The organism is Streptomyces sp. NPDC054883, from assembly GCF_053610645.1.
The window spans coordinates 1-55479 of the sequence record NZ_JBSGYT010000052.1; the positions used below are offsets into that span (position 1 = coordinate 1).

53 protein-coding genes and 1 pseudogene (1 of these 54 only partly in view) are annotated in these 55479 nt (G+C 73.0%); 25 read left to right on the forward strand and 29 right to left on the reverse strand.

All coding sequences use genetic code 11. The annotated features are described in order from the left end of the window. Positions 1-28 precede the first annotated feature (28 nt). The 4 genes from mmsB to ACWGH1_RS29225 all read right to left on the reverse strand — a co-directional run bounded on the left by mmsB (position 29) and on the right by ACWGH1_RS29225 (position 5362). Complete coding sequence (gene mmsB / locus ACWGH1_RS29210) at positions 29-1282, reverse strand: multiple monosaccharide ABC transporter permease (protein WP_453357137.1); 1254 nt, start codon at positions 1280-1282, stop codon at positions 29-31. Between the two features lie 3 nt (positions 1283-1285). Further along, positions 1286-2833, reverse strand: coding sequence for a multiple monosaccharide ABC transporter ATP-binding protein (gene mmsA, locus ACWGH1_RS29215; RefSeq protein ID WP_453357138.1), 1548 nt, complete (start codon positions 2831-2833; stop codon positions 1286-1288). Between the two features lie 110 nt (positions 2834-2943). Continuing rightward, positions 2944-4041 (reverse strand): multiple monosaccharide ABC transporter substrate-binding protein, encoded by a 1098-nt coding sequence (gene chvE / locus ACWGH1_RS29220; protein WP_453357664.1) that lies wholly within the window; start codon positions 4039-4041, stop codon positions 2944-2946. Positions 4042-4528: 487 nt separating this feature from the next. Beyond that, entirely contained in the window at positions 4529-5362 is an 834-nt protein-coding gene (locus ACWGH1_RS29225) for a class I SAM-dependent methyltransferase (RefSeq protein WP_453409155.1), read from the reverse strand. 647 nt (positions 5363-6009) lie between these two features. Here ACWGH1_RS29225 and ACWGH1_RS29230 point away from each other — a divergent pair. Together ACWGH1_RS29230 and ACWGH1_RS29235 are read left to right on the forward strand one after the other, a co-directional pair. After that, the gene (locus tag ACWGH1_RS29230) at positions 6010-6636 is read left to right on the forward strand and encodes a potassium channel family protein (protein WP_453356969.1); all 627 of its coding nucleotides are present in this window, start codon (positions 6010-6012) and stop codon (positions 6634-6636) included. A gap of 123 nt (positions 6637-6759) precedes the next feature. Then, the gene (locus ACWGH1_RS29235; protein ID WP_453356968.1) at positions 6760-8121 is read left to right on the forward strand and encodes a chloride channel protein; all 1362 of its coding nucleotides are present in this window, start codon (positions 6760-6762) and stop codon (positions 8119-8121) included. A 99-nt stretch (positions 8122-8220) separates the two neighbouring features. Here the strand turns inward: ACWGH1_RS29235 and ACWGH1_RS29240 are convergent, their stop codons facing one another. The 5 genes from ACWGH1_RS29240 to ACWGH1_RS29260 all read right to left on the reverse strand — a co-directional run bounded on the left by ACWGH1_RS29240 (position 8221) and on the right by ACWGH1_RS29260 (position 11398). Beyond that, the gene (locus tag ACWGH1_RS29240) at positions 8221-8508 is read right to left on the reverse strand and encodes a hypothetical protein (protein WP_453356967.1); all 288 of its coding nucleotides are present in this window, start codon (positions 8506-8508) and stop codon (positions 8221-8223) included. Between the two features lie 462 nt (positions 8509-8970). Then, positions 8971-9126 (reverse strand): hypothetical protein, encoded by a 156-nt coding sequence (locus ACWGH1_RS29245; protein WP_453357610.1) that lies wholly within the window; start codon positions 9124-9126, stop codon positions 8971-8973. Between the two features lie 482 nt (positions 9127-9608). Next, the gene (locus tag ACWGH1_RS29250) at positions 9609-9980 is read right to left on the reverse strand and encodes a phosphatase PAP2 family protein (RefSeq protein ID WP_453357609.1); all 372 of its coding nucleotides are present in this window, start codon (positions 9978-9980) and stop codon (positions 9609-9611) included. Next, positions 9980-10264: a hypothetical protein gene (locus ACWGH1_RS29255; protein ID WP_453357608.1), complete on the reverse strand. Its 285-nt coding sequence runs from the start codon at positions 10262-10264 to the stop codon at positions 9980-9982. The genes ACWGH1_RS29250 and ACWGH1_RS29255 overlap by 1 nt, the downstream gene beginning before the upstream one ends. A gap of 297 nt (positions 10265-10561) precedes the next feature. Continuing rightward, positions 10562-11398 (reverse strand): undecaprenyl-diphosphate phosphatase, encoded by an 837-nt coding sequence (locus ACWGH1_RS29260; protein WP_453409156.1) that lies wholly within the window; start codon positions 11396-11398, stop codon positions 10562-10564. Positions 11399-11633: 235 nt separating this feature from the next. On the opposite strand from ACWGH1_RS29260, the gene ACWGH1_RS29265 reads away from it, so the two are divergent. Both ACWGH1_RS29265 and ACWGH1_RS29270 read left to right on the forward strand, forming a co-directional pair. Continuing rightward, the gene (locus ACWGH1_RS29265; RefSeq protein WP_453356656.1) at positions 11634-12200 is read left to right on the forward strand and encodes a PadR family transcriptional regulator; all 567 of its coding nucleotides are present in this window, start codon (positions 11634-11636) and stop codon (positions 12198-12200) included. Between the two features lie 67 nt (positions 12201-12267). Next, complete coding sequence (locus ACWGH1_RS29270) at positions 12268-13983, forward strand: acyl-CoA dehydrogenase family protein (protein ID WP_453356657.1); 1716 nt, start codon at positions 12268-12270, stop codon at positions 13981-13983. Between the two features lie 81 nt (positions 13984-14064). Here the strand turns inward: ACWGH1_RS29270 and ACWGH1_RS29275 are convergent, their stop codons facing one another. Continuing rightward, positions 14065-14424 carry a nuclear transport factor 2 family protein gene (locus ACWGH1_RS29275; protein WP_453409157.1) on the reverse strand — a complete coding sequence of 120 codons (360 nt, stop codon included), beginning with the start codon at positions 14422-14424 and terminating at the stop codon, positions 14065-14067. A 70-nt stretch (positions 14425-14494) separates the two neighbouring features. On the opposite strand from ACWGH1_RS29275, the gene ACWGH1_RS29280 reads away from it, so the two are divergent. From ACWGH1_RS29280 to ACWGH1_RS29290, 3 genes are all read left to right on the forward strand, one after another. Next, the gene (locus ACWGH1_RS29280) at positions 14495-15394 is read left to right on the forward strand and encodes a LysR family transcriptional regulator (protein WP_453356454.1); all 900 of its coding nucleotides are present in this window, start codon (positions 14495-14497) and stop codon (positions 15392-15394) included. 586 nt (positions 15395-15980) lie between these two features. After that, entirely contained in the window at positions 15981-16664 is a 684-nt protein-coding gene (locus ACWGH1_RS29285) for an esterase/lipase family protein (RefSeq protein WP_453356453.1), read from the forward strand. Between the two features lie 159 nt (positions 16665-16823). Further along, complete coding sequence (locus ACWGH1_RS29290; RefSeq protein ID WP_453356452.1) at positions 16824-17219, forward strand: DUF2267 domain-containing protein; 396 nt, start codon at positions 16824-16826, stop codon at positions 17217-17219. 17 nt (positions 17220-17236) lie between these two features. Here the strand turns inward: ACWGH1_RS29290 and ACWGH1_RS29295 are convergent, their stop codons facing one another. Both ACWGH1_RS29295 and ACWGH1_RS29300 read right to left on the reverse strand, forming a co-directional pair. Then, a complete protein-coding gene (locus tag ACWGH1_RS29295) occupies positions 17237-17953 on the reverse strand; it encodes a hypothetical protein (RefSeq protein WP_453356451.1) in 717 nt (238 codons plus the stop codon). A 711-nt stretch (positions 17954-18664) separates the two neighbouring features. Further along, positions 18665-20095, reverse strand: coding sequence for an MFS transporter (locus ACWGH1_RS29300; RefSeq protein WP_453354758.1), 1431 nt, complete (start codon positions 20093-20095; stop codon positions 18665-18667). A 173-nt stretch (positions 20096-20268) separates the two neighbouring features. Here ACWGH1_RS29300 and ACWGH1_RS29305 point away from each other — a divergent pair, with 173 nt between their 5' ends. Together ACWGH1_RS29305 and ACWGH1_RS29310 are read left to right on the forward strand one after the other, a co-directional pair. Further along, complete coding sequence (locus ACWGH1_RS29305) at positions 20269-21141, forward strand: MmyB family transcriptional regulator (protein WP_453354756.1); 873 nt, start codon at positions 20269-20271, stop codon at positions 21139-21141. A gap of 330 nt (positions 21142-21471) precedes the next feature. Continuing rightward, entirely contained in the window at positions 21472-22062 is a 591-nt protein-coding gene (locus tag ACWGH1_RS29310) for a hypothetical protein (RefSeq protein ID WP_453354755.1), read from the forward strand. Positions 22063-22149: 87 nt separating this feature from the next. Here ACWGH1_RS29310 and ACWGH1_RS29315 read toward each other — a convergent pair. After that, positions 22150-22269, reverse strand: a pseudogene (locus ACWGH1_RS29315) (hypothetical protein); the annotation flags it as partial. 260 nt (positions 22270-22529) lie between these two features. Between ACWGH1_RS29315 and ACWGH1_RS29320 the strand changes: the two are divergent. The 3 genes from ACWGH1_RS29320 (at position 22530) to ACWGH1_RS29330 (ending at position 26046) form a co-directional block, all read left to right on the forward strand. After that, positions 22530-23213 carry an alkaline phosphatase family protein gene (locus ACWGH1_RS29320; RefSeq protein WP_453354754.1) on the forward strand — a complete coding sequence of 228 codons (684 nt, stop codon included), beginning with the start codon at positions 22530-22532 and terminating at the stop codon, positions 23211-23213. Next, positions 23168-23278: a hypothetical protein gene (locus ACWGH1_RS29325; protein ID WP_453354757.1), complete on the forward strand. Its 111-nt coding sequence runs from the start codon at positions 23168-23170 to the stop codon at positions 23276-23278. Before ACWGH1_RS29320 ends, ACWGH1_RS29325 begins: the two co-directional genes overlap by 46 nt. Before the next feature lie 371 nt (positions 23279-23649). Further along, a complete protein-coding gene (locus ACWGH1_RS29330; protein WP_453354753.1) occupies positions 23650-26046 on the forward strand; it encodes an ATP-binding cassette domain-containing protein in 2397 nt (798 codons plus the stop codon). 114 nt (positions 26047-26160) lie between these two features. Here ACWGH1_RS29330 and ACWGH1_RS29335 read toward each other — a convergent pair whose 3' ends face one another. After that, positions 26161-27192 carry a YncE family protein gene (locus tag ACWGH1_RS29335; protein ID WP_453409158.1) on the reverse strand — a complete coding sequence of 344 codons (1032 nt, stop codon included), beginning with the start codon at positions 27190-27192 and terminating at the stop codon, positions 26161-26163. 124 nt (positions 27193-27316) lie between these two features. On the opposite strand from ACWGH1_RS29335, the gene ACWGH1_RS29340 reads away from it, so the two are divergent. Together ACWGH1_RS29340 and ACWGH1_RS29345 are read left to right on the forward strand one after the other, a co-directional pair. Then, a complete protein-coding gene (locus ACWGH1_RS29340; protein WP_453357083.1) occupies positions 27317-28261 on the forward strand; it encodes a LysR family transcriptional regulator in 945 nt (314 codons plus the stop codon). Between the two features lie 32 nt (positions 28262-28293). Next, positions 28294-29223 (forward strand): DUF72 domain-containing protein, encoded by a 930-nt coding sequence (locus tag ACWGH1_RS29345; RefSeq protein ID WP_453357084.1) that lies wholly within the window; start codon positions 28294-28296, stop codon positions 29221-29223. Here ACWGH1_RS29345 and ACWGH1_RS29350 read toward each other — a convergent pair. Continuing rightward, entirely contained in the window at positions 29202-29657 is a 456-nt protein-coding gene (locus tag ACWGH1_RS29350) for an STAS domain-containing protein (protein WP_453357085.1), read from the reverse strand. The two genes, ACWGH1_RS29345 and ACWGH1_RS29350, sit on opposite strands and share 22 nt — an antisense overlap. A gap of 284 nt (positions 29658-29941) precedes the next feature. Here ACWGH1_RS29350 and ACWGH1_RS29355 point away from each other — a divergent pair, with 284 nt between their 5' ends. After that, on the forward strand, positions 29942-30463 hold the full coding sequence (locus ACWGH1_RS29355; RefSeq protein ID WP_453357505.1) for a SixA phosphatase family protein: 522 nt from the start codon (positions 29942-29944) through the stop codon (positions 30461-30463). A gap of 63 nt (positions 30464-30526) precedes the next feature. Further along, a complete protein-coding gene (locus tag ACWGH1_RS29360; RefSeq protein ID WP_453357504.1) occupies positions 30527-31261 on the forward strand; it encodes an SOS response-associated peptidase in 735 nt (244 codons plus the stop codon). On the opposite strand, the gene ACWGH1_RS29365 is transcribed toward ACWGH1_RS29360, so the two are convergent. The 9 genes from ACWGH1_RS29365 to ACWGH1_RS29405 form a co-directional block, all read right to left on the reverse strand. Further along, positions 31206-32045: an alpha/beta fold hydrolase gene (locus ACWGH1_RS29365; RefSeq protein WP_453409159.1), complete on the reverse strand. Its 840-nt coding sequence runs from the start codon at positions 32043-32045 to the stop codon at positions 31206-31208. The genes ACWGH1_RS29360 and ACWGH1_RS29365 overlap by 56 nt on opposite strands. Before the next feature lie 34 nt (positions 32046-32079). Continuing rightward, a complete protein-coding gene (locus ACWGH1_RS29370; RefSeq protein ID WP_453409160.1) occupies positions 32080-32379 on the reverse strand; it encodes a DUF6479 family protein in 300 nt (99 codons plus the stop codon). A 121-nt stretch (positions 32380-32500) separates the two neighbouring features. Next, a complete protein-coding gene (locus tag ACWGH1_RS29375; protein ID WP_453355172.1) occupies positions 32501-33241 on the reverse strand; it encodes a metallophosphoesterase family protein in 741 nt (246 codons plus the stop codon). After that, on the reverse strand, positions 33238-33501 hold the full coding sequence (locus tag ACWGH1_RS29380) for a hypothetical protein (protein WP_453355173.1): 264 nt from the start codon (positions 33499-33501) through the stop codon (positions 33238-33240). The genes ACWGH1_RS29375 and ACWGH1_RS29380 overlap by 4 nt, the downstream gene beginning before the upstream one ends. 13 nt (positions 33502-33514) lie before the next feature. Then, a complete protein-coding gene (locus ACWGH1_RS29385; RefSeq protein WP_453355174.1) occupies positions 33515-34276 on the reverse strand; it encodes a nucleotidyltransferase family protein in 762 nt (253 codons plus the stop codon). 219 nt (positions 34277-34495) lie between these two features. Then, positions 34496-35290 (reverse strand): SDR family NAD(P)-dependent oxidoreductase, encoded by a 795-nt coding sequence (locus ACWGH1_RS29390; RefSeq protein ID WP_453355175.1) that lies wholly within the window; start codon positions 35288-35290, stop codon positions 34496-34498. A 48-nt stretch (positions 35291-35338) separates the two neighbouring features. Continuing rightward, a complete protein-coding gene (locus ACWGH1_RS29395; RefSeq protein WP_453355176.1) occupies positions 35339-36805 on the reverse strand; it encodes an aminotransferase class I/II-fold pyridoxal phosphate-dependent enzyme in 1467 nt (488 codons plus the stop codon). Between the two features lie 102 nt (positions 36806-36907). Next, positions 36908-38629 carry a PP2C family protein-serine/threonine phosphatase gene (locus tag ACWGH1_RS29400; protein ID WP_453355177.1) on the reverse strand — a complete coding sequence of 574 codons (1722 nt, stop codon included), beginning with the start codon at positions 38627-38629 and terminating at the stop codon, positions 36908-36910. A 188-nt stretch (positions 38630-38817) separates the two neighbouring features. Continuing rightward, positions 38818-39804, reverse strand: a complete 987-nt coding sequence (locus tag ACWGH1_RS29405) for an LLM class F420-dependent oxidoreductase (protein WP_453409161.1) — start codon at positions 39802-39804, stop codon at positions 38818-38820. 255 nt (positions 39805-40059) lie between these two features. Here ACWGH1_RS29405 and ACWGH1_RS29410 point away from each other — a divergent pair, with 255 nt between their 5' ends. From ACWGH1_RS29410 to ACWGH1_RS29420, 3 genes are read left to right on the forward strand one after another with little or no spacing between them, the layout of a single operon-like run. Further along, complete coding sequence (locus ACWGH1_RS29410) at positions 40060-40605, forward strand: 2Fe-2S iron-sulfur cluster-binding protein (protein ID WP_453356293.1); 546 nt, start codon at positions 40060-40062, stop codon at positions 40603-40605. Continuing rightward, a complete protein-coding gene (locus ACWGH1_RS29415; protein WP_453356291.1) occupies positions 40602-41612 on the forward strand; it encodes an FAD binding domain-containing protein in 1011 nt (336 codons plus the stop codon). The genes ACWGH1_RS29410 and ACWGH1_RS29415 overlap by 4 nt, the downstream gene beginning before the upstream one ends. A gap of 30 nt (positions 41613-41642) precedes the next feature. Continuing rightward, positions 41643-43778 (forward strand): xanthine dehydrogenase family protein molybdopterin-binding subunit, encoded by a 2136-nt coding sequence (locus ACWGH1_RS29420; RefSeq protein WP_453356290.1) that lies wholly within the window; start codon positions 41643-41645, stop codon positions 43776-43778. 91 nt (positions 43779-43869) lie between these two features. Here the strand turns inward: ACWGH1_RS29420 and ACWGH1_RS29425 are convergent, their stop codons facing one another. Beyond that, positions 43870-44286 (reverse strand): CBS domain-containing protein, encoded by a 417-nt coding sequence (locus tag ACWGH1_RS29425; protein WP_453354059.1) that lies wholly within the window; start codon positions 44284-44286, stop codon positions 43870-43872. A 163-nt stretch (positions 44287-44449) separates the two neighbouring features. On the opposite strand from ACWGH1_RS29425, the gene ACWGH1_RS29430 reads away from it, so the two are divergent. From ACWGH1_RS29430 to ACWGH1_RS29440, 3 genes are all read left to right on the forward strand, one after another. Further along, a complete protein-coding gene (locus ACWGH1_RS29430) occupies positions 44450-45268 on the forward strand; it encodes an SDR family oxidoreductase (RefSeq protein ID WP_453354058.1) in 819 nt (272 codons plus the stop codon). Positions 45269-45367: 99 nt separating this feature from the next. Further along, positions 45368-45601: a DUF6480 family protein gene (locus ACWGH1_RS29435; RefSeq protein ID WP_453354057.1), complete on the forward strand. Its 234-nt coding sequence runs from the start codon at positions 45368-45370 to the stop codon at positions 45599-45601. 112 nt (positions 45602-45713) lie between these two features. Next, entirely contained in the window at positions 45714-48227 is a 2514-nt protein-coding gene (locus ACWGH1_RS29440) for a SpoIIE family protein phosphatase (protein WP_453354056.1), read from the forward strand. 32 nt (positions 48228-48259) lie between these two features. Here the strand turns inward: ACWGH1_RS29440 and ACWGH1_RS29445 are convergent, their stop codons facing one another. After that, positions 48260-50575 carry a catalase gene (locus ACWGH1_RS29445; protein ID WP_453354055.1) on the reverse strand — a complete coding sequence of 772 codons (2316 nt, stop codon included), beginning with the start codon at positions 50573-50575 and terminating at the stop codon, positions 48260-48262. 72 nt (positions 50576-50647) lie between these two features. Beyond that, positions 50648-50977, reverse strand: a complete 330-nt coding sequence (locus ACWGH1_RS29450; protein ID WP_453354054.1) for a hypothetical protein — start codon at positions 50975-50977, stop codon at positions 50648-50650. A gap of 146 nt (positions 50978-51123) precedes the next feature. Here ACWGH1_RS29450 and ACWGH1_RS29455 point away from each other — a divergent pair, with 146 nt between their 5' ends. Together ACWGH1_RS29455 and ACWGH1_RS29460 are read left to right on the forward strand one after the other, a co-directional pair. Continuing rightward, positions 51124-51585: a hypothetical protein gene (locus tag ACWGH1_RS29455; RefSeq protein WP_453354053.1), complete on the forward strand. Its 462-nt coding sequence runs from the start codon at positions 51124-51126 to the stop codon at positions 51583-51585. A gap of 127 nt (positions 51586-51712) precedes the next feature. After that, positions 51713-52393, forward strand: coding sequence for a DUF6766 family protein (locus tag ACWGH1_RS29460; RefSeq protein WP_453354052.1), 681 nt, complete (start codon positions 51713-51715; stop codon positions 52391-52393). 19 nt (positions 52394-52412) lie between these two features. Here ACWGH1_RS29460 and ACWGH1_RS29465 read toward each other — a convergent pair whose 3' ends face one another. After that, positions 52413-53147, reverse strand: a complete 735-nt coding sequence (locus ACWGH1_RS29465; RefSeq protein WP_453354051.1) for an SDR family oxidoreductase — start codon at positions 53145-53147, stop codon at positions 52413-52415. A gap of 563 nt (positions 53148-53710) precedes the next feature. On the opposite strand from ACWGH1_RS29465, the gene ACWGH1_RS29470 reads away from it, so the two are divergent. Further along, entirely contained in the window at positions 53711-54997 is a 1287-nt protein-coding gene (locus ACWGH1_RS29470) for an MFS transporter (protein WP_453409163.1), read from the forward strand. A gap of 30 nt (positions 54998-55027) precedes the next feature. Here the strand turns inward: ACWGH1_RS29470 and ACWGH1_RS29475 are convergent, their stop codons facing one another. Continuing rightward, positions 55028-55479, reverse strand: partial view of a glycosyltransferase family 9 protein gene (locus ACWGH1_RS29475; protein ID WP_453357387.1) — the 3' end only. 568 nt of this gene lie beyond the right edge of the window; the window shows 452 of its 1020 coding nt (coding positions 569-1020); the start codon falls outside the window, past its right edge — the gene reads right to left on this strand; its stop codon occupies positions 55028-55030.

Consider the following 55479-nt stretch of genomic DNA (forward strand, 5'->3'; position numbering starts at 1 on the left):
GGGCGCGGCCGGACCCGTCCGCATCAGGTCAGGAGCCGGCCTTGCGCTTGTTGTAGACGTCGAACCCGACCGCGGCCAGCAGCACCAGGCCCTTGATGACCTGCTGGTAGTCGGTGCCGATGCCGACCAGCGACATGCCGTTGTTGAGCACGCCGAGCACCAGGCCGCCGATGATGGCGCCGAGCACGGTGCCCACACCGCCGGAGGCCGAGGCGCCACCGATGAACGCGGCCGCAATCGCCTCCAGTTCGAAGTTGATGCCGGCCTGCGGCGTACCCGCGTTGAGACGTGCCGCGAAGACCATCCCGGCCAGCGCGGCCAGCACGCCCATGTTGACGAAGGCGAGGAAGACGACCTGCTTGCTCTTGACGCCCGACAGCTTCGCCGCGGCCTCGTTGCCTCCGATCGCATAGGTGTGGCGCCCCAGGACGGAGTTGCGCATCAGGTACCCGAAGGCGACCAGCAGCACGCCGAGGATCAGCAGCACGATCGGGAAGCCGTGGTAGCTCGCCAGCAGCAGGGTGAACACCACGATCGCGGCCGCGACGGCACCCAGCTTCGCCAGGAAGAACCCCAGCGGGAGCAGTTCGAGGCCGTAGCGGGCGGCCTGCCGGCGCCCCCGGACCTCCTGGAGGACGGCCAGCCCCAGCACGCCGAGCCCGAGCAGCAGGCTGAGGTTGTGGTAATCGGTGTGCGGGCCGGCCTCCGGCAGGAAGCCGCTGCTGATCTCCTGGAAGCCCTTCGGGAAGGGCGCCACCGACTGGCCCTGCAGCACGATCTGCGTCCCGCCGCGGAACAGCAGCATGCCGGCCAGCGTCACGATGAACGAGGGGATGCCCACGTAGGCGATCCAGAACCCCTGCCAGGCCCCGGCGGCCGCGCCGATCAGCAGGGCGGTGGCCAACGCGAGCGGCCACGGTACGTCGTTGCGGACCATCATCACGGCCGCGGCGGCGCCGACGAAGGCGGCCAGCGAACCGACCGAGAGGTCGATGTGCCCGGAGATGATCACGATCATCATGCCGATGGCCAGGATCAGGATGTAGCTGTTCTGCTGGATCAGGTTGGTGACGTTGAGCGGCTGGAGCAGGATGCCGTCGGTCCAGATCTGGAACACCGCGACGATCAGCGCCAGCGCGACCAGCATGCCGTACTGGCGTATGTTGCCGCGCAGCGCCCGTGCCAGCAGCGCGCCGAGCCCGCCACCGCCTCCCGGCTTCGCGGGCAGGGCCGTCTTGAGGTCCGTGGTGCCCGTGGTGTCCGGGGTTTCTGTCTGGGCCATGCCCTACACCTGCTCGTTCCGGGTCGCAGCGCTCACGGTCATGAGGCGCATGAGTGATTCCTGGGTCGCGTCCGCGCGGTCCACCTCGCCGGTGAGCCGGCCCTCGGCCATCGTGTAGATGCGGTCGCACATGCCGAGCAGTTCGGGGAGTTCGGAGGAGATGATCAGTACCGCCTTGCCCTGGGCCGCGAGTTCGGCGATCACCGTGTAGATCTCGGCCTTGGCGCCGACGTCGATGCCCCGGGTGGGTTCGTCGAGGATCAGTACGTCAGGTTCGGAGAAGATCCACTTGCTGAGCACGACCTTCTGCTGGTTGCCGCCGCTGAGCTTCCCGGTTTCCGCGAAGACCGAGGGTGCCTTGATGCGCATGGTCGTGCGGAAGGACTCCGCGACGCGGGTCTCCTCGTGTTCGCTCACCCAGCCGCGCCGGGCGACCTTGCCTAGCGCGCTGAGTGAGATGTTGCGGCTGATGCCGTCCATCAGGTTCAGCCCCAGGTGCTTGCGGTCCTCGGTGACGTACGCGAGGCCGTGTCCGATCGCCTCCGGGACGGTACGAGTACGGATCTCCCTGCCGTCCTTCAGCACCCGGCCTCCTGTATGGCGCCCGTACGAGCGGCCGAAGACGCTCATGGCGAGCTCTGTGCGGCCCGCGCCCATCAGGCCGGCGATCCCGACGATCTCGCCGCGCCGCACCTGGAGCGAAACGCCGTCGACGACCTTGCGCTGATGGTCGATCGGGTGCCGCACCGTCCACTCCTCGACGGCGAAGGCGACCTCGCCGACGTCGGGGGTGCGCTCGGGGTAGCGGTGCTCCAGATCACGGCCGACCATGCCCCGGATGATCCGGTCCTCGGAGATGCCCTCGGCCTCGACCGCGATGGTCTCGATGGTCCGCCCGTCACGCAGGATGGTGACCGAGTCCGCGACCTGGGCGATCTCGCCCAGCTTGTGCGAGATGAGGATGCAGGAGATCCCCTGGGCCTTGAGCTCCAGGATGAGATCGAGCAGCTTGCGGCTGTCCTCGCCGTTCAGGGCGGCCGTCGGCTCGTCCAGGATCAGCAGTTTGACCTCCTTGGCGAGCGCCTTGGCGATCTCGATCAACTGCTGCTTGCCCACACCGACATCGGCGACCCGGGTGTGCGGGCTCTCCTCCAGGCCGACCCTCCGCAGCAGCGACGTGGCGTGGGTGAGCGTTCTGTTCCAGCTGATGATTCCCCGGGTGGCGTGCTCGTTGCCGAGGAAGATGTTCTCCGCGATGGAGAGGTGGGGCACCAGGGCGAGTTCCTGGTGGATGATCACGATGCCGCGCTGTTCGCTGGCCCGGATGTCCTTGAAGGCACAGGGCTCGCCCCGGAAGAGGATCTCGCCCTCGTAGGAGCCGTGCGGGTGGACCCCGCTGAGCACCTTCATCAGGGTGGACTTCCCGGCGCCGTTCTCGCCGCAGACGGCGTGGACTTCGCCGGGGGCGACGCTCAGGTTGACGTCGGAGAGTGCTTTGACACCCGGGAAGGACTTGCTGATCGAACGCATCTCGAGGACGGGTCCGGCCATGGTGGTGCATCCGTTCGACAGGGGGCGCAGCGGGCGGTGGTCTGTCAGGTCGACTGCCCCGCCCGCTGCGCCCGGCTCCGGTGCGGCCCTGCGTGCAGGCCCGCCGCTGGCTACTTGAGCTGGTCCGCGGTGTACTGGCCGCCGTCGACCAGCACCTTCCGGTAGTTCTCCTTGTCGACGCTGACCGGCGGCAGCAGGTAGGCCGGGACGACCTTGACCCCGTTGTCGTACTGCTTGGTGTCGTTGACCTCCGGCTTGCCGCCGGTGAGCAGCGCGTCGCCCATCTGGACCGCGACCTTGGCCAGCTCGCGGGTGTCCTTGTAGACGGTCTGGGTCTGCTCGCCCGCGATGAGGGACTTCACCGAGGCCAGCTCGGCGTCCTGGCCGGTGACGATCGGCAGCGCCTTGCCCGAGCCGCCGTAGCCGACTCCCTTGAGTGAGGACAGGATGCCGATGGAGATGCCGTCGTACGGGGAGAGCACGGCGTCGACCCGGGCCGAGGTGTACGACTTGCTCAGCAGGTTGTCCATCCGGGACTGGGCGACACCGCCGTCCCAGCGCAGTGTGGCGACCTGGTTGAAGCCCGTCTGACCGCTCTGGACCACCAGTTTCTTCTGGTCGATGTAGGGCTGGAGCACGCTCATGGCGCCCTGGAAGAAGAAGGTGGCGTTGTTGTCGTCCGGAGAGCCGGCGAACAGCTCGACGTTGAACGGGCCCTTGCCGCTCGCGAGGTCCAGCTTGTCGGCGATGTACGTGCCTTGCAGCACGCCGACCTTGAAGTTGTCGAAGGTGGCGTAGTAGTCGACGTCCCCGGTGCCGCGGATCAGACGGTCGTAGGAGATCACGGGGATCTTCGCCTCGGCGGCCCGGTGGAGGACGTTCGTGAGCGAGGAGCCGTCGATGGCTGCTACCACCAGGAGCTTGGCACCCTTCGTGATCATGTTTTCGATCTGCGAGACCTGGTTCTCGACTACGTTGTCACCGTACTGCAGGTCGGTCTTGTAGCCCTTGGCCCGGAACTGCCTGACCATGTTGTCGCCGTCGTTGATCCAGCGTTCCGACGACTTGGTGGGCATCGCGATACCGACGAGACCGCCCTTTGCGTCACCGCCGTCCGCTCCGTCACCGGCACCGTTGGCGCTCTGGCCGCAGGCGGTCAGGGCCAAGGTGAGGCCCGCTGCGGCGAGTCCCGTCAAAACCTTTCGCACTCTTCCTCCAGTGGTATGCCGCGATCGGCGCGACCTCGGCGGCAGCCTCGGATCGGGTCGAGCGGGGGATCGAGCGCCGGCCCGGTGGGGAGGAGGCCGGGTTCGCCCGGGGTCGGTACGGCCGGCCGGGCGGCGGGGTGAACGAACCCTGCTGGAGGCCCGGGTGGGCGCCGGTCCGGGCTGGCGTTACCTGAGTGTTAACGCTCACAGAAACTGCGTCAAGGGTCTCGGAGATCACCGTTGCGTATAGCGGGAGGGGTGGTGGGTTGCGCTCGGCAGCGGGCTTGACGCCCTGGTTGTTAGCGTTAACAATTTGACCCGCGTTGGCTGCGCCGGCTCCTGTGCCCGGGCCTCCGCTCGCGCGGCGCCGGGGCATCGCGGTCCACACCTGCCTGCCGCCACGGACGTACCCGCCGGAGTGCGGCAGCCGCGTCCGTCGAGGTGACGGCGCCCGGCGGCGAGGGGCGGTCCGTGCCGCGGGCGGGGCCTACGGGCGGCGGGCGGTGACGACGTAGTAGTCGAGGATGCGCAGCTCGTACGCCCGCAGGAAGTTCCGCGGCCAGGTGTCCGGCGCCCACAGCCGGGCCAGCCAGGCGTCCCAGCCGGCCCAGACCTGCGGGCCGATCGATTCGGCCCGGGCCCCCGAGAGTCCGCACGCCGTGAGCGCGTCCGTGAGCGCCGTCACCGGGCGTGCGATGTCCAGGCCCGTCGCGTAGGTGTTTAGCAGCCGGGCGAGTTCCTCGTGCCGGGCGGGCGCGTCGTCCGCGGCGAAGAAGCTGGCGACGGCGACCCGTCCGCCCGGCCGCAGCACCCGCGCCGCCTCCTGCGCGAAGGCGCCCAGGTCCGGGAAGTGCTGTGCGGCCTCCACACTGACGAGGGCCTCGAACTCGCCGTCCGGGAAGGGCATGTGCTCCGCCGCGCCCCGTACGAATCTCAGCCGTTCCGGTACTTCCGCCAAGAGGCCCGCCTGCGCCTCCTCGGCCCGCCGCAGCTGGGCGGGATGGATGTCCATGCCGGTGACGTCGGCAGGACCGTACTCGCGCAGGGCCATCGCGCAGCCCATCCCGAGCCCGCAGCCCACTTCGAGGACCCTCAGCTGCCGCAGCGGCCCGGCGGCGTCCAGGACCCGCCGGTAGAGGTCCTGCTGGCTGCGGATCCGCTCCGCTTCGCCGAGCGGGGCCGTCAGGTCGATCCCCCGCCAGTATCCGAAGTTGATGAACCCGCCGGCGAAGACCGGCTCCCTGCTCAGGTCCGCGGGCCCGTACGTCTCCCGCACCGCGGGCCGCATGACGGGGAAGGATTCCTGGGCACCGAATGCCACGCTGTGACACCTCCGGGAAACGCGCAGAACACCGCCGTTGCGACGCGGCCAGTCTGGCACCCCCGGCATCCCAGTGCGGTCAGGGCGCAGACGTCTGGCCCGTGTTGCACCTCGGACGGCCGGAACCGACCGGTACGCGGTACAGACCGCCCGCCCGGCTGCCGGCTGCCGGCAGCCGTCGCCGACCAGGTCCGTCTTGCCGGCGTACCGACCCCGGCAGCGCCCGGATGCGCCCGCGATGAGCACGTCGGCATCCGGGCGGCGGTGACCGGCGGCCGGCCGCCGGGCCGGCCCGGCACCGAGGGGTGAGCACGCACCTCAAGGGGCGCGGTTCCCGCGGGCGGCACGGCGGTCGCGGATACGGCAGAGGCCGGGGGAGCTCGTCACCCGTTCGGTGTTCCGTCGAGGGCGCTGTGCCCGGGCCGTGAATAGTCTCGGGGTCGGGGTCCGGCAGACCCGTCCGCTTCGGTTCCGGCAGGCGAAGGCGAGGCTCACGTGCTCGGCAGTACGGGCAAGATCCGCCTCGACGTCGCCCCCGCCACGCACTAGACCGACGAACTCGGCCGAAGGCGTCGTGGTGCGCCCGGCCCATGGCCGTCGCGAGGGCGTGGATCGTTCGAGCAACCACACGGAGCTGGGGCAGCGGAATGAAGCACGCACCGGAACTCGGGAACCTGCCCAAACGCAGGCGGCGTCTTCTCGTGCTGCGCGCGGTGCTGCGGCCGGTGCTGACCGCCGCAGGCCTGGTCGTGGCCTACTACGCGCTGCCCCTGGACCAGCCCTTCAGCACCGAAACGGTGGTCGCACTGGTCATCGGGCTGCTCGCGGTATCCGCCCTGGTCGTCTGGCAGACGCGTGCGATCACCCGCTCCCCGTACCCCCGGCTGAAAGCCGTCGAGGCGCTCGCGACCGTCTTCCCGCTGTTCCTCCTGCTGTTCGCGGCGACGTACTTCCTCATGGAGCGGAGCCAGCCCGGCTACTTCACCGAGCCCCTGACCCGAACGGACGCCCTGTACTTCACGGTCACGGTGTTCTCCACGGTGGGCTTCGGCGACATCGCGCCCAAGGCGCAAGGAGCCAGATGCGTGGCGATGGCGCAGATGCTCGGGGATCTGATCCTGGTCGGCGCCGCCGTACGCGTCATCGTCGGCGCCGTCGACGTGGGCCTGCGCAGCCGCCCGCCATCCGCATCCCCCGGGCCGCGGCCGGTCCGCCTACCGCACAGGACCAATCGGACGAACCATTCGACGCGGTCGCCGTCCCGCCGGAAGTAAGTGCCGCTTCACCCCAACGGATCGCCGGTGAGCCCGCACCGCGGGGACTGCATCGCGTGGTATCAACTCAGCAGTCGCCAGGAGAAGCCGCGCGGCGGGTGCCGATGCCGAGGAGTGATGAACATGTCGGCCGAGAGCCCCGTCGGAGCACCTGCGGCGCCGTCGGCGGATCCCTTCGCCCAGGTCAGGACCCGCGGCTACATCGGACTTCTGGTCATGGCCGCCGGGCTAGGGGTGCCGATCTCCGCAGGAGCGTACGGCTTCCTGGCGCTGGTGGGGGAGCTCCAGCCATGGGCCTACACCGAACTGCCCGAGGCCCTGGGTTTCCGGAACACCCCGCCCTGGTGGCCCCTGCCGCTGCTCGCGTTGGCAGGCCTGCTGGTCGCGGTGACCATCCGCTGCCTTCCCGGAACGGGTGGCCACAAGCCGGCCGAGGGGCTGTCGATGGCAGGCGCCCCGAAGCCGCGTGAGCTACCCGGAATCCTCGTCGCGGCGCTGGCCACGCTGGGCCTGGGCGCGGTACTGGGCCCCGAGGCGCCGCTCATCCTGCTCGGCGGCGGCGTGGCCGTCTGGGTGCTGGGGCTGTTCAAGCGGGACGTACCGCCGCCGCTGCGGGCCGTGATCGGGGCCGCGGGCAGCTTCGCGGCGGTCAGCACCCTGCTCGGATCGCCCATCACGGGGGCCTTCCTCCTCATGGAGGCCTCGGGGATCGGCGGCCCCATGCTGGGGATCGTGCTGGTCCCGGGGCTGCTCGCCGCCGGCATCGGCTCGCTCATCTTCATCGGCCTGGACCACTGGACCGGTCTCGGTACGTTCTCCCTCGCGATTCCAGCGGTACCGCACGCCGACGCACCCACCGGCGCCGAATTCGGCTGGGCATTGGCCATCGGACTCGCGGCGGCGCTGGTGGGCACTGGCATCCGGCGGCTCTCCCTGTTGCTGCAGCCACGGGTCGAGCGGCACCGGATCCCGGCCACCGTGCTCATGGGCCTGGTGGTCGCGGGGCTCGCCATGGCGTACGCCGAAGGGTCGGGCAAAGCCGCGACCGAGGTGCTGTACTCAGGGCAGAGCGCCCTGGGCCCGCTGCTCGCACACAGCGCCGACTACACCGCCGGTACCGTGATGCTGCTCGTCGCATGCAAGGGGCTGGCCTATTGCGCCTCCCTGAGCGCCTTCCGAGGGGGCCCGATCTTCCCGGCGATGTTCCTGGGGGCGGCGGGCGGGATCGCCCTCTCGCATCTTCCCGGGCTGCAGCTGACCCCCGCGTTCGCGATGGGCGTCGGGGCCATGTCGGTCGCCATGCTCAGGCTGCCGTTGACCTCGGTGCTGCTGGCCACCTTGCTGCTTGGGGCGCAGGGTCTGACGGTCATGCCACTGGTGATCGTGACGGTCGTGGTCGCCTACGTCGCGACGCTCAGGCTCAGTCCCCCTCCCACCGGCGGATCCGGGACCGGCACGCCCGGAACGCTCCCCGCGCCTGCATGACACATCGGGCAGGGCGCGAGCCGCGGCTCCCAGGGCGATCCCGGCCCGGCCGCATGCCAGGGTGCGGCCCATCGTCAGGGCCGCACGGCATGGACATCGTCAGCAGTCGTTGTAATTGCTGTAGCCTCCGCCCCAGTCGTTGTCGTTGTTGTCGTACCAGCCGTTGTGGTTGTGGTTTCCGCCCCAGTCGTCGTCGTTGTTCCCATACCAGCCGTTGTTGTAGCCGTTGTCGTCGTCCCAGTTGCCTCCGCCGTGGACGTAGGCGGCGACGGAGTGGGTCGGCGTTGCCGCGGAGGCCGTGCCTGCGGCCCCGAGGGCGGCGCCACCGGCCATCAGGGCTCCGATGGCTGACACCGCGAAGAGTCGCTTAACTCTCAGTGCCTGCATGGTTCAAACCCTTTTCCTTGGTGTGCCACTCGCTGCGGCGCGAAGTTGCTCCACGGAAGAGTCGTACGCGGGGTGTGCGCGTGGCTGCATGATGCAAGGGAATGCGTATCTGCCGTCAACGTGGCTCGTAAGGCCACGGACCCGCTGGGCTGAATGCGCAATATTGTCTAGCCGCGAGCTCAGGGCTCGTCGCTGGGGGAGTGGGATGTTCCCGTCAGTTGCGGCCAACACTCGGCTGTAAGTCTAATCACACGTTTACGCGCTCGGCAACCCAGTGGGGTTATGCCGGGGACGACGGGGCGGTCATGAAAGCACGCGTCTGACCGTTCGTCAAATCTGCCGACTGCGCCCGCACCGTGCGGGCCCTACCGGCATGGCGGCCGTTCCCGGACAACCGCGTCGAGCAGCGGTTCCGCGCCCCTGGTCGCCCCGTCCGTGCGGATCGCGGCGGCCAGGGGCGACTCACCCGGCGGCCCTGCGGCCGGCACCGACGGCCGCCCGGGCGACGCCCGCCGGGGCGCGTGCGGCCATGCCGGCGAAGCCGACGTACACCGGTGGCGCGCCCGCGTCCAGGAACGCCTCCAGGCCGGCCGGGGGCGGTCGTCGGGCAGGATCCACGCGCCGTTCTGCGGCACATCGATCCGTCATGCCCTGCGACGGACACAGCGCCGCGTCGCCGCCGGCCGCGGCCGCTGGGTGATGACGTGGTCGCGTTCGGCCGTGTCCCGGGCGCCCGCCGGCATCAGCCCGTTGCCGGCCGCACGTCGCAGCCTTCGGCCGCCGCCACGGGCGTGTCGAACCGCGCGGCGGCGAGCTCCGGGGGGAGCCGGAACGCGCTAACTCCGCGTCCGGCGGCGCGCACCCCAGCGCCTGGGCACGGAGGTCCCGCAAGGCCACCGCCGGGCCCGCCAGCGGTTCGACATCCCCGCACGGCCCGCAGGTCGACAACCCCTTCTGGCAGGGCACGGTCCTGAGCCGCCGACTCTGCGGTGCTGGCCCGGCCTTGTCGCAAGCCCACCGGTGCGCCACACGTCGAGCAGGGCGAGGAGTCGAGTCTCCCGGCCGTTTCTCTTCACCCCGCCACGGCCGGACAGGTTGCCTCAGCCGGCGTCCGGGCGCCGGTCGCGCGTGACCCACAGGCAGGCGGATGCCAGGAGGGCGAGCCAGGCGGCGGCGAAGAGCCAGCCGCCGAGCACATCGGTGAACCAGTGCACCCCGAGGAAGACCCGGGTGAGGCCGACGGCCGCGCCCCAGAACGCGATCAGCGCGACGGACGTCCGGGGCACCCGGGGGCCGCGCAGGCACAGCGCCGCCACCAGCAGCCCGGCGGTCATCGCGGCGGTGGTGGTGTGGCCGGAGGGGAACGACCAGCCCGTGGCGGCCGTGGCCCAGTCGGCGGCCGGGGGACGGGGGCGGGCGATCAGCGCCGTGGCCGCGTAGCGCAGGCCCTGGCCCGCGCCGAGGCACAGCATCAGTACGGCCGCCGTCCAGGCGCGCTGCCGGCTGGTGCGGCCCGCGTACAGCCCGGCCAGCAGGAGGAGGGCGTACCGGACGGCTCCGTGCCGGTGCGGGTGAGGGCGCGGGCCGGGACGGACGCGACGGCCGGGCGGTGCTCCACGGACCAGCGGTGCAGGAACGCGTCGCCGGGCAGCAGGTGGTCCGGGGCCCGCACGATCCATACCGCCGGCAGGGCGTAGAGCGCCGCAGCGGTCAGGGCCGCGTACCCGCCCCGGCGGGCGAGGCCGGCGCGGGTCATGCGCCGGCCGGGAGGCGGCGCGGGGCGCCGGGCCCCGGCGACAGCGGGGTAAGGCGACCATCGGCCAGGCAATCCGCCGGACCCCTCGGGGCGTCGACCAGGCTGACCGCGTGGCCGGTGGCGGCGGCACGCACGGGAAGGGCCATACGGGCGGGGCCTCCCAGCGGAGTCGGGCGTACCGGTAGATCGGTCTACTGAACTGTAGACGATCCCGGGGGTGCGCCAGGCGAGCGCGGGCCGGACGGGAACGCCGCGGCGGAACCGTCCGAAGACGGACCGCCGGGGCGTATTCGCTCGTCAGGCGGTCAGGACGCCGGTGCCGAGCAGGCCGAAGAGCAGGACTCCGATGGCGATCCGGTAGAGGACGAAGGCGTTGAAGGAGTGTTTGGCGACGAACTTGAGGAGCCAGGCGATGGAGGCGTAGGCGACGGCGAAGGACACTGCGGTGCCGACGGCCAGGGGCAGGGCGTCCACGCCGGCGCCGATGGCGTCCTTGAGCTCGTACAGGCCGGCGCCGGTGAGGGCGGGGATGCCGAGGAAGAAGGAGAGGCGGGTGGCGGCGACGCGTTCGAGGTCGAGGATGAGGCCGGTGGACATGGTGGCGCCGGAGCGGGAGAAGCCGGGGAAGAGCAGGGCGAGGATCTGGGAACAGCCCACGAGCATGGCGTCCTTGAGGCCGGTGTCGTCCTCGCCGCGCTTGTGGCGGCCCATCTGGTCGGCGGCCCACATCAGGCCGCTGCCGACGATCAGGGAGCCGGCGACCACCCAGAGGGAAGCCAGGGTGCTTTCGATGAGGGGTTTGGCGGCCAGGCCCACGACGACGATGGGGATGGTGGCGTAGATGACCCACCAGGCGAACTTGTAGTCGTGGTGGTAGCGCTCCTCGCGGTTGGCGAGGCCGCGTCCCCAGGCGGTCATGATGCGCACGATGTCCTTGAAGAAGTACACGAGGACCGCGGCGATGGCTCCGACCTGGATGACGGCGGTGAAGGCGACGACGGCTTTGTCGTCCACCGGAATGCCCATCAGGCCCTCGGTGATCTTCAGGTGGCCGGTGGAGGAGACCGGCAGGAACTCGGTGACCCCTTCGACGATGCCGAGAACGGCCGCCTGGCCGATGCCGATGGTGCTCAATGGGTCCGTCCCTGGGGTTGGTTCGATGTGGTGGACGCGAAAAGGCCGGCGGCACCGGCCGCTGCCCGGGGGGTACGGCCTTCCCGGCCGGTCGACTCTAGAGGATGGGCGAGGAGGCGGATGCCGGGGCCACCGGCGGTGACCTCGCCGGCGCGACCGTCCGCAGCGGGTGAGCCGCGTCTCACCGGGACGCCGGGGCTTGTCTATGCAACGAGTTGCATAGAAGGATCGGGGCATGGCGCTCGACCACGCGATCCTCGTCTCCCTGCTGGAGACGCCCGGTTCAGGCTACGAACTCGCCCGGCGGTTCGACCGGTCCATCGGCTACTTCTGGACCGCCACGCACCAGCAGATCTACCGCGTCCTCGGGCGCATGGAGCGCGACGGCCTGCTCACCGTCCGCGCGGTGCCGCAGCAGTCCCGGCCGGACAAGAAGGAGTACGCCGTCACCGCCCCCGGCCGCGCGGCCCTCGCCCGGTGGCTGCACGAGCCGATCGAACCGGAGAGCCTGCGCCACGACCTCGCGGTGAAGATCCGGGGCGCGGCCTTCGACGACCCGGCCGCGCTGATCCGCGAGGTCGAACGGCACCACCAGGTGCACAGCGACCGGCTCGCGCACTATCTCGCCGGGGAACGGCGCGACTTCACCGGACCCGGGGCCCCCGCGCCGCTCGACGCCGGACAGGAACTCCAGCACGTCGTGCTGCGCGGCGGCATCGCGTACGAACGGATGACCATCGCCTGGCTGGATGACGTCCTCGCCACGCTCCACCGCCTCGGCGCGACACCACCGCCCGCCTGAACCGGTCGGCCCACGCACCGCCGGCGCCTTCCCCCCTCGTCCCTCCTCCTCCGAAAGGCGAGCCTCCATGGCCGACTCCCTGCTGTTCAACCCGCACACCTACGACCCGGCGCACTTCGATCCCGAGACCCGTAGGCTGCTGCGCGCCACCGTCGACTGGTTCGAGGCGCGCGGCAAGCGCAAGCTGATCGAGGACTACCGCTCCCGTGCCTGGCTGGGGGAGTTCCTCGGCTTCGCCGCCAAGGAGGGCCTGTTCGCCACCTTCCTCACCCCGGCCGCCGCCGGACAGGAGGACCAGCGCTGGGACACCGCCCGGATCGCCGCCCTCAACGAGATCCTCGGGTTCTACGGCCTCGACTACTGGTACGCGTGGCAGGTGACCATCCTCGGTCTCGGCCCGGTATGGCAGAGCGGCAACGCCGCCGCCCGCAGTCGCGCGGCCGAACTCCTCGCCCGGGGAGAGGTCTTCGCCTTCGGACTGTCCGAGCGGACCCACGGCGCCGACATCTACTCCACCGACATGCTGCTGGAGCCCGACGGCGACGGCGGCTTCCTGGCGAGCGGCTCCAAGTACTACATCGGCAACGGCAACGCCGCCGGGCTCGTGTCGGTCTTCGGCCGGCGCACCGACATCGAGGGCCCGGACGGCTACGTCTTCTTCGCGGCTGACAGCCGGCACCCGGCGTACCACCTGGTGCAGAACGTGGTCGACTCCTCGAAGTACGTCAGCGAGTTCCGTCTGGCGGGCTACCCGGTGTCCCCGGACGACGTGCTGCACACCGGCCGCGCCGCCTTCGACGCGGCCCTCAACACCGTCAACGTCGGCAAGTTCAACCTCTGCACCGCATCGATCGGCATCTGCGAGCACGCGATGTACGAAGCCGTCACCCACGCGCAGAACCGCATCCTCTACGGCCGCCCCGTCACCGCCTTCCCGCACGTGCGCCGTGAACTGGCCGACGCCTACGTCCGCCTCGTCGGCATGAAGCTGTTCAGCGACCGCGCCGTCGACTACTTCCGTTCGGCCGGTCCCGAGGACCGCCGCTACCTCCTCTTCAACCCGATGACGAAGATGAAGGTGACCACGGAGGGCGAGAAGGTCGTCGACCTGATGTGGGACGTCATCGCCGCCAAGGGCTTCGAGAAGGACACCTACTTCGCCGAGGCGGCCGTCGAGATCCGCAGCCTGCCCAAGCTCGAAGGCACGGTCCACGTCAACCTCGCGCTGATCCTCAAGTTCATGCGCAACCACCTGCTGCAGCCGGTCGACTACCCGGCGGTGCCGACCCGCCTCGACGCGGCGGACGACGACTTCCTCTTCCGGCAGGGCCCGGCCCGTGGCCTGGGGTCCGTCCGTTTCCACGACTGGCGCGCCGCGTACGAGGCCTACGCCGAGGTGCCGAACGTCGCCCGCTTCCGCGAGCAGGCCGATGCGCTGTGCGAGTTCGTGGCCACCATGGCGCCCGACGAGGAACAGAGCCGCGACCTGGACTTCCTGCTCTCCGTGGGCCAGTTGTTCGCGCTGGTCGTGCACGGTCAGCTGATCCTGGAGCAGGCCCGGCTGACGGAGCTGGACGAGTCCGTGCTCGACGAGCTGTTCTCCGTGCTGGTGCGCGACTTCTCGGGCCACGCCGTCGAACTGCACGGCAAGGACTCGGCCACCGCGGCGCAGCAGGCCTGGGCGATGGGAGCCGTCCGCCGCCCGGTCGTCGACGAAGCCCGCGCGGCGCGCGTCTGGGCGCGGGTGGAAGCCCTGTCCGGGGCGTACGAGATGACGCCGTAACCGGCAGCGGGTGCCGGGCGGCCCGCCCGGCACACCGGGGACGACGCCGCACCACCGGGCACGCCAGTGGTGCGGCGGAGGTCACTCGAAGGTGGCGAGGATGGCCCGGGGGTCGAAGGTGACCCGGATCCGGGTGATCCGGCCGTTCTCGACGTGGCTCCAGTTGGCGGTGGGGGTGGGCGCCGCGCCGGGCACGTGGAGGTCGAACCAGGTGATCACGTCGGTGTCGGAGGCCACGCGGGTGTGGACCTCGATCCGTTCCAGGAGCCGCCCCAGGTTCTTCAGGCCCAGCAGGCACTCCTCGGCGCCACGGGCGGTCCCGAGCGCGCCGACGAAGTCGACGTCGGGTGCGAGCAGGGTGCTCAGGGTGTCGAAGTCGCCCGCCTGCCAGGCGGTGAAGTACGTCTCGGAGATCTCGGCCGGAGTCATGGTCGTCGTCATGACTCCATGCTGGCGGTCCGGCAACCATCCGTCCAACAGATGGATCGGATGGCTCGTATCATTGCGGCTTATGGAGATGCACCAGTTGCGCTACTTCGCGGCCGTGGTCGAAGAAGGCTCGTTCACCGGCGCGGCGGCACGGCTGCACGTCAGCCAGTCCGGCATCAGTACGCAGGTGGGGAAGCTGGAGCGGGAGCTGGGCCAGCGGCTCCTGGACCGCTCGGGGCGCCGGACGCGGCTGACCCCGGCCGGGGAGGCGGTGCTGCCGCTGGCCAGGCAGGCCCTGGAGACCCTGGACGCCATCGCGCACACGGCAGCCGAGTTCGCCGAGGCCGTACGGGGACGGGTCCGTCTCGGCATGATCAGGGGATGCTCGATCCCGGGCCTGCTCGATGTCGTGGCCGGGCTCGCGGCCAGCCATCCGGGCGTCGAGCTCAGCCTGCACGAGGACGACTCGGAGGCGCTGCGGGCACGGGTGCTCGCACGCTCCCTCGACCTGGCGCTGATCGCCTTCGCGGACGGCGCGGGAAACGGGGCCGAGGGCACCGACGGCTTGGACGTGGCCGTGTTCCTCGAAGAGCCGCTGACGGCCGTGGTGCCCGTCGGCCACCGGCTGGACCGGGCGTCCTTGCGCCTGGCGGACCTCCAGGCGGAGAACGTGCTGTGCCTGCCTCCGGGGACGGGCATCCGGGCCGCGTACGACCGGTCGTGCGAGCGGGCCGGCCTTCGGCCAAAGGTCGCGATCGAGGCCGGTTCGCCGCTGGCGCTGACCGGCCTGGCCCGGCGCGGGGCGGGCGTCGCCGTCCTGACCCGGTCCTCCGCTGCCGACGAGGGGCTGCGCACCGTGCCCGTGTGCGACGCCGCGACACGGGCGTGCCTCGGCCTGGCGATCCGCCCCGACCAGCGCGCCCCCGCCGCCCGCCTCGTCCTGACCGCGCTCCGCGACGCGCTGGGGCGGGCGCAGGCCTGACGTCCGGCGGTGGTCCGCCTCGGTGACCGTGGTGATCTCGGGCGAGACGGGGCCGCCGGGCCGTCGTGCGGTCTGCCGGGCCCGCCGGCCGGGGCCGCAGTTCCTCCACGACGGCCCGGCGCCCGGGCCCCGGAGCCGTCGCGAGGTCGGGCGCCTTTTCGACGCGCCGGTCAGACGCAGCGATACCCGGTCGGGCAATCGCACGCGTCGGGCACGGCGCCGGTTCCCGGTGTCCGGCGCGTAGGGGCCGGACGGGCCGATGTCGCGGCCGGCCTCGTCAGGGCGTTGCGCTCACCTGCAACCGCCGGGGCGGGTCGGCGAGGCCGGGCGGCGCGGACGCGGACCCCTCCTGCCCCGCCCGCGTCGGCGCAGGCGGGGCACAGGGCGGTGAACTCCCTCGCCGGGCGGCGACGCACTCGTCCAGCACCTGCTGCCCGACCACCTCGTCAAGGCGGGGGCCGCGGGCTGGGGCGCCGTCCGCGGTGCGGCATCGAAACGTTCCTGCGGTGAAAGTCGGCGCCCAGTCGGGTGATCGCACCGCCCGACCCCGCGACCGGGGCGGCCGGCTCCGCTACAACCTGGCGGCGTGAACCCCCACTTCCTGCGGGCCGCGCCCGCCGCAGCCCTCGCGTTCGCCGCGTTCGTCCCCCAGGCCGCCGCCGCGCCGTCGGTGCCCGTCGCGGCCCGCCCCGATCCGATCGTCTTCGTACACGGCTGGAACAGCGACGGTTCCACCTGGAACACCATGGCCGACCGTTTCCGGTCCGACGGCTGGCCGGCCGGCCGCCTGGACCAGTGGAACTACCCCGCGTCCCAGTCCAACGTCACGACCGCCCGCCAGCTCGCCGCCGAGATCGACCGCGTCCTCGCCGCCACCGGCGCCGCCAAGGTGGACCTGGTGACGCACTCCATGGGCGCCCTCTCCTCCCGCTACTACCTCAAGAACCTCGGCGGGGACGGCAAGGTCGACGCGTGGGTCTCCCTCGCCGGCCCCAACCACGGCACCAGCACCGCCTACCTGTGCGGCGGCGCGGCCTGCGCCGAGATGCGTCCCGGCTCGCCCTTCCTGGGCGAACTCAACGCCGGTGACGAGACCCCCGGTTCGGCCCGCTACGCCACCTGGTGGTCGCAGTGCGACAGTCTCATCAGCCCCGACAGCAGCAGCGTCGCACTCAATGGCGCGGTGAACACCGAGGCCGGGTGCGTGCAGCACACGGCCTTCCCCGTCGATGCCCGGGTCTACGCGGAGGTCAGGGACCACCTCCGCTGAGCGCCGCACCCGCCGAGTGGTGGATTTTCCGCCGAACGGGTGGGATCCGCGGGCCCGGGCCGAGACGAATGTCCCGCTCCGGGGCTGCGCAGGTCGGTCCGGGGCAGGCTCGCCATGCAAGCGAGCCGGAAAACAGGACGTCGAAGAGGGAGACCCACCGTGGCCATCGCATGGGACGAGTACCTGGCCCAAGTCCAAGAACGCGGCCAATACCCGACCGCACGGGAAGCGGAGCGTTCCACCCGCGCGGTGCTGGCCACCCTGGGCGGCCACCTCGCGGACAGGGAGCGGAAGGAACTGGCGGCCCAGCTTCCCGCCCCCTGCGCGCCGCCGCTCCTCGACGCCGTCCCGGCGACCGCGCCGCTCGGGCCACCGCAGTTCGCGGAGGCGGTCGCGCTCCTGATCGAGGGCGCGACCCCTGATACCGCCCACTGGGACAGCGGCGCGGTCCTCAGCACCGTGGCCGACGTCGTCGACGCGGAGGTGCTGCAGCGCGCGCTCGCCCAACTGCCGCCCGGATACGCGCTGCTGTTCGGCCGCCCGGAACCGGTCTGACGCAGGCCCACCGTCGACTACGGCGCGGGGGTGGCGGCCTCCGTGCCGGGGTCGGCGACGGCGGCCTCGGCCACCGGCTCCGCGGCCACGGCGGCTGCGGGCCGGAGGGCGGTGTACATCACCGATCCCTGCCGGTGCTCCTTCTCGACCTGCCCCTTCTTGACCAGGCCTTCCAGGGTGTTGCGGACGACCTGGCCGGAGGCCGCCCGGCCAGGGTGCGCCTGGGCCAGTTCGGCGGTGACCTCGCTCACCATGCGGGGTTCCGCGGCCTTGGACAGGAGGGCGTGGACCAGTTCGCGCAGCGGCGGCTCCTCCGTCCTGACCGTCCCCTTGGCCTCCGCGGTCTGCTTCGCCTTGGCGGCGGGCTTCCGGGCGACGGCCTTGGCCTCAGTGGCGGACACGGCCGTCCCGGAGGACTTCTTCGGCTGGGCCGCCTTCCGCGCCCGCGCCGCACCGCCCGTGCTCTTCTTCGCCTGCCGGGGGCGGGGGACGGCTCCGGTCGTTGCCGCGCCTGCGGAGGTGGGAGCCGGGGGTGCGGGGTCCCCGGCGGAGGGCAGTACGCCCTGCACACCGCAGAGCCAGCTCTCGTCCGACTTGAGTTGCTCCAGACGTCCTTCGAGTTCCTCGATCTGCGCGGTGAGGTCCGCCTGTTCCTTGCGGTTGGTCTCGAGATCGGCGGCGAACCGCTGCGCGTACAGGTTGTGGATGGGCGTGGTGACAGGCTCGTTGGCCATGTGCGACTCACTTTCCTCTTGCCTCACGGTGGTGCTGTCGGATGCTACCCAGGCGCAAGCCCTTCTTTACCCGAAAGCCGCACGGCAGTTGCCGCTGTCGACCGGAAATCGGTCGGTCCACCGGACGGCCCCTCGCAGCCCCGCCGGACCCGGCGGCGGTCGCCACGGAGAACCGGGGGCCGTGACGGGCGTCGGATCCGGGTCCGGGCCGCCGTCCGACCCGGAGGAGGGGCTGACCGGCGTGCGCCGGGTTCGCGGGCGCGCTCCCCGTGGTTCCTCGGTGCGCTTACGGAGCGTCCGCCCGGGGCCAGGAGTACGGGCCGCGCCGCCCGGATCGAACGGGCCCGCGTCGTCCAGGGGGGGCCGACCCGCGCCGACCACGCGGCAACCGGCCGGAGGGCCGGGGTACGGGCGGGCGAGGTCTACCGTTGGTTCGCCACGAAGGCGGTACGGCTGCGCGCCGTGGCCGGGCGCCTGCGCGGGCCCCGGCGGCCGGTGGGCTTCCGCACCTGACCGTCCACGTTGCCCGTGCTCACCCGGGGCTGCGCGCACTTCGCCGGCGCCGCCGGCCCGGAACCGCGGGCCGTTCGGCGCTGGACCGGACGTACCCGCCCGCTCGGCGTGTACGCGGCCCCGGGCTGCTCCGGGCGGGGCTCCCGCAGGGGGACCCCGGCTGACAGCGCCCGCCGAGCGGGCGCTTGTCACGCCGCGTCAGCGCATGACGCGCGGGAGGCGGAGGCTGAGCAGTACCGTCACCGCGATCAGGCCCAGTTGGACCAGCAGGGTCGTCGTGAGGGCGTCGCGCATCCCGGTCGACGGGGTGAGCGCGAGGAAGAGGCTGCCCAGGGTGGCGACGCCCAGGGCCAGTGCCGACTGCTGCGTGGTGACCATGACGCCGCCGCCCACCCCGGCCCGGTCGGCCGGTACGTCCGAGAGCATCAGCCGCATCAGCACGGGCAGCTGGAGCCCCTGGCCGAGCCCCGCCACGGCGACGCCCGGCGCGAGCCCGAGGAGCCCGAGTTCCGGCCAGTCGCGCAGGACCGCCAGCAGCAGCAAGCCGATGCCGAGGGCCTGGAGCACGCCGCCGACGGTGACGACCCGGCTGCCGTACCGGCCGATCAGCCGGGGTCCGGCGAGCGAGGCCGCGAAGAAGGCGACCGCCATCGGCACCAGCGCGAGCCCCGCCGAGACCGGCCCCATGCGCAGCCCCTGCTGCAGCGTCACGGCGATGACGAACATGAATCCGCTGAAACCGATCGAGAACGGCACCACCATCAACAGCCCGCGCCGCAGCGATTCCAGCCGCAGCAGGCTCGGCGGGACCAGCGGGGTCCGGCCCACTCGGTCGGCCCGGCGCTCGGTCACGTAGAACGCCGCGGCCGCCAGGGGGAAGACGCCCAGCGAGACCCACGTCCACAGGGGCCAGCCGGCCGCCCGGCCCTCGGTCAGCGGCAGCAGCAGGGACACGAGCGACAGGGCGAGCAGCAGCGTGCCCGGTACGTCGACCGAGGCGGGCCGCTGCGAACGGGTCTCCGGAACGGCGCGGACGGCGAGCACCAGCCCCACCAGTACGACCGGGACGTTGACGAGGAACACCGAACGCCAGCCGGAACCGGCGACGTCGGCGGCCACCAGGACACCGCCGAGGATCTGCCCCGCCACCATGGAGAGCCCGGCGGTCGCACCGTAGAAGCTCATCGCGCGGGCCCGGCGCGGGCCCTGCGTGGTGGCCTGGATGGTGGCGAGCACCTGCGGCAGCATGAGCGCCGCCGAGGCTCCCTGGGCGACCCGCGCCGCGACCAGTGTCCAGGCGGTGGGCGCCAGGCCGCAGGCCAGCGAGGTGACGCCGAAGGCGGCCATGCCGGTCAGGAACAGCCTGCGGCGTCCGATCGTGTCACCGAGGCGCCCGCCGAGGACCAGCAGCACGGCGTACGTGACGCCGTAGCCGCCGACGATCAGTTCCAGCAGGGCGGGACCTGCGGCGAGGTCGCTGTCGATGGCCGGCAGTGCGACATTGACGATGAAGAAGTCGATCAGTGGGAGGGCTGCCCCCAGCAGCACGGTGAACAGCCCGAGGGCCCCCAGCACCGGCTCGTGGCCGCCGGCGGGGACGGCGGTGGGGACGGCGGCGGCGCCCGGCACGGTGACCGGGGCCGCAGGGGACGGAACGTCCGTGCGTACAGTCGCTTCGATGGATCTGGTTGCTTCGCTCACGAGGAAGACGATCCACCCTGGCTCAGCCTGGTACCAGAGTGTCCTTATCCTGGTATCAGGAGTACCTGGCAACCGGCTGCGCGGTGCGGCACCCTGGACCCATGACCACTGTGGCCCCGGAAAGCGACATGCGCCGGCACGAACTGGCGGACTTCCTGCGCAGCCGGCGCGAGCGCATCACCCCCGAGCAGGTCGGGCTCGTCCGCGGCCGCCGACGGCGCACCCCGGGACTGCGCCGCGAGGAAGTCGCGCAGCTCGCCGCGGTCGGCGTCACCTGGTACACCTGGCTGGAGCAGGCACGCGAGATCCAGGTGTCCCCGCAGGTGCTGGACGCGCTCGCCCGGGCCCTGCTGCTGGACCGCAGCGAGCGCGCGCACCTGTTCGCCCTGGCCGGCAGCATCGACCCGGCGCCGCTCACGCCCTGCCCGAGCGTGACCCCGGCCCTGCGGGCGATGCTCGACCAACTGGACCCGATCCCGGCCGCCGTGCAGAACAGCCGGTACGACATCCTCGCGTACAACACGACGTACGGGCGCCTGCTGTGCGACCTCGACGGGGTGGCGCCCGAGGACCGCAACTGCATGTGGCTGGCGTTCACCGACCCGCAGTGGCGGGCGGCCGTGGTGGAACTGCCCGAGAGCAACCGGCTGATGGCCGCCAAGTTCCGCGCCTCGATGGCCGAGCACCTGGCCGAGCCGGCCTGGAAGTCGCTGCTGGCGCGGCTCGAAGCGGCGTCGCCCGAATTCCGCGAGATCTGGGCCCGGCACGAGGTGGTCGGCCAGGGCGGGAAGTCGAAGTACATCCGCAACCGCCATGTCGGTGTGCTGCACCTGGAGCACACCAACCTGTGGCTGGGACCCGCTTCGGGGCCTCGCCTGGTGACCTACGTGCCGATGGACGCGGAGACCCGCGAACGCCTCGAACGCCTCCGGTCGCTGTCGCTGTCGCCGGCGTTGTCGCCCGCATTGGCCTGACCGGTCCCCACCGCCCGCGGCGCGGACGTGTCGCAGGCGGACGGGGCGGGGTGAGCGGTGAGGATCGAGGCCATGGGTTTCCTGCTGCCGGTCTCCTTCACCCGCTGGAGCGCGTAACACCCGCAGCACCTGCTGCGGGTGTTCTTCCTCGGGGTGCCGCCGAGCAGGTCGCGGGGTCGCCCGAATGCGGAGCGCGACGCTGAGGGCGACAGCGCCGCCGGGCCCTCCGACACGGCGGTACGGCCCCTGTCGGAGGCCTGGGCAGGGGCCGGCCCGAGGAGGAAACCGGGGGCGGGGTGGTGGGCGTCCTCGGGTGTGGGGGTGGTGGACGTGTCGGACGGTGCGCGACGGGTTCGCAGGGTCGGTACGGCGGTACTGCCGGTACCGGCCGCCGCGGCCGGGTACGGATGGGCGAGCTGGTGCTTCGCGGGCTCGTCGGCACCGACGGGTGCCGTCGCGCTGGTGGGCGGGGCCGCCTTGGTCCTCGGCGCCTGCGCGGCGTACTTCGTGCTGGTCGGGGGCAGCGGCGGGTTCTTCGGGGCGCTGCTGCTGGCCCTCGGGATGCTGCTGGCCGTGGCGGCCGCCGACCAGGCGGCGCGGCGGCCGGCCGTGGCCGTCTGCGCGGTGCGCGAGGTGCACACCAAGGTGCAGGGCTCCGCCGGTGAGGGCGCTCCGCCCGAGCGGACGGTGTACCGCTTCGCCCTCGGCTGTCCGGGCGGCTACCCGGCCGAGCTGAAGGAGGACCGGGCCGTGGCGGCGGTCGGCGAGGAGGTCCGGGTCGCCTACGATCCCGGGCGCCGGGTCTCCCCGGAGCTGGAGGGGGCGACCACGCCGTCGAAGGCCGCTTCGTGGGCCGCCGCCCTCGTCGCCCTGAGCATGACGATCGCCTGGGCGAAACGGGCCCCCGCCCGGGAAGCCTGATCCGGTCCGCCGCGTCGGCCCGGCTCGGAAGCTCGCGCCGGTGGTGGTCCCGGTGGAGTCGGTGGCGGTCGCGGTGACCGTGACGGTGCCGCTGCTCCACGGCTTGCCGGTGACGCGTCCGGACGCCGGGTCGAGGGCCAGGCCCCAGGGCCGCCCGGTGGCGGACTTCCGCGACCGGGGGCGGCCCGTACCGAGGTTCCTGAACATCGCCGTGTCCGGGGCGGCCCGGCGCGAGGACTGACCCGCCGACCCCCACCAGGAGGAACACCCACGCCCACCCCTTCGCCCAAGACGGCCACCGGACGGGGAGCCCGGCGCTCCGCGCTGGTGGCCGGCCTCGGTGCCCTCGGCGCGCTCGGTCTGCCGGCCGCCTTCACCGTGGCCGGCTCCCGGGCCGCCGAGCGCGGTGCCGCCGCCGGTACGGCCGCCGCGGCAGCCCTGCCCGCGTACGACCACGTGCTGGTCGCGTGTTCGAGAACAAGCAGTACGGCGAGATCATCGGCAACGCGGGCGCCCCCTACATCAACCAGCTCGCGAACGGCGGCGCCAGTCTGACCGGCATGAAGGCGCTGACCCATCCCAGCCGGCCGAACTACTTCAACCTCTTCTCCGGCGGCACCCAGGGCATCACGGGGGACGCCTGCTTCACCCCGCAGTCGATGACGGCGGCCAACCTCGGCCACGAGGTCATCGCGGCCGGCAAGACCTTCGCGACGTACAACGAAGACCTGCCCGCCGAGGGGTCCACGGCCTGCACGAACGGCCAGTACGCGCAGAAGCACAACCCGTGGTTCGCCTTCAAGAACGTGCCGCTGAACAGCGGCAAGACCTGGACGCAGGTCCCGCAGAACAACTTCGCGGCCCTGCCGGACCTGTCGTTCGCCGTGCCCAACCTGTGCAACGACATGCACTCCTGCGCCGTCGGTTCGGGCGACACCTGGACGAAGAACAACCTCGACGCCTACGCGCAGTGGGCGAAGTCCCACAACAGCCTGCTGGTGCTGACCCGGGACGAGGACAACTACCTGGGCTCCAACCAGATCGCCACCGCTACGCGGCCACCGGCCTGCCCCTGGGCCTGTCCGCCGATCCCGGCTCCGGCCGGATCAGCGGCAAGCCGTGGTCCGTCGGCACGGTCCAGCTCACCGTGACCGCCACCGACTCCACGGGCGCGACCGTCACCGCCGCGTTCCCCCTCATCGTCAACTGGTTCTGAACCCACGCCCCCGCGCGGTGCGGCGGAAGCGCTCCCTCCGCACCCCGCGGCCGGTCCGGCGCGCCGACCGGGCCTCCGCGGTTCTTACGCTATAGTTGACCTTGAGCTCGGGGCCGCGAAACACGGTCCACGGGACATGCGTTGGTGGTCCAAGGAAAGACACCCCACTTCCCGTGGGGGGATGCAGGTGCAAGGCCTGCCCAGCGCTCGATCAAGGCCCCGGCCTCCTCGCGGAGACCGGGGCCTTCTGTCGTGCGCCCACCGGGCGCCCCCGCCCGGGCGGCCGGTCAGGAATGGAGAAGCGAAACCCGCCGCGCGCCCGTAGCGTGACCCGGACGGACACCGGTCGCGAGGATGGAGAAACGGGAAGCATGGCCACGAGGACGGACACGCGGTCGCCCGCGTCGCACGTTGCCGACAGCCACGACGTGATCCGCGTGCACGGTGCGCGCGAGAACAACCTCAAGGACGTCAGCATCGAGATCCCCAAGCGCCGGCTGACGGTGTTCACCGGCGTCTCCGGCTCCGGCAAGAGCTCCCTGGTGTTCAGCACGATCGCGGCCGAGTCGCAGCGGCTGATCAACGAGACGTACAGCGCGTTCGTCCAGGGCTTCATGCCGACGCTGGCGCGGCCCGAGGTCGACGTACTCGACGGGCTGACGACCGTGATCACCGTCGACCAGCAGCGGATGGGCGGTGACCCGCGCTCCACGGTCGGTACCGCCACCGACGCCAACGCGATGCTCCGCATCCTCTTCAGCCGCCTCGGGGCGCCCCACATCGGGCCGCCCGGCGCCTATGCCTTCAACGTCCCCTCCGTCCGGGCGAGCGGTGCCATCACCGTCGAGCGCGGGGCCAAGAAGGCGGTGAAGGCGGTCTTCAGCCGCACCGGCGGCATGTGCCCGCGCTGCGAAGGCCGCGGCTCGGTCTCCGACCTCGACCTCACCCAGCTCTACGACGACTCCAAGTCGCTCTCCGAGGGCGCGGTCACCATCCCCGGCTACGGTACGGACGGCTGGAACATGCGGCTGTACAAGGAGTCGGGCTTCCTCGACCCGGACAAGCCGATCCGCAAGTACACCAAGCGGGAACTGCACGACTTCCTGCACCACGAGCCGACCCGGATGAAGATCGCGGGCATCAACATGACCTACGAGGGACTCATCCCCCGGGTCCAGAAGTCGATGCTCTCCAAGGACCGGGAGGCGATGCAGCCGCACATCCGGGAGTTCGTGGACCGCGCGGTCACCTTCACCACTTGCCCCGAGTGCGCGGGCACCCGCCTCAGCGAGGGCGCCCGCTCGTCGAAGATCAAGGGGATCAGCATCGCCGACGCCTGTGCGATGCAGATCAGCGACCTCGCCGACTGGGTCCGCGGCCTCGACGAGCCCTCGGTGGCCCCGCTGCTCGCCGCGCTGCGGCAGACCCTCGACTCGTTCGGGGAGATCGGCCTCGGCTACCTCTCGCTCGACCGCCCCTCGGGCACGCTGTCGGGCGGCGAGGCACAGCGCGTCAAGATGATCCGCCACCTCGGCTCCTCGCTGACCGACGTGACCTACGTGTTCGACGAGCCCACCACCGGCCTGCACCCGCACGACATCCGGCGGATGAACGACCTGCTGCTGCGGCTGCGGGACAAGGGCAACACCGTGCTCGTGGTGGAGCACAAGCCGGAGACGATCGCGATCGCCGACCACGTGGTCGACCTCGGCCCCGGGGCCGGAACGGCCGGCGGCACCGTCTGCTTCGAGGGCACCGTCGAGGGGCTGAGGGGCGGCGGCACCATCACCGGCCGCCACTTCGACGACCGGGCCGCCCTCAAGGAGAAGCCGCGGACGCCCACCGGCACGCTGGAGATCCGCGGCGCGACGACGCACAACCTCCAGGGCGTCGACGTCGACATCCCGCTCGGGGTGCTGGCCGTCGTCACCGGAGTCGCCGGCTCCGGCAAGAGCTCGCTCGTGCACGGATCGCTCGTCAAGAGCCGGGGGGCCGCCGACGCGGGTGTGGTGTCGGTCGACCAGGGACCGATCCGCGGCTCGCGACGGAGCAACCCGGCCACGTACACCGGCTTGCTCGACCCGATCCGCAAGGCGTTCGCCAAGGCCAACGGGGTGAAGCCGGCCCTGTTCAGCTCCAATTCCGAAGGTGCCTGCCCCACCTGCAACGGCGCCGGGGTCGTCTACACCGACCTGGCGATGATGGCGGGCGTCGCCACCACCTGCGAGGAGTGCGAGGGCAAGCGGTTCCAGGCGTCGGTACTGGAGTACCGCCTCGGCGGCCGCGACATCAGCGAGGTCCTCGCGATGCCGGTGACCGAGGCCGAGGCGTTCTTCGGCGCGGGCGAGGCGCGCACCCCGGCCGCCCACCGCATCCTCGAACGGCTCGCCGACGTCGGGCTCGGCTACCTGACCATCGGCCAGCCGCTCACCACGCTCTCCGGCGGCGAGCGGCAGCGGCTCAAGCTGGCCACGCACATGGCGGACCGGGGCGGCGTCTACGTCCTCGACGAGCCGACCGCGGGACTGCACCTCGCCGACGTCGAGCAGTTGCTCGGCCTGCTCGACCGGCTCGTGGACTCCGGCAAGTCGGTCATCGTCGTGGAGCACCACCAGGCGGTCATGGCGCACGCCGACTGGATCATCGACCTCGGCCCCGGAGCGGGCCACGACGGCGGCCGGGTCGTCTTCGCGGGCACCCCCGCCGACCTCGTCGCCGCCCGCTCCACCCTCACCGGCGAACACCTCGCGGCGTACGTGGGCGCCTGACCGGGGCCCCGGAGGCCGCGGCCTCCGGGGGCGTCGTCCGGCTCCCCGTCGTCCGGCCGCCGTCATCCCCATGCGGTCGTCCGGCCCGTCCGACGCCAGGTCACCCGCCGGGCGTCAGGCGGTGCGGGCGGGGACGTAGGCGAGGCCGTGGGCGCCCGGCTCGCCCGCGCGGTCGACGTGCAGGGTGGCCACCGCCTCCATGCGGGACAGGTCGACCACCGTCACCGTGCTGGAGGAGACCGCCGCGACGTAGCCGTACCGGCCGTCGGGTGACGAGGTGATCGTCAGTGGGAAGGCGCCGACCTGCACGCTGCCGAGCTCCTCGCCGTCCTTCCCGTACACGTGCAGGAGCCCGGGCGCCTGCTCGCCCGGCGCCGCCCCGCCCGCCCGCATGCGCAGTTCCCCGGCCAGCACCAGGTCCGTGGCGGTGACGTGGACCGGGAAGACCAGGCCTTGGGTGCGGTGCGTCCGCACCACGGCGCCGTCGGCGGTGTCGATCACCCGGACCCCGGCGCCGGGCACCGGGCCGGTGACCGGGAAGTCGCCCTTGGGGGCGGCCGCGTACACGTAGCGTCCGTCGCGCGACGCCGCGATGCCCTCGCTGCCCGGCACCTCGATACGGCCGGCCGGGGCTCCCGAACCGATGTCGACGACCGAGAGGAACGGCGCCTCCTTGTTGGCGCTGTACGCCCGGCTCCCGTCCGGCGTGAGCGTGAACCAGTGCGGACCGGGCGCCCCCACGGGCAGTCGGCGCACCGGTTTGAGCGAGTCCGCGTCGAGGGCCACCAGGGCGCCCTCCTCGGCGCCGTACGCTTCGACGCTCACCCACAGCAGCTCGCCCGACGGGTCCAGGGCGATGCCGTGCGGCGCGCGTTCCGGTGCGAGGTCGATGACGTCGAGGATCCGCCGCCGGTCCGGATCGATCACGACGAGTTCGTGGGCCCGGCCGCCGTTGGCGTGGTAGTAGCCGGACCGGTAGGTGATCGTGGCGTACAGCCGCCGCCGTACCGGGTCGAAGCACAACTCGTGCGGTTCGCTGGGGACTTGCAGCACGCCGAGCCTGCGGAAGTCCACCGTGTCGAAGAAGGTGACCGTGGGGCCGCTCTGGCTCGCCACGGCGAGTACGTCGTTCGTGGTCTGTGTCATGGACCAGAGCCTGGACCCGCGTGCGGATTAACTCCAGTGCACTTATGGCAAGGTGTCATTGTGTGCAGCGAAATGATGCTGGCCGCATGCGGGTTGTGCGGACGGGGGAGTGAGGGGAGACACAGTGACGGGCCAAGACGCGGTGCAGGACGGACTCGGCCGGCAGCTGGACCTGAACCTGCTGGTCGCCCTGGACGCGCTCTTGGAGGAGGAGAGCGTCACGGGGGCCGCCGCCCGGCTGCACGTGTCCGCGCCCGCGATGAGCCGCACGCTCGGACGCATCCGTACGGTTCTGCGCGACCCCGTGCTCGTACGCGCCGGCCGGCAGCTCGTCCCCACGCCACGCGCCGTCGAACTGCGCCCGCGCGTCCACGCCCTCGTCCACCAGGCGAGCGCCCTGCTGGTACCCGAGCCGGTCACCGACCCGGCCCGGCTGTCCCGCGAATTCACCGTCCAGGCCGGTGAGATGGTCCTCGCCGGGCTCGCCCCGCGGCTCGTGGGCGCCGTCGCCCGCCGGGCGCCCGGGGTCACCCTGCGTTTCATGCCGGAGGCCCTGGAAGGCACACCCGCCCTGCGCGAGGGCCGGCTCGACCTCGAAATCGGCGTCATTGGCCACCCCGATCCGGAGACCCGCATCGAGTCCCTCGGCCGGACCCGCCTGCTGGCCGCCGTACGCGCCGGACACCCCCTGGCCCGCCGCAAGACGGTCAGCGCCCGGGCCTTCGCCGCCGCCGACCACATCGGCGTGTCCCGCCAGGGCCGGGTGCGCGGCCCGATCGACGAGCGGCTGGCCGAACTCGGGCTGACCCGGCGGGTGGTGGCCGTCGTACCGGGCTGGAGCACCGCCCTCTACCTCTGCCGGGAGACCGACCTGGTCTGCCTCGCCCCGGCCGGCGGCCCGACCGGCCATCAGGAACTGCTCGGGCTCAGCACGTTCGAGGTGCCGCTGGAACTGCCGCCCGTCACGCTCGACATGGCCTGGCACCCGCGCAACGACGCCGACCCCGCGCACCGCTGGCTCCGCGAACAGGTCCGCGAAAGCTGGCGGGCCGGCGGCGTTCCCGGGTAGACGGGCCGTGATGGACGGAAGGGACGGCCTACATGGGCGAGATGTTGATCGGGACGTGTTCCTGGACGGACAAGGCACTCATCGGCAGCGGGTGGTACCCGCCCGGACGGCGCGATCCGGAGGGGCGATTGCGGCACTACGCCGAACGGTTCCCGGTGGTGGAGGTGGACTCCGCTTACTACGCGCTGCCCAGCGAGCGGAACAGCAGGCTCTGGGTCGAACGCACGCCGCCGGGCTTCCGGTTCGACGTCAAGGCGTTCTCCCTGCTCACCGGGCACCCGACCCGCACGGCCGCCCTGCCCGCCGACCTCCGCGGCTACGACTCCCGCGATCCGGAACTCCTCGACGAGGTCTGGCGCCGTTTCCGCGCGGCGCTGCGGCCGCTCGGGGAGGCCGGCCGACTGGGCGCCGTACTGTTCCAGTTCCCGCCCCGGTTCCGGCCGGGCGCGCGGGCGGAGACCGTCCTGCACCACACCAGGACGCGGGCCCCCGGGCTGCCGATGGCCGTGGAGTTCCGCCACCCCGACTGGTGGCGCGAGGACCGGCGGGACCGTACCGCCGCCCTGTTGCGGGACCTGGGCGCAACCGCGGTGGCCGTGGACACGGTCCGGTCGCTGCCCACCTCCATACCGCCCGTCACACCGGTCACGTCCGACGGGCTCGGGGTGGTCCGGTTCCACGGCCGCAGCACCGCCTGGGGGACCGGCGGCAAGGAGGACCGCTTCCGCCACGCCTACAGCCACGGCGAGTTGGGCGAATGGCTGCCGCGCCTGCGCTCCCTCGCGGACCGCGTCGACCAGCTGCACGTCTTGTTCAACAACTGCTGCGGTGACGCCGCGGTGCGCGCCGCCGAGACCATGCGCAGCCTGCTGGACCACCACGAGGGGACGGGTGGATCAGCGACGGGCGCAGCGGGTCACCCCGCGCCGGGCCCGGGCGGTCAGAGCGCCCCGCCCCCTTGACCGGCGCCGACGCCGGTTGCCGTCTCCGCCTCGGCCGGGGCCTGCGCCGAACCGAGGAAGCGCTCCAGTTCGGCCCGGTCCCGGGTGCTGTCGCGCAGTTCGGCGACGGCGCGGTGGCGGCCGGAGCCGGAGGGCTCGCCGCCGAGTCCGGCGGCGAGGTCGAGCAGGCGCCGGGGCTGGCGCTGCCAGCCCGCGATCAGGATCGGGGCGCCCGAGGCCCGGGCCAGGCGGCGCAGGTCGAGGAGGAACTGCAGGCCCGTGAGGTCCATGAACGAGACACGGCTCATGTCGAGGACGACCGCCGCTCCGCCGGGCAGGGTCGCGAGCACGGCCTCCAGGTCCGCCTGCGCGGTGTGGTCGATCTCGCCCACAGGACTGATCCGCACGGCGTCCGGTCCCGTGCGCTCGACGCTGATCTCGAAGAAGGAGTCCATGGCGGTTCTCCTGCCGGGAGGTCCTCGTAGCAGTGCCTGTACCTGTCATAGAACACCTCCGCCACCGTGCGCAAGCGGGTCGGGACCGGGTGTGCCGCCGCGAGGTCGGGCAGTGCGGCCTATCCTGGAACCGGCGGCTGGTAGCGCGAGCGGCCTCCCGGCCGCCGGGCCCGGCCACGGGCGCGCACCCCTCTCCGAACCACCGCGCCCGCGTGCCGGCTCAGCCCCCGGATGACGACGCGGCCGACCCGTGCGGCCGACGTGGACGACGGGAGGAACGGACCGTGCCGGAACAGGGTGAGCGCCGGATCGTGCTGGTCCGGCACGCCAAGGCGGTACCGAAGCACGTCACGGAGGACTTCGAACGCGCGCTCGCCGACCGGGGCTGCCACGACGCCCCCCGGGCGGGCAGCTGGCTGCAGCGGTCCGGCTTCGCGGTGGACCTGGCCCTGTGTTCCTCCGCCCGGCGGGCCCGCCAGACCTGGCAGCTGATGCTGCCCCGGCTGAGCGAGCCGCCTCCCACCCTCTACCAGGCCCGGCTCTACGAAGCCGAGGCGCACGATCTGCTCTCGGCCGTGGCCGAGGCCTCGGCCGAGGTGACCGGCCTGGTGCTGGTGGGCCACAACCCCGCCGTCCACGAGGTCGCCAAGAGCCTGTGCGGCGGCGGCCCGAAGCAGCTGGTGCACCGCCTCCAGAACGCCTTCCCCACCTCCGCCGTCGCCGTGCTGACCGTGGACGGCGGCTGGGAGGGCGTCGCGCCGGGCGCGGCCCGACTGGCTGCCTTCTGGGCACCGGGCGACGACTGACCGAAGCCCCCCGGCCGCCGCGGCGGCCGCCCGTCACCGCGTCGCGGGTGGCACAGTGGGTGCATGTGTGGCCGTTACGCATCCACCCGCGCCCCCGCCGACCTGGCCGGCCTCTTCGAGGCCCGCTGGGATCCGCGCGAGACCCTCGCCCCGAGCTGGAACGTCGCCCCCACCGACCCGGTCTGGGCCGTCGTCGAACGCAAGGACCGGGACACCCACGCCGTCGAGCGCAGGCTGCGCGCCGTGCGCTGGGGCCTGGTCCCCTCCTGGGCCAAGGACCCGGGCGTCGGCGCCCGGATGATCAATGCCCGCGTGGAGACCGTCCACGAGAAGCCGGCCTTCCGCCGGGCGCTCGCCAAGCGGCGGTGCCTGCTGCCCGCGGACGGCTTCTACGAGTGGCAGACCGAGCCGGCCGGCCACGACGGCAAGACCTACAAGCAGCCCTACTTCATCCGCCCCGAGGACACCTCGGTGATGGCCATGGCCGGGCTCTACGAGTTCTGGCGCGACCGCGGCGTCGCAGACGACGACGACCCGGCGGCCTGGCTGACGACGGTCACCGTCATCACCACCGAGGCCGCGGACGCGGCCGGCCGCATCCACCCCCGGATGCCCCTCGCCCTCGACCCGGCGGACTACCAGGCCTGGCTCGACCCCGCCCATCAGGACGTGAACGCCCTGCGTGCCCTGCTGCACACCCCGGCAGGCGGCCGGCTCGCCGTCCGCGCGGTGTCCACCGAGGTCAACAGCGTCCGCAACAACGGTCCCCACCTGCTGGAGGACGCCCCCGCGCGGTGAGGAAGGCGGCCGCGCGCTCCCCCCACGTACCGACCTCGGCCCGGGTCCGGGCGACGTGCGCTTCCGCGCCGGGCAGCGACCCGGCCAGGGTCCGCGCCGTCGACAGCGGATGGCCGGGATCGCCGTCCCAGGCGAGAATCAGGGCCGGCAGCCGCAGTGCGCCGAGCGCGGCCGGGGCGGGCAGGTCCGACAGGGCGAGCCCGCGCAGGACCGCGGGAAGGATCCGGGCCGGCGGCGTGGGCGGGAACCGCGGTACGCCGGCCACCACCGCCGGGCCCGGGCGCGCGGCCCGGCCGGCGAGCCAGCTGTCCACCCCCTCACGTTCGACGGTCTCGGCAGCCGCCCTGTTGGACCGGGCGTACTCCTGTCGCGTCGTCCACGCCGTGGGCGGGATCAGCAGCACCAGCGCGCGGAACCGCCCCGGTGCCCGGACCGCGGCGTGCAGCACGGTGGCGCAGCCCATCGAGGAGCCCATGGCGTCGACCGGGCCGGGGGTGTCCAGGTGGCCGAGGAGGGCGAGCAGATCCTCGGCGAGGCTCTCGTAGGTGTAGTCGGCGGCCACGGCCGCGCCGGTGGACCGCCCGTGCCCGCGGGCGTCGTACCGCACGAGGCGCCGCCCCGCCCGCAGCAGCGGCGCCCAGTCGAACAGGCCCATCCGTTCTTCGACGGCCCGGCTGGCGAAGCCGCCGTGCGCGTACACGGCGAGCGGGCCTTCGCCGCGGTCGTCGTAGGCCAGTTCGGCCCCGCGGCACTTGAAGCGGCCTTCGCGGCCGGTCGTGCTCATCGCCGGGCCCTGCGGGGGTCGCAGCCGCCCCGGGTCAGGACCGCTCGTCCTCGGGGGAGCCGAAGTTGCCGTAGCCCTTCAGCTCGTGCGCCGTGCGGCGGCTGCCGTCCGAGGGGAACGTCCGGGCTTCGGTCTCGCGGCGTTCCTCGGGACTCCCGGCGCCCGCGGGCCGGCGGGGCTGCTGGGCCGCCGTGGGCGGCTCCGGCTCGGCTGCGCGCCGTTTCATGCCCCACCACACCGCCCCGATCAGCAGGACGACGACGATCACGCCGATCACCGAGGCGAAGGCGGTTCCCGAAGCGCTCATCGCGAGCGCGGTGGCCGAATTCATCATGGAGCCGTTTCCTTTCGTCGGGCGCCGCCCCGGGGCCGCGGGCGGCTCCGGCGCGGACGTCCTCTTCTCCCACCGCGCGGCTGCCCGCAAGGGGGAGGGCGAAACGGCGCGGGCGGCGCCCTCAGTGCGGGGCGCGCCCGTTGGGGGAGAGGTGGTAGACGGCGAAGGCACGGTCGATGACCGGCATGGCGACGTTGCGCACCCGGATCCCGCCGGCCGTCATCCCGTGCTCCTTGCCGGCGTGGGCGTGGCCGTGGACGGCGAGGTCGGCGCCCGCCCCGTCGACGGCCTCGGCCAGCAGGTAGCTGCCGAGGAAGGGGTAGATCTCCCTCGGTTCCCCCGCCAGGGTGTCCTCGACGGGGGAGAAGTGCGTCAGGGCGATCCGGATGGCGCAGTCGGCGCCCCGCAGTCGGTCGAGGGACTCCCGAAGGCTGTCGGCGCTGCGGCGGGTGTACTGGACGAACGCCTTCATCTCGGGCTCGCCGAAGTCGCTGGCGCAGCGCCCTGCGAAGCCGCCGCCGAAGCCCTTGGTGCCGGCGACGCCGACTCTCGTGCCGCCGATGTCGAGGACCACGCCGTCGCCTTCCAGGACGTGGACCCCGACCCGGGCGAGCTCCTCGGCGACGGCGGCTTCCTGGTCGCTCTGGTAGTCGTGGTTGCCCAGCACCGCCGCGACCGGGACGGGCAGTCCGGCCACTTCCCGGGCGACGACGCGGGCTTCCTCGGCGGTGCCGTGCCGGGTCAGGTCCCCGGCGAGCAGCAGCAGGTCGGCATGGTTGCCGACGGTCTCGAAGGCCGGCCGCAGCGTTCCCTCGCTGCCGGGTCCGAGGTGGATGTCACCGACGGCCGCGACGCGGATCATGACAGCTCTTCCGAGTGGTCGGGCGGTGCGGCGCAGTTCACCGTCAGGTCCTGGTGCCAGGGCACGCCCGCCAGCTCCTCCCCGGCGATGCGCAGCACCTCCGTCCGGCAGTCGGCGCTGGTGACGCTGCCCGACAGGTGGGCGGTGGCCCCGTGCATCTCGATCCGTACGCCCAGCTCGGCGATGTCCTCGCGGGCCAGCCGGTCCCGCAGGTGCTGGATGCGGTACTCGATCAGCTCGGCGGTGTTCATACCGTTCATCCGGGTTGTCCCCTCACTGCGCCCTCGCTCCGCTCATGACCTTCATGCCGTTCGTGCCGTTGGAGTCGTCCGCCGCGGCCCCGCGCGCCTGCTGAGCCGTCTGCCCGGCCGCCTCCCGCTCCCGCCTCGGCGCGATGACCCGCAGCCGTTCGAGCAAGTAGAAGAACGCGTCCGCCAGGGGCGCGGCCCGGTGGTCCCGGTACATCCGGTCCCAGTCGATCTGCTCGCGCAGCATCCGGGCCATCGGCAGCAGGTCGCCGAAGTCGCAGTAGTGCTCGCAGAGCGCGGCCAGCCGGCTGTCCATGAGGTCGGTGGGGGAGAGGACCGGCATCCACACCGAGTCCACGGGCAGCACCACCGCGCGGTCCAGCAGCTCCCTGCTCACCGGACGGCGGGCCAGCTCGAAGATCAGGTCGATCTCCTCGCCGCCCGCCCGGCCCTTGACCAGCCAGTCCTCGGGCGCTCGGCGCATGGAGATGCCGCCCGCCTCCAGAGCCTTGATCACGGCCTCGGCGTCCTCGCGCATGACGCAGAAGTCCGTGTCGTGCTGGAAGCGCGGTGGCAGGCCGTGCGCGAACGCGGCCACGCTGCCGGCCAGCGCGAACGGCTGCCCCGACGCCTTGAGCAGCGCCGCCACCCGTTTGGTGGTCTCCAGGATCGCTTGCGTATGGTCGTGCGGCAGGGGCCCGTCGGTCGGCGCGGGGGCGCGCAGGTCCGCCAGCCGGGCGACGTCACCGTCGGGCCGGGCAGCACGGTTCTTCGCGGAGCGGCTCACTGCAATCACTCGTCCACTGGCTCGTTCCTGAGCGGCCGCGGGGGTGTCCGCGGCCGCGGAGGCCGGCAGTCAGTCCTCACCGCGCACGATATTCCAGCCGGGGCAGCGGCGCGCGGGCTCGTCGACGGCCACACCTCCTGTACTCCCTTGAGCGCTTTCGTGAAGAGCGGTTACCCCCTCGGCGGCGCCTCATACGTCCGCCCGTGCGGGGGGCCGCGGTCAGCGGCCGCCCCCGGGCTCCGCCATGCGGTGGTGCATCAGGGCTTTGACGCGGTCGGGCAGGACGCGGTTCGCCACGGCGCCCTGGAGTTTGGTCTTCACCGAACCCGCGACGATCTTCTGCCGGCCCTCCGTCATCGCCTGGAACCCCTGCTCCGCGACCAGCGCGGGGTTGTCCTTCTTCGCGCGCCCCACGCGGGTGTCGAGCATGTGGGCCCTGCGGAAGAAGTCGGTGGCGGTGGCGCCGGGCATCAGGGAGGTGACGGTGACGCCGGTGCCCCTCAGTTCGTCGCTCAGGGCCTGGCTGAACGACTGGAGGAAGGATTTCGACGCGTTGTACACCGCCTGGTACGGCCCGGGCATCGTCGAGGCGATCGAGGAGGTGATGAGCACCCGGCCGGCCCCACGGCCGACCATGTCCGGCAACAGCCGTTTGGCCAGGTGGACGGTGGCGGTGATGTTCAGGTCGATGATGCGGGCGTCGTCCGACAGGTCGGTGTCCAGGAAGGCACCGCCGTGTCCGACCCCCGCGTTGAGGGCGAGTGCGGCGACCGGACGGCCGAGGCCGGAGACCGCCCGGCACAGGGTCTCGACCCCGTCGTAGAGGGCGAGGTCGGCGCGTACGGCGGTGACCTCGGTGCCCTGCTCGCGCAGTTCCTCCGCCGCGAGGGCGAGGCCGCCGTCCTCGGCGGTCACGAGCAGGTCGTATCCGTGTCCGGCGCACACTCGGGCGAGTTCGAGGCCGATGCCGCTGGAAGCGCCGGTGATGACGGCAAGAGGGCGATTGGTGTCCATGTCGCTGCGGCTACCCGGCACCCGTGCCGGTACGCCCCGCCCCGCCCGTCAGTCCCGGGCGGTCACCCGGATGCTCTTGACCTCGCTGTCCGCGGCGTCCGGTACGACCATGCCCGCCTCGACGCCGGTGCGCAGGTACCGCAGGACCTCTTCCGTCAGCCGGTCCCCGGGCACCACCACGGGGATCCCGGGCGGGTACGGGGTCAGCATCTCCGCCGCGATCCGGCCCACGGCCCGGTCCAGCGGGACCTGCTCGGCCGGGCCGAAGAATGCGTCGCGGGGCAGCGCGGCGGACTCCAGCCGCAGCCCGGCCGGGTCCGGGACCTCCACCCGGCGGGCCGGGCGCAGCTCGGCGGCGTGCGCGGCCAGGTCCCGCAACGCCTCCAGCAGCCGGTCGGCGGTGTCCGGCCCGTCGGCGTGCGTCAGCTGGGCGCTGATGCGGCGGTGGTCGGACAGGTGCAGGTTGATCTGCCGGTGCTCGCGCAGCCAGTCGGCCGCCCGGTACCCCGTCGTCCCGAGCCCGGTGATGTCGATGATGATCTGGAGGGGGTCCAGGTCGAAGGCCCGGCCAGGGCCGCAGAAGTCCTCCCGGCCGTGCACGTGCATGCCGTCGATCTCCGCGATCCGCTTGCGGACGGACTCCGCCAGCGCCAGCGCGTCGTCGTAGAGGGCCCGGCCGTGCTCGACCATCTGCCGGCGCCAGCCGTCGAGGGCGGCGTAGATCAGGACCGAGGGACTCGTGGTTCCCAGCAGGTCCTCGCGGCTCTTCAGCACCTCCGGCTTCACGAGGTCGCCCTGGAGGTGGAAGACGGAGCCCTGCTCCAGCCCTGATCCCATCTTGTGCACGGAGGTGACGCACACGTCGGCACCGGCGTCCATCGCCCAGGTCGGCAGGTCGGGATGGAACGGCAGGTGCGCGCCCCACGCCTCGTCCACGATCAGCGGTTTTCCGTGCTCGTGGCAGATCCTCGCGATCGCAGCGAGGTCGGTGGACGTCCCGTACGGCGTGGGACCGGTCACCAGGGCGCCCTTGACGTCCGGATGCGCGGCGAAGGCGTCGGCGAACGCCTGCGCGGACGGCGGATGGGCGAGGTGGCGTTCCGGGTCCCAGCTCGGCTCCACCCACACCGGCCGGATGCCGGAGAGGATGAGCCCGGACACCACGGACTTGTGGGCGTCCCGGCCCACCAGCAGTTCCTCGTGCGGCCCGGCCACCGACAGCATGGCCGACTTGACCGACAGCGAGCTGCCGCAGGTGGAGAAGAAGGCGTGCTCCGCCCCGACGGCGTCCGCCATGAGCTCCTGAGCCCGCTCCAGCACCCCGTGCGAGGACGTGCGGTCGTCGAGCCCGCTGGTCGCGAGGACGTCGGAGTGGAACACCGCGTCCCCCAGCACCGCGCGGACCCGTGGATCCGCGCCGCGCGCCTGTTTGTGCCCGGGGGGCGTGAAGGGGGTCTGGCCACTGGCGTGGTACGCCGCGAGTGCGTCGAGAACGGGGGCTTCTGACTGGTCCATGCGCCGCGCCTGCCCGACCGTCACGGCGCGAAACGACGAGCGGGGTCCGGACCACCCGGACGGGGGATGGACGTGGAGCCGCCCGGACCCCGCAGCCGCGGGTCAGTCCAGGCGGATCGCGAGCACGCAGGCGTCGTCCTCGTGGTAGTCGGCGGGATCGGCGGACATCACCCGGTCGAGCGTTTCCCGCACGCCCAGCCCGGCGCAGGACTCCAGCACCTTGCGCAGGGTGTCGATGCCGTACGTGATGTCCTGGCCGCGCCGCTCCACCATGCCGTCGGTGTACAGCAGCAGCAGGTCCCCGGGGTACAGCTGGACGGTCGCGGTGGCGTACTCGTGCCCCGGCAGCAGGCCGAACAGCGGCCCCCGGTGCTCCGTGTCGAGCGCCGTGGCCGTGTCCCCGCGCAGCAGCAGCGGAGCGGGGTGCCCGGCGCACGCCCACCGCAGCTCCCGCCCGGCGTCGATGTGGCCGATGATCCCCGTGGCGGTCTCGGCCGCCGGGTCGGAGCACACCAGCTCGTTGAGCCAGGTGGTCAGCTGACCGGCGTGGGTGCCGGGGGAGTGCGCCAGGCCCGCGAGGGCGTGCCGCTGCTGCGCCATGCGGGCCACCGCGTCCAGCCCGTGGCCGCAGGCGTCCCCGATGGCCAGCAGGATCCGGCCGTCGGGCAGCAGGCGGCTCTTGTACCAGTCTCCGCCGACCGAGGCGTCCTCCTCCGCCGGCAGGTACGCGGCCGCCACCGAGATGCCGAGGGCCTCCAGCTCGGCGGAGTGCGTGGGCAGCAGGGCCTCCCTGAGTGCCGACGCCACCCGGTGCTCGGCCGCCGCCTCTTCGCGCAGCCGTTCCGTCTGGCGGCGGGTCGCCGCCAGCCGCTGCCGGCTGCGTACCTGGGCCGTGAGGTCGCGGGCGATCAGCCGCAGCAGCCACGGCAGCCCGTCCGTCGCGATGACCGGGTGTCCCACCAGGGTGAGGGTGCGGACCTCGCCGAGGACGGTGAACCGGACCTCGGCGCCGGGCGGCTCCTCCCCGTCGAGCAGGGCCGTCATCAGCTTCGCGAAGCGCGGGATGTCCTCCGGCAGCACCGCGTCGCACAGCTCGGTCAGCGACAGCGGCCGGGCCGGATCCGTGCGGAAGATCGAAGCCAGTCCCTCGGACCAGATGACGGCTCCCGACAGCAGGTCCCAGGTGCCCCACCCCATGGAGGCGATGTACTGGGCGTCGAGCGACATCATCTCCGTCCGGTTCAGGGCCGGACGCCAGGTCGCCAGCACCCTGTCCCCACAGGAGGCGGCGTCGTAGAGCAGTTTGGTGCGGTGCAGGCCGTCCCGGTGCTGCTCGGTGTAGTCCACGGCGTACGAGTGGACGGCACGCCCGGTGTCCAGCACCTCGCTCAGGACGCCCACCAGGCCGCCCGCCGCCGCGCCGGGCTGCACCTCCAGCAGCTGCCGGCCGACCTGGGTGTCGGGCGTGTCGAGCCACTGCGCGGAGCGGACGTGGTTGCCCGCGCGGACCCTGAAGTCGACGACCCGGCCCCCCTCGTCCCGGACGGGGGCCAGTAGCGCCGCCGAGACCGGGATGGCGGGCAGTGCCGCGCAGACGCACCCCCAGGGATCGTGGCCGCCCGGCCCGGCGGAATCGTCGGAGCAGGAGTGCGAGGCCCCCTCGCCCCCGCCGCACGGGCAGCCGGCCGGGGCCCCTTCGGTCGCCGGTGCCCGGTCGTCCTCGCGCACCCCCGCTTCCCGGCGCGCGGCGGCGCGCAATGCCGCCACCTCGCGCGCGATGAGCAGTTTGAGGGAGGCGGGATCCTGCGGGACGGCCGGGCTCATCCGGATCCACCGCCAGGCCGGCCGGCCGTGCCGGGCCGGCCCTTCGGGGAGTTGCGCACGACGCGCCTCCTTCGATCGGGGTCAGGGCTGCGAACGAGCGCCTGCCCGCCCGGTCGGCCGTCCACCCCTCTTACCGGCACATTGGGGCCGTCCGGCCCAGCGTTCCGGGACGTTGGTCCGGTGTCCGCTCATCCTTGGGGGCCGTCGGCCCGCAGTTCCCGCAGGGCGGGAAGCAGGGTCGAGCGCGCCCAGTCCAGGAACGGCTCCTGGTGCTGGCCGCCGACCTGGACGAGCGCCACTTCCGTGAAGCCGGCCTCCACGAAGGGACGCACGGCGTCCACGAAGACGTCCACGTCGTCGCCGCACGGCACGGACTCCGCGATGTCCTCGGGGCGCACGTGCTGGGCGGCCTGGTCGAAGGCGGCCGGCCCGGGCAGCTCCGCGTTGACCTTCCAGCCGCCCGCCGACCAGCGGAACTGCTCGTGAGCCCGCTTGACGGCCGCGTCCCGGTCCGGGTCGTAGCACACGGGCAGCTGGCCGACGCGCGGCTTTCCGGCGCCGCCGGCCCGGTCGAAGGACTCCAGCAGGTCCCGTTCCGGCTCGATGGCGATCACCAGGTCGGCGAGCCGCCCCGCGAGGTCGCAGGACTTGGCTCCGGAGACGGCGATGCCGATGGGCGGCGGCTCGGACGGCAGGTCCCACAGCCGGGCGTTCTCCACGTCGAAGTACTGGCCGTGATGGTTCACCGAGCGGCCTTCGAAGAGGCCCCGGATGATCTCGACGGCCTCCTCCAGCATCTCCAGCCGGACATGCGCCGCGGGCCAGCCCGGTCCGACCACGTGCTCGTTCAGGTTCTCGCCCGAACCGAGGCCCAGCCGGAACCGGCCGCCGGACAGCAGCTGCATGGTCGCGGCCTTCTGGGCGACGACCGCGGGGTGGTACCGCATGGTCGGACAGGTCACGTACGTCATCAGCGGGATCCGCGAAGTGGCCTGGGCCGCCGCGCCCAGGACGCTCCACGCGTACGGGGAGTGCCCCTGCTCCTCCAGCCAGGGGAAGTAGTGGTCCGAGGTCACGGAGAAGTCGAAACCCGCCCGCTCCGCACCGACCACGTGCTCGACCAGCTCCCGGGGGCCGGCCTGCTCGGTCATCATCGTGTATCCGATTCGCACCATGGGCCGCGTCTTACCGGTCTGCCCCGGCGCGAAACCTGACCGTCGGCCGGATGGGGGAGTCCGCCGGGGGCGTGGGGCGCGCTCCGGCGTGAGAGGGGCCAGGCTGGGCAGTCGAAGGGATATTCCCTCCTCAAACGGACGACAAGGGAGTTCGTCGTGGCCCACGCAACCGACCCGCCCTCCCCCCAGCCGGCGCAGGGGGGTGATCCCGGACCCACGGCGCGCGCGCACGGGGCAGCGGCCGCCCGCTCCCGCGTGGCCCTGCGCGTCAACGGGGCCCACCACGAACTCGACCTGGACCACCGCGTCACGCTCCTGGACGCCCTGCGCGAGCACCTGGACCTGACCGGCGCCAAGAAGGGCTGCGACCACGGGCAGTGCGGCGCCTGCACCGTCCTGGTGGACGGCCGGCGGGCCAACAGCTGCCTGCTCCTCGCCGTCGCCCTGGACGGTTGCGATATCACCACCGTGGAAGGCCTCGCCGGACCCGGCGGCGCCCTCCACCCGCTCCAGCGCGCCTTCATCGAACACGACGCGTTCCAGTGCGGCTACTGCACTTCCGGCCAGCTCTGCTCCGCCGTGGGCGCGCTCCGCGAAGCCGCCGCCGGACACCCCTCGCACGTCACCCCCGCCCCGACCGCCGTCCCGGCCGGACCCGCCGCGCTGACCGACGAGGAGATCAGGGAACGGCTCAGCGGGAACCTGTGCCGCTGCGGCGCCTACCCCGCGATCGTCCGGGCCGTCGCCGACGCGGGCGCGGACGCCGCGGCCGCCCGGACCGGTACGGACGTGATCGCGTGAAGCCCTTCGGCTACGTACGCGCCACCAGCCTCCGAGAGGCCGCCGACGCCTACGCCGCCCACCCCGGCTCCCGCTACCTCGGCGGCGGCACCAACCTGGTGGACCTGATGAAACTGGGCGTCGAGACCCCCGCCACCCTCATCGACATCACCCGGCTCCCCTTGGCGGAGACCACCGAACTCCCGGGCGGTGGCCTGCGCGTCGGCGCCCTGGTCAGCAACAGCGACCTGGCCGCCGACCCACGCGTGCGCACCCGCTACCCGCTCCTCAGCCAGGCGCTGCTCGCCGGGGCCTCGGGCCAACTGCGCAACTTCGCCACCACCGGCGGCAACCTGCTCCAGCGCACCCGATGCGGCTACTTCCAGGACCCCACCAAGCCCTGCAACAAGCGCGAACCCGGCAGCGGCTGCGGGGCCCGTGACGGGATCCACCGCGACCACGCGGTACTCGGACACTCCGAGCAGTGCATCGCCACCCACCCCTCCGACATGGCAGTGGCGCTGGCCGCGCTGGACGCGGAAGTCGAGCTCTACGACCCGGCGGGCGGCACCCGTACCGTCGCGGCTTGCGAATTCCACCGGCTGCCGGGGGACCGCCCCGAGCAGGACACCGTCATCCGTCCGGGGGAGATCATCACGGCGGTGCTGCTGCCCGCGCCGGCGCCGGGCAGCGTCTCGCTCTACCGCAAGGCCCGCGAGCGCGCCTCGTACGCCTTCGCCCTCGCCTCGGTCGCGGTCGTCCTCGAGCTCGACGACGGCCGCGTCCGCCGGATCGCCCTCGCCTTCGGCGGCCTCGCCCACCGTCCCTGGCGGGCGACGACGGCGGAAGCCCGGCTGGCCGGTGCCACGCCGCACCCCGACACCGTCCGGGCGGCCGTCGACGCGGAACTCGCGCAGGCCCGGCCCCTGCGCGACAACGCGTACAAGATCCCGCTCGCGCGCAACCTCGCCTGCGACGCCATCGCCGCGCTGGCCGGCCCGCATACCGGTTCCCCCGCCACGCCGTAGCCGGCGCCACCGACCAGGAACAGGACCACGATGAGCCCGACCTCCGCCACCCTCGACACCACCGCCCCCGCGGGCACCGCCCTCGGCACCCCCGTCCCGCGGCGCGAAGGCCGGGAGAAGGTGACCGGCGCCGCCCGCTACGCCGCCGAACACCACCTGCCCCGGCGGGCCTACGCCTGGCCGGTGCCCGCGACCGTCGCCCGCGGCCGGATCACCGCCGTCGACACCGCCGCCGCCCTGGCCCTGCCCGGAGTGCTGGGCGTGCTGACCCCGTACGACGCCCCGCGCCTGGGCCCCTCCGACGACCCCACCCTGCAACTGCTCCAGGACCTGCGGGTTCCGCACCGCGGCTGGTACGTGGCGCTGGCCATCGCCGACACCCTGGAGGAGGCCCGGGCCGCCGCCGAGGCGGTGCGCGTCAGCTACGACGCCGAGCCGTACGACGTCACCCTGCGCGAAGGCCACCCCGGCCTGTACACCCCGGAGGAGGTCAACGGCGGCTACCCCGCGCACCGGGAACAGGGCGACCCCGACGCGGCGTTCGCCGCCGCGCCCGTACGCGTCGACGCCGTCTACTCCGTGCCGCCGCTGCACAACCACGCCATGGAGCCGCACGCCGCCACCGCCGACTGGGACGCCGAACGCGGCCACCTCACCGTCTACGACTCCTGTCAGGGCACCACGGTGGTGCGAACCGTGCTGGCCGGGCTGTTCCACCTGCCGCAGGACCGGATCACCGTCCTGTCCGAGCACGTGGGCGGCGGGTTCGGCTCCAAGGGCACACCGCGCCCCCACGTCGTCCTCGCCGTCATGGCCACCCGGCACTGCGGACGCCCCGTCACGCTCGCCCTGCCCCGGCAGCACATGGCCGCCACCGTCGGCCACCGGGCGCCGACCCTGCACCGCCTCCGGCTCGGCGCCCGCCCCGACGGCACCCTCACCGCCCTGAGCCACGAGGTCACCACGTACACCTCACAGGTGCGCGAGTTCGTCGAGCAGGCCGCCGTGCCCTCCCGGGTGATGTACGCCTGCCAGGACAGCCGCACCACCCACCGGGTCACCGCGCTCGACGTGCCCACGCCCTCCTGGATGCGGGCCCCCGGCGAGACCCCCGGCATGTACGCCCTGGAGTCGGCCATGGACGAACTGGCCGACGCCCTGGGCATGGACCCGGTCGAGTTGCGCGTGCGCAACGACCCGGCCACCGAGCCCGACAGCGGCCGCCCGTTCAGCAGCCGCCACCTCGTCGAGTGCCTGCGCGAGGGTGCGCGCCGGTTCGGCTGGCCCGGCCGCCGGGCGCCCCGCCGGGAAGGGCCGCTGCTGATCGGAACCGGGGTGGCGGCCGCCACCTATCCCGTGTACATCGCGCCCGCGGGGGCCCGGGCGCACGCCCGCCCGGACGGGAGCTACCTGGTCGAGGTCAACGCCACCGACATCGGCACCGGCGCCCGTACCGTCCTCTCCCAGATCGCCGCCGACGCCCTGCACGTCCCGCTCGACGCCGTCGCGCTGGCCATCGGGAACAGCGGCCTGCCCGCCGGCCCCGTCGCCGGCGGCTCCACCGGCACGGCGTCCTGGGGCTGGGCGGTGCACGACGCGTGTACGGCCCTGACCGACCGGCTGGCCCGCCACGAGGGACCGCTGCCCGCCCCGGGGCTCTCCGCCTCCGCCGACACCACCCAGTCGGCGAAGCAGAAGTCGCCTTACGCGCGTCACGCGTTCGGGGCGCACTTCGCCGAGGTACAGGCGGACACCGTCACGGGCGAGGTACGCGTCCGCCGGCTGCTCGGGGTCTTCGCCGCCGGCCGCATCCTCAACCCGCAGACCGCCCGCTCCCAGCTCATCGGCGGGATGGTGATGGGGCTGGGCATGGCGTTGACCGAACACAGCGGCCACGACCCGGCGTTCGGCGACTTCGCGGAGCGCGACCTGGCCTCCTACCACGTACCGGCGAACGCCGACGTCCCCGCCATCGAGGCCCACTGGATCGACGAGCACGACAAACACCTCAATCCGATGGGCAGCAAGGGCATCGGCGAGATCGGCATCGTGGGCGCCGCCGCGGCGATCGGGAACGCGGTGAGCCAGGCCACCGGCCGGCGGCTGCGGGAGCTGCCCCTGACCCCGGACCGGGTCCTGGCCGCCATCGAGGGCGAGCCCGGGTGACGGCAGGACCGCGCGGGACGTACGCCGGACGCGCGCCGGCCGTGGCGGACCGGGGTCCGCCACGGCCGGGGAGCCGCGTCCGCGCGGTGCGTCAGTCGGTGGACAGTGCCTGGAGCAGGTCACCGACGGCCGGGTCCGGCAGCGCCTGGGCCACATCGGCCTGCGCGACCATCCCGACCAGGCGGTGCCCGTCGATCACGGGCAGCCGGCGGACCTTGTGCTCCCGCATCGTGCGCAGGATCTCCTGCGCGTCGTCGTCGGCGCCGATCGTCACGGCCTCGCCCTGGGCGAGCTCCCCGGCCTTGGTGTCGGCGGGGTCCTTGCCCTGGCCCAGCACCTTCACCACGATGTCGCGGTCGGTGAGCATTCCCTTCAGCCTGTCGTCGTTGCCGCAGATCGGCAGGGCGCCCACCCCGAGGTCGGTCATCTTGCGTGCGGCCTCGAGGACGCTCTCGTCCTCTCCGATGCAGTCGGCGCCTTCGGTCATGATCTCGCGTGCGGTGGTCATGGACGTGTCCTCTCCGCTGTCTTGCCTTCCTGTTGCCCCCGCGCCTTCCCACGCCGGGCCCGCGGTAACGCCCGGTTTTGAGATCGTCCGGCACATTGGCGCGCGCTCCGGGGGCAGGCCGTATCGAGACCCCCTCCACCGTCAGACGAGAAAGGGCACCCCCATGACCAGTCCCCTCGGAGCCGGTGCGCGCCGGCCCGCGACCGCCGTCGTCACCGGAGCCGATTCCGGGATCGGCCGGGCGACCGCCGTCCGGCTCGCGGCCGCCGGGCTGGACGTCGGCATCACCTGGCACACCGACGAAGCCGGTGCGCGGGCCACGGCGGCCGAGGTGCGCGAGCACGGCCGGAAAGCGGTCGTCGCCCGGCTAGACCTCACCGAACTGCCCGGCGCGGCCGACGCGGTCGACGCCCTCGCCGACGAACTCGGCCGGATCGACGTGCTGGTCAACAACGCCGGCACCGGCACCGCCGAGCCGTTCCTCGACATCGGTCTCGACCGGCTGCGCCACGTCCTGGACGTGGACCTCGTCGGACCGTTCCTGTGCTCCCAGCGCGCCGCGCGCCGCATGATCGCCCAGGGCGACGGCGGGCGGATCGTCAACGTCACCTCGGTGCACGAGCACCAGCCGCGCGTCGGCGCCGGCCCGTACTGTGCGGCCAAGGGCGGCCTCGGGCTGCTCACCCAGGTGATGGCGCTGGAGCTCGCCGAGCACGGGATCACCGTCAACTCCGTCGCACCGGGGGAGATCGCGACGCCGATGACCGGCCAGGAGGACGAGGACGTCCGGCGCGAGCACCGGCCGGGCGTACCGCTGGGCCGGCCCGGGGACGCCCGCGAGGTCGCCGCGGTCATCGCCTTCCTCGCCGGCGAGGACGCCTCGTACGTCACCGGCGCCTCGTGGGCCGTGGACGGCGGCATGCTCCGCATGGGCCCCATGGCGGGCTCGCACCTGACGGACGACCGCTGGCGGACCCCCTGACCGGTCCGCCCGGGCGGCCCCCGCCCGCACCGTTCGCGGGCCGCCTGGGGCGGCGGACGCCGCGAGGTTTCACCGCCCCCCGATGGGCAGACGCCGGACATGCACGCACACAACCCCGATCCCGATCCGAAGAACACCCCCGGACTCGAACCGGGCGGCGGAGTACCGCCCGGCGAGACCCCGCCGGCAGAAGGCAGCACCAGCTCCGGCGCGGGGCCCTACCGGCCGCTCAAGCCCGGCTGGGGCAACGGCCCGCTGGTGGCGATCTGCGTCGTCGCCGTCCTCTGCGCGGGCTTCTTCCTGGCCTACGCGATAGTCCTCGCCACGCGGTGAGCGAGCCGCCCACCGTCCCGGCACCCGCCCCTCTGGAGCTTCCTACGAGGTAGCAACCCCTGATCGCGGGGGCGGGTCCGCTCCGGGGCCCGCGCCGTGCCATGCTCAAAGGGTGCAGGCCGAATCCGCTCTCCCAGACGACGGCGCGGTACCCGAGGTGGTCGCGTCGGCGGTCTCCGACGACGGCGCGGCCCCGGAGGTGCTGGCGCTGGCCAAGGTCGTGGCAAGGCTCCGCACGGAGGTCGCGAGCCTCGAAGCGCTGGCGTCCACCGCGGCCGTGCTGGAGCGGGCCAAGGGCGTCCTGATGGCCCGCTCGGGCGTCTCGGCCGAGCACGCCTACGAGGCGCTGGTGGCCGCGGCCGAGGCGCAGGGCCGAACGTTGATGGAGCAGTGCTGGACCGTCCTGGGCCAGAGTGGGTCCCAGGCCGCCCCCGAGCCCGCCGCCCGGCGCATCGTCCTGGCCTCCAAGGGAGCGGAACAGGGCGGATCCGTGTTCAGCTCCGGCCGCTACCTCGTCCGCGCCGACGGTGCCCGCGCCAGCGCCGCCACCGCCGAGGGGCCGGCCGACCCCCGCCGGCTGCTCGCCGGGCTGGCCGGCCGGCTGACGGAGGCACGCACAGCCGACGACGTCGCCGATTTCCTGCGCGACGCCCTGGCCGACGGGTTCGGGGTCGACGGCGTGATGATCTATTCGATGGCCGAGGCCGGCCGGCTCGAGCTGACCGGCCATGCGGGCATCGACCCGACCGTGGTCGGCCAGTGGCGCGACATCCCGCCGCTCGCGAACATCGCCGCGCTGGACGCGATGACCGGCGAGCGGCCCGTCTGGCTGGAGGACGCGGCAGCCGCGGCCCAGCACTACCAGCTCATCGGCGGAAACCCGCAGCGGTGGCCCTCGCGCGCCTGGATCCCGGTACCGGGCGCCGACGGCACGGCAGACCTCGCCGTCGGCTTCCTCCGGGGCCTGCGCGGACCCTTCGACGAGAACACGCGGACCGTACTGTGTGAAGCCGCGGCGCTGTGCTCCGGACCACTGCGCGCCGTCCGGAGCCCGCTCACCGTCCCCCTGGACCAGGAGGTGAGTGCCGTCCAGGCCGTTTTCGAGGCCCTGCCCGGCACCGCCATCCTGCTCTCGCCCCTGCGTGCGCCGACCGGCGAGGTCGAGGACTACCGGATCGAGGCGGCCGCGCCCGACTCGGTGGACGTCGCGGGCCGCCGGGGCAAGGAACTCATCGGCCGGCGCGTCCTGGAGACCTACCCCACCGTGGCCGGCACCGCCTTGTGGCAGGGTTACCTCGACGCCCTGACCACCGGGACGACGTACGTGGGGGAGCCGTTCTCCTACCAGGAAGTCGTGGCCGGCGTCCCCGAGCAGTCCACGTACTCCGTACGGGCGACCCGGCTGGGCGGCCGGCTCGTCGTCACCTGGATCCGGCACGACGTCACGAGGCGCGAGGCGCGACGGCTGGCCGCCATGCAGCGCCTGGGCAACCTCGGCTGGGCCGACTGGAACCTGATCACGAACACCATCAACTGGTCCGAGCACGTCTACGCCATCTTCCGCCGCGACCCGGAGCTGGGTCCCATGACGCTGGAGGAACTGCCCGAACACCTGCTGCCCGACGACCTGCCCGCGCTGGCCGCCGACGTCGAGCGGCTGCTGCGCGACGGGGTCGCCATCGACCGGCAGTTCCGCGTGGTCGTCGCGGACGGCCTGCGGCACCTGCGCATCGTCGCCGAAGCCGAAACGGACGCGGAGGGCACTCCGGTGGAGGTGCACGGCTTCTTCCAGGACCTCACCGCGCAGCGCGACGCCGAAGTGGCCCTGCGCGAGAGCGAACGGGCCGTGCTCGTCCAGCGGGGCATGCTCCAGGCCGAACGCACCCTCGCCGCACGCCTCCAGCACGCCCTGCTGCCGACGCCCGAGCGGTCGATGGAACTCGCCGGCCTGCGCGTCGACGTGGCCTACCTGCCCTCCGACAGCGGGGTGAACGTCGGCGGCGACTGGTACAGCGCCATAGAGCTCCCCGACCACAGCGCCCTGTTCGTCGTCGGTGACGTCGCCGGACACGGACTGGACGCGGTCGGCACCATGGCCCAGCTCAGGTTCACGGCCAAGGGCATGATCGTGACCGGCTCGGCGCTCGCCGACGCCCTGACCCGGCTCAACACCCTCCTGATCCACACGTCCCCGGACGGCTTCGGCACCTCGGCCACCGCCACCATGATCATGGCCCGCTACTGGCCGCAGGAGCAACGGCTGGCCTGGGTGCGCGCCGGACACCTGCCGCCGCTGCTGGTGCGCGACGGCCGCGCCGAGTACCTGCCGCTGCCCGAAGGCGGCCTCCTCGGCGCCGGATTCGCGTGCGCCTACGAGGAGGTCACGCTCCGCCTGGAGCCCGGCGACCACCTGCTGCTCTACACCGACGGGCTCATCGAGGTGCCGGGGGAGAGCATCGACCGGGGGCTCGACCGGCTCGCGCGGGCCGCGGTCGACACGGTGGCCGGGGAGCGGCCCGAACCGCTGGCCCGGCTGCTGGCGGCGTTGCGACCGGGCCGGCGCGACGACGTCTGCGTCCTGGACATCCACCTGCCCGCCGGCCGCCCCTCGGCGCAGGGCGGCTGACGGGCAGTCGGGTCAGCGGGCGGGGGCCCTCCTCACGCCGAGGCGGGGAAGCGGTCCCAGACGCGGTGGGTGCCCAGCAGCCCGATGACCCCTGAGAGCGCCGCCGGACCGTTCTTGGCGTTGACCAGGCCGGGCGCGCCGGCCGGCAGGCCGGCCTCCTGCCAGACCGACTCGGCCCCGTCCCAGCCGGCGATCGCCTTCGCGTGCCGGAAGGCCTCCGAGACGAGCAGGAGCACCCGGGGGTCGGTGCCCGCGGCGGCCGCGGCGGCGGATTTGCGCCCGGTCTTCTTGGCCCCGGCCTTCGCGTCGCGCGGGCCCTTCGCGTCCGCGCCCGGCGCCGGCGCGCCCGCCACCAGCAGGGCGTCGAACTCGACGGAGCGGGCGTTGGCGAAGGTGCGCTGTACGGGGAGGGCGTTCTTGCCGGTTCCGAGGGCACCGGCGGTCGGGGCGATGACCAGAGGGACCATGCCGGCGTCGAGGACGGCCTGCCGCAGACCGCTGAGCGCCTTCACATCGCTGTCGGCTCCGGCGACGATGCCGATGACCCGCCCGTCGAGCGGCCAGGTCTGCCCGATCTGCGAGAGCGCGGGACTCGGCTTCGGCTTGGCCAGCGGCTCCGTGGCGGCCGGGGCCGGCAGCCCCAGGCCGGCCGCGACCTGCTCGCACAGGTCCGTGTCGATGTTGGCGAGCACCGCCAGCGCGCGCTGCCTGATGGTGGGCTCGTAGCACTTGCTCAGCTCGAACGTGTAGGCCGAGATGATGTGTTCCCGCTCCACCGGCGTCATGCTGAGCCAGAACAGCCGGGGCTGGCGGAAGTGGTCCGCGAACGACTCGGGCGCCTCGCGGACCTTGCGCGCCGCCGGCGTTTCGACCGGCACCTCGATGTAGGCGCCGGTGTCGGCTCCGGCGAGGAACGGGCAGCCCCCGTCCAGGGAGTTGGGCCGGTACGGCGCCGTCCCGGAGTGCACGGCCGTCTGGTGCATGCCGTCGCGCAGCATGTCGTTGACCGGGGCGTGCGGGCGGTTGACCGGGATCTGGCCGAAGTTGGGGCCGCCGAGCCTGCTGATCTGCGTGTCGAGGTAGGAGAAGAGCCGTCCCGCCAGCAGCGGGTCGTTGGTGACGTCGATCCCGGGCACCAGGTGACCGGGGTGGAAGGCGACCTGCTCCGTCTCGGCGAAGAAGTTCGACGGGTTCCGGTTGAGCGTCATGATGCCGATCGGCTGGACCGGCGCCAGTTCCTCCGGCACGATCTTCGTCGGGTCGAGCAGGTCGATCCCCTCGAACATCTGGTCAGGGGTGTCGGGGAAGGTCTGGACGCCCAGTTCCCACTGCGGGTAGGCGCCGGACTCGATGGCGTCGGCGAGGTCGCGCCGGTGGAAGTCGGGGTCGATGCCGTTGGTGATCTGGGCTTCCTCCCAGACCAGGGAGTGCACGCCCAGCTTCGGCTTCCAGTGGAACTTCACCAGGGTGGTGGCACCCTTGGCGTTGACCAGCCGGAAGGTGTGGACCCCGAACCCCTCCATCATCCGGTAGGAGCGGGGGATACCGCGGTCCGACATGTTCCACAGGGTGTGGTGGGTCGCCTCGGTGTGCAGGGACACGAAGTCCCAGAAGGTGTCGTGCGCGCTCTGCGCCTGCGGGATCTCCCGGTCGGGGTGCGGCTTCCCGGCGTGGATGATGTCCGGGAACTTGACCGCGTCCTGGATGAAGAAGACCGGGATGTTGTTGCCGACAAGGTCGAAGGTGCCCTCGCCGGTGTAGAACTTCGTCGCGAAGCCCCGGGTGTCGCGGACGGTGTCGGCGGATCCGCGCGAGCCCAGCACGGTGGAGAAGCGTACGAAGACCTCGGTCTCGGCGCCCTTCGCCAGGAAGGCCGCCTTGGTGATCCGCGCCGCCGTGCCGTAGGCCTGGAACACGCCGTGCGCGGCCGCGCCGCGGGCGTGGACCACGCGCTCGGGGATGCGCTCGTGGTCGAAGTGGGTGATCTTCTCGCGCAGGTGGTGGTCCTGGAGCAGGACCGGTCCGCGCGGTCCGGCCTTGAGCGAGTGGTCCGTGTCGTAGAGGCGGGCGCCCTGTGCGGTCGTCAGGTACGGACCGCTCTGGGCCACCGCCTCCCGGGGGACGCCGGTCGGCCGCCCGGTCGGGGTGAAGGTGTCCGGACCGCTCTGGTCCGCCTTGGGCGGCAGCGGGTCACGGGGCTTGACCGGCTCGTTGAACGCCGGGGGTTCGGGCGCCGGCCGGCCGGGGACGCCGTTCGCCACCGCGGGGGTGGCGGCCGGCTCGACCGGAGGAGTCCTCGGGGCGCTCTTCTTCGCCGGGACCGCCTTCTTCGCCTTCTTCTGAACCATTGCGGATTGCCTTCCGGTCCGGTGGGTCTTCCGATGGGACGGGTTCTGCGTGCGGGTCTGGACGCCGCCCGCTCACGCGGTGGTGGGCTGTGGGCCGGGAGCCTCGTACCAGGCCCGGCGTTCCCGCGGCTGGACGGGGACGCTCGCACCTCCGCCGGCGCGGACGGCCCCGACGACGCGGTCGTGCAGCAGCCGGCTCTGGTATCCCGACGGGCACGGAGCGGGGCTGCCGGCCACCGTGAACCAGCGCGCCGCGCCGCTGCGCCGGACGGTGACCTGGGCGTGCCCGTCGGTCCAGCTCGTCCGCACGTCCACGGTTCCCGTCACGTCGCCCGCCTCCCGCGTCGCGACACCGCCCGGCCCTGCGGCGACCGAGCGCGTCGTCCACGTTGCCCATCCCATGGTGCTGCCCTTCCTGGGTGCGTTCCGGCGCGGCGAGGGGCGCCACCGATCGGCGGCTACCCCCTGCCGGGAAAGGCATGCGCCGGTCCTTATGCGCCGGTATCAGTGGATTGCTTAGGCGGGTGGGAAGCGGGTAGCGGCGCAGCGTGGCAGTTTCACGGACGACACACGGGAGGAGGGCGGCCGGGCCCCGCCGGGCGGCCGCCGCCGCGATGGCGGCCGTCGTCGCCCTCGTCACGGGCCTGCTGAGCGGTTGTGGCACGGCCGGGGTGCGCGCGGACGACGCGCGGGCGGCCGCCACGGCCTTCGAACAGGCGTTGGGCGCGAAGGACTTCGCGGGCGTCTGCGCCCGTCTGGCGCCCCAGACCCGCGAAGAGGTGGCGGACTCCGGGAGCGGGGGCGGCGGCTGCGCGGACGCGGTCGCAGGCCTCGGCCTGCCCGCGACGGGCACCCCGGTGCGCGTGACGGTGTACGGCCGCCAGGCGCAGGTCGCCGGCCCGGGCGACACCCTGTTCCTGTCCCAGTTCGACCACGGCTGGAAGGTCGTGGCCGCGGGCTGCGAACCCCGGCAGGGACAGCCGTACCAGTGCACGGTGAAGGGCGGATGAGGACGATGCGCACCCTGTTCGTGCTGTGCCTGCTCATCGTGGTGGGCGGAGTCGTGTACTTCAGCGCCCTGGGTCTGATGCACCGATGACCTCGCTTGACCGTGTTCCGCTGAGGGATGGAGGAGTCGTGGGCGTACGCCGCTTCGTCCGGAACAATTCGCTGACGCTGGCGTTCGGAGTCGCGTTCCTGCTGGCGCTCGCCGGCCAGGCCCTCGCGGGCTGGACCGACTTCGACAACCGGCTCGCCGCCGAGGGCCTCCAGGGCGTCGGGTTCCGCGCCTACCTGGCGTCCTCGGACTTCGCGGTCGACGTCGCGGAGAACTGGCAGTCCGAATACCTCCAGTTCTTCCTCTTCGTCTTCGCCACCGTGTGGCTGGTGCAGCGCGGCTCACCGGAGTCGAAGGAACTGCACAAAGCCGGCACGGAATCGGATGCGGAGCAGAAGACGGGCCGGCACGCCACCGAGGCGTCGCCGAGCTGGGCCGGGTCGCCGGGATGGCGCGGCGGCGTGTACTCGCGCTCGCTGGGCATCGTCATGGCCCTGCTCTTCCTGCTCTCCTGGCTCGCCCAGTCGATCGCCGGCACCGCCGCCTACGACGAGGAGCAGCTGCGCGGCCTCCAGGACCCCATCGCCTGGCACCAGTACCTGACCTCGGCGGACTTCTGGTCGCGGACCCTGCAGAACTGGCAGTCGGAGTTCCTGGCCGTGGCCTCCATGGCCGTCCTCTCCATCTACCTGCGCCAGCGCGGATCCCCCGAGTCCAAGCCCGTCGGCGCCTCGCACGACGCCACCGGTGTGGAGGGCTGAGCCGGCGCTCACCGGGCGGTCACGGCCACGACGGTTCCTTGCGCGGCACCACCACCAGCTCGGAGACCACGCTGCCGGGCGGCGCCGACAAGGCGTACAGCACGGTGTCGGCGACGACGTCCGGGCTCTGCAGCATCGACACGTCCGCGTCGGGGAAGCGCTCCATGATGAAGGGGGTCTCCATCCCGCCCGCGATGACGCCGGTGACGCCGATCCCGGTGCAGTCCCGCTGGGCCTCCTTGAAGAGGGTGTGCGTGAACGCCCGCAGCCCCGACTTGCTCGCCGAGTACGGGCCCGCCTCGGTCCACGTGCGGTTGGACGCCGTGGAGAGGATGTTGACGATGTGGCCGCCGCCCCGGGCGACCATGCGCCGGTAGACCTCCAGGCACAGGTACATCGGCCCGAGCAGGTTGGTGGTGACCACCCGGGTCACTTCCTGGGCCGTCAGGTGCTCGATCGGTTTGGAGACGTCCACGGCGGCGTTGTTGACCAGGATGTCCAGCGCCTGGCCGTCCTCGTCGAGGTCGCGGAACACCCTCGTCACCGCCGCCGGGTCGCAGACGTCCAGCTCGACGAACCGGGCCTCGCCGCCGGCCACCATCAGATCGGCGCACAGCTCCTGCGCCAGGTCCTTGCGTACGTCCGCCACCACCACGCAAGCCCCCGCGGCCGCCAGGCGCCGCGCGATCGAGGCACCCAGGCCGCGGGCCCCGCCGGTCACCAGCGCTCGTTTGCCGTGTAGGTCGACCTGCACCCGACTCTCCATCTCGCACCCTTCCTCGTTACCGCCCGGTACCGGTCGCACTGGGTGAACGGCCGGTCGCCTCTCGTCTCCCACTGTGAGCGCGGGCCTCCCGGCGGGCACGCCGGACTACGCCGCCTGCGGCCGCCGCGCCGGTGACCCGCGCCACAGCGCGGGTACGTCCGGGTGGCCCGGGCGGTTCCTGTGATGAAACCCACCAGAAGTCCACGCGCCTTGCGGGGCAAGGGATTCGGGCGTGCCCGGCGGCCGGGGGAGCCGGCCCGCACTCCGGCGGGCTATTTCGTCTGCCACGATATTTCGCCGGGACAGCACCGCCGGCGCCGCAGCACCGCGCGGCCGGTGCACCGGCCGCGCGGCTCGCGCGCACCCCGCCCGAACCGCCGCCCCCGGCCACTCCACCCCGGCCACTCCACCCAGCCTGCCGAGCCCCGGGCTGCTCCCCGAAGAAATCGACTGTGCCCTTCTCGAAGCCCCTCGTGCCCGGCCCCCGCCCCGCGCCCGCCCCCGTCCCCGCCGCCTCCCGCTCGCCGTGGCGCTCCCTGCGCTACCGCAGCATGCGCTGGTGGTCCGTCGCCAACTTCGTCTCCAACGCCGGAACCTGGATGCAGCTGACGGTGCAGAACCTGCTGGTGCTCCAGATCACCGGCTCCGCGGCCGCCACCGGACTGTCCATGTCCGTCCAGGCGGCGCCCGGCCTCCTGATGGGGCTCGCCGGCGGCGCGGCCGTGGACCGCTGGCCCCGGAAGCTGACCGCCGCCGTCAGCCAGGCGCTGCTGGGAGCCGTCGCGTTCCTGACCGCGTTCCTCGTCGCGTTCGACCAGCTCAACCTGGCCGTGCTCATGGTGCTCGCCGCCACCACCGGGCTCATCGCCACCGTCGACGGCCCGGCCTGCGCCCTGCTCGGCAACGACCTCGTCCCGGCGGAGGACGTCCCCTCCGCCATCGGTGTCGGCTCCCTCGTGCACAACGCCGGACGGCTGGCGGGAGCCGCCCTCGCCGGTGTCACGGTCGCCCTCCTCGGCACCGGCGCCGCCTACGCCGCCAACGGGGTCTCCTTCCTCTTCGTCGCCGCCGTCATCCCCTTCCTCAAGGCGGCCCGGCAGAGCGAACCCGCCGCGCCGCGCGCCGGGTACCGGCGCGCGGACGCCGCGGAGCGCAAGGACGCCGCGGAGCGCAAGGACGCCGGTGAGGGCATGAGCGCCCGCGAGGGCCTGCTGTTCTTCCTGCGCCGCCCCCGGCTGGTCGCCCTCGCGGGCATCAGCGGCCTCAGCGCCCTGCTGGGACGCAACTACGGCCTGACCCTCGTCGTGCTCGTCACCGGCCCCCTCGCCGGCGACGCCGCCGCCTTCGGCACGGTCTCCACCGTGCTGGCGGCCGGCGGCATCCTGGGCGCGGTGCTCGGTGCGCGGCTGCGCAAGCCCACGGTGCGCTCGGTCGGCGTGCTGGCAGCCGCCGGGGCGCTGCTCCAGGTGCTGGCCGGGCTGTCGCCCTCGCTCGCCGTGCTGCTGGTCCTGGTCCTGCCGATGGCGGTGGCCGAGTCGGTGTCGGAGACGGCCGGCACCACCGTCCTGCAGACCGATCCGCCCGCCCACATGCGCGGGCGCGTGCTCGGCGTGTGGAGCACGGTGAAGACCCTCTGGGGCCTCGCGGCGCCGCCGACGCTCGGCCTGCTGATGGAGCTGGCCGGGGTACGGGGCGCCCTGGTCGCGGGCGGGCTGGTCGTCTTCGCCGTGCTGACCGCGGGCCTGGTGTTGCGCGGCCGCAGCAGCGGCCCGGTCGTGGTCCCGGCGACCGGCGCGGTGCTCACGCCGGTCCGCTCGAGCCTGGAGGCCGTGGCCTGACGTCCGGGCGGCCGGCCGGGCGGGCGGCCGTCAGCGGGCGGGTGCGGCGGCCGGCAGGGCCCGTACGGCCTCGACGACCTCCTCCACGGTGATCCGCAGCAGGCGGGGGTCGGGCAGCGAGCCGTGCGCGTCGCCCGGCCGCAGCGGGTCCTCGCCCGGCCCCGGGTGCCACAGGATCCGGTGCCGGGTGTTCGGCGGCGGCCCCCACAGCCGGGGCGCCACGGGCCCGAACAGCACCACGGACGGGGTCCCGAGGGCCGTCGCGAGGTGCGCGAGCCCCGTGTCCCCGACCACCACGCAGCGCGCCCGCGACACGAGTGCGCACAGGGCCGCGAAGGGTACGTCGCCGGATCCGCCGAGTACCGCCCCGGGCGGCAGCCCCGCTTCGGCCGCCACCCGTGCGGCCAGCCGGGCCTCGCCCGCCCCCGCCGTCACCACGACGTCCTCGCCCGAGTCCCGCAGCGTGCGCGCCACGGACGCGA

Excerpts from the sequence above, each read along its gene's own strand:
- ACWGH1_RS29430 (WP_453354058.1), top strand. The coding sequence starts at position 44,450 with ATGACCAGTCCCCTCGGAGCCGGTGCGCGCCGGCCCGCGACCGCCGTC.
- ACWGH1_RS29425 (WP_453354059.1), bottom strand. The coding sequence starts at position 44,286 with ATGACCACCGCACGCGAGATCATGACCGAAGGCGCCGACTGCATCGGA.
- mmsB (WP_453357137.1), bottom strand. The coding sequence starts at position 1,282 with ATGGCCCAGACAGAAACCCCGGACACCACGGGCACCACGGACCTCAAG.
- ACWGH1_RS29230 (WP_453356969.1), top strand. The coding sequence starts at position 6,010 with ATGAAGCACGCACCGGAACTCGGGAACCTGCCCAAACGCAGGCGGCGT.
- ACWGH1_RS29395 (WP_453355176.1), bottom strand. The coding sequence starts at position 36,805 with ATGGACCAGTCAGAAGCCCCCGTTCTCGACGCACTCGCGGCGTACCAC.
- ACWGH1_RS29295 (WP_453356451.1), bottom strand. The coding sequence starts at position 17,953 with ATGGCCAACGAGCCTGTCACCACGCCCATCCACAACCTGTACGCGCAG.
- ACWGH1_RS29405 (WP_453409161.1), bottom strand. The coding sequence starts at position 39,804 with ATGGTGCGAATCGGATACACGATGATGACCGAGCAGGCCGGCCCCCGG.
- ACWGH1_RS29265 (WP_453356656.1), top strand. The coding sequence starts at position 11,634 with ATGGCGCTCGACCACGCGATCCTCGTCTCCCTGCTGGAGACGCCCGGT.
- mmsA (WP_453357138.1), bottom strand. The coding sequence starts at position 2,833 with ATGGCCGGACCCGTCCTCGAGATGCGTTCGATCAGCAAGTCCTTCCCG.
- ACWGH1_RS29400 (WP_453355177.1), bottom strand. The coding sequence starts at position 38,629 with ATGAGCCCGGCCGTCCCGCAGGATCCCGCCTCCCTCAAACTGCTCATC.
- ACWGH1_RS29390 (WP_453355175.1), bottom strand. The coding sequence starts at position 35,290 with ATGGACACCAATCGCCCTCTTGCCGTCATCACCGGCGCTTCCAGCGGC.
- ACWGH1_RS29365 (WP_453409159.1), bottom strand. The coding sequence starts at position 32,045 with ATGAGCACGACCGGCCGCGAAGGCCGCTTCAAGTGCCGCGGGGCCGAA.
- ACWGH1_RS29305 (WP_453354756.1), top strand. The coding sequence starts at position 20,269 with ATGACCACTGTGGCCCCGGAAAGCGACATGCGCCGGCACGAACTGGCG.
- ACWGH1_RS29350 (WP_453357085.1), bottom strand. The coding sequence starts at position 29,657 with ATGGACTCCTTCTTCGAGATCAGCGTCGAGCGCACGGGACCGGACGCC.
- ACWGH1_RS29275 (WP_453409157.1), bottom strand. The coding sequence starts at position 14,424 with ATGACGACGACCATGACTCCGGCCGAGATCTCCGAGACGTACTTCACC.
- ACWGH1_RS29335 (WP_453409158.1), bottom strand. The coding sequence starts at position 27,192 with ATGACACAGACCACGAACGACGTACTCGCCGTGGCGAGCCAGAGCGGC.
- ACWGH1_RS29370 (WP_453409160.1), bottom strand. The coding sequence starts at position 32,379 with ATGATGAATTCGGCCACCGCGCTCGCGATGAGCGCTTCGGGAACCGCC.
- ACWGH1_RS29445 (WP_453354055.1), bottom strand. The coding sequence starts at position 50,575 with ATGGTTCAGAAGAAGGCGAAGAAGGCGGTCCCGGCGAAGAAGAGCGCC.
- ACWGH1_RS29250 (WP_453357609.1), bottom strand. The coding sequence starts at position 9,980 with ATGCTGTGCCTCGGCGCGGGCCAGGGCCTGCGCTACGCGGCCACGGCG.
- ACWGH1_RS29255 (WP_453357608.1), bottom strand. The coding sequence starts at position 10,264 with ATGACCCGCGCCGGCCTCGCCCGCCGGGGCGGGTACGCGGCCCTGACC.
- ACWGH1_RS29270 (WP_453356657.1), top strand. The coding sequence starts at position 12,268 with ATGGCCGACTCCCTGCTGTTCAACCCGCACACCTACGACCCGGCGCAC.
- ACWGH1_RS29345 (WP_453357084.1), top strand. The coding sequence starts at position 28,294 with ATGGGCGAGATGTTGATCGGGACGTGTTCCTGGACGGACAAGGCACTC.
- ACWGH1_RS29280 (WP_453356454.1), top strand. The coding sequence starts at position 14,495 with ATGGAGATGCACCAGTTGCGCTACTTCGCGGCCGTGGTCGAAGAAGGC.
- ACWGH1_RS29360 (WP_453357504.1), top strand. The coding sequence starts at position 30,527 with ATGTGTGGCCGTTACGCATCCACCCGCGCCCCCGCCGACCTGGCCGGC.
- ACWGH1_RS29420 (WP_453356290.1), top strand. The coding sequence starts at position 41,643 with ATGAGCCCGACCTCCGCCACCCTCGACACCACCGCCCCCGCGGGCACC.
- ACWGH1_RS29435 (WP_453354057.1), top strand. The coding sequence starts at position 45,368 with ATGCACGCACACAACCCCGATCCCGATCCGAAGAACACCCCCGGACTC.
- ACWGH1_RS29240 (WP_453356967.1), bottom strand. The coding sequence starts at position 8,508 with ATGCAGGCACTGAGAGTTAAGCGACTCTTCGCGGTGTCAGCCATCGGA.
- ACWGH1_RS29375 (WP_453355172.1), bottom strand. The coding sequence starts at position 33,241 with ATGATCCGCGTCGCGGCCGTCGGTGACATCCACCTCGGACCCGGCAGC.
- ACWGH1_RS29235 (WP_453356968.1), top strand. The coding sequence starts at position 6,760 with ATGTCGGCCGAGAGCCCCGTCGGAGCACCTGCGGCGCCGTCGGCGGAT.
- ACWGH1_RS29380 (WP_453355173.1), bottom strand. The coding sequence starts at position 33,501 with ATGAACGGTATGAACACCGCCGAGCTGATCGAGTACCGCATCCAGCAC.
- ACWGH1_RS29470 (WP_453409163.1), top strand. The coding sequence starts at position 53,711 with ATGCGCTGGTGGTCCGTCGCCAACTTCGTCTCCAACGCCGGAACCTGG.
- ACWGH1_RS29330 (WP_453354753.1), top strand. The coding sequence starts at position 23,650 with ATGGCCACGAGGACGGACACGCGGTCGCCCGCGTCGCACGTTGCCGAC.
- ACWGH1_RS29450 (WP_453354054.1), bottom strand. The coding sequence starts at position 50,977 with ATGGGATGGGCAACGTGGACGACGCGCTCGGTCGCCGCAGGGCCGGGC.